The sequence below is a fragment of the Celerinatantimonas marina genome (assembly GCF_046054165.1).
GTDB lineage: Bacteria > Pseudomonadota > Gammaproteobacteria > Enterobacterales > Celerinatantimonadaceae > Celerinatantimonas.
On record NZ_JBFNXK010000020.1, the window covers coordinates 1 to 57,671 of the forward strand.

Genomic DNA, 57,671 nt, shown 5'->3' on the forward strand with positions numbered 1-57,671 from the left:
AGCTCTGATCGTGAAGCAAGAATTTAGTTCAAAAAAAGTCCCTCACATCATGTGAGGGACTTCTGTATAAAAGACAGGCATCAAAGCAGGTTTTTTATACACAAGGAACAAAAATTACAATTCTTCGGCATGTTCTGACAAGTATGCAGCAACACCATCAGGAGAGTCTTTCATACCTGATTTACCAGATTCCCATTGTGCAGGACAGACTTCACCATGTTCCTGATGGAAAGCCAATGCATCCACCATACGTAGCATTTCATCGATGTTACGACCCAGAGGCAGATCATTCACCACCTGATGACGTACGATCCCATCTTCATCAATTAAGAAAGAACCACGGAATGCAACACCAGCTTCTGGATGTTCTACATCATAGGCTTTACAAATTTCGTGTTTTACATCACCGACCAATGGGAATTTCACCGCACCGATCCCACCATCTTTAATGGCTGTATTACGCCACGCATTATGTGTGAACTGAGAATCGATAGAAACACCAATGACTTCAACACCTTTTGCTTTAAAACTGTCCAGACGATGGTCAAAAGCAATAATTTCTGACGGGCAAACAAACGTAAAATCCATTGGATAAAAGAACACGACTGCTTTTTTACCTTTAGTGGCTTCTTTAAAATTAAAGCTGTCAACGATTTCACCATTACCTAAAACAGCAGGAGCTGTAAAATCCGGAGCAGGACGGCCTACTAATACGCTCATAGTCTTTCCTCAATGCTTATATTTCGTTTTCAATAATCACTGCTTTTCATAAAACAGTGCCCTAGGGGCTGTTGACTTCGGCGAATGTTTCTTGCAACAGAACTCAACAGACTCTGACTTAAATACAAAACCTATATATTGAGATGAGATCCAACAATTTCAATATAATTGCACATTATTTTAACCAAATAATGACATTATTCATCCACAATTTTAGAATGGACTCAATAAAGCGGATTAATAGTCATCAAATTCAGGCCCGGCATAATTATCAAAACGTGAAAAATTCCCCTGGAATGTCAACGGAACCTTACCGATCGGACCATTACGCTGTTTACCAATAATCACTTCTGCAAGCCCTTTGTTCGCAGGATCATCGTGATACACCTCATCACGATAAATAAACATAATAAGATCCGCATCCTGCTCAATAGAGCCCGATTCACGAAGATCAGAGTTCACCGGCCGCTTATCCGCCCGTTGTTCCAGACTTCGGTTTAACTGAGAGAGTGCAACAACCGGAACATTGAGCTCTTTGGCCAAAGCTTTCAGTGACCGAGAGATTTCGGCAATTTCCAACGTCCGATTTTCCGCCATGCCCGGTACTTGCATCAACTGTAAATAGTCGATCATGATCAAACTCAACCCACCATGTTCACGTGCGACCCGCCTCGCCCGAGAGCGAACCTCGGTGGGTGTTAAGCCTGAAGAATCATCGATATACATTTTCCCTTTATCAGCCACCAGCCCCATGGTCGAGGACAACCGGGCCCAATCATCGTCATCCAACCGTCCAGTACGAATTTTAGTCTGATCAATACGCCCCAGCGAGGCTAACATACGCATCATGATCTGTTCTGATGGCATCTCTAAACTAAAGACGAGCACGGGCTTATCTTCCGTCATGGCCGCATATTCGGCCATGTTCATAGCAAAGGTAGTTTTTCCCATTGAAGGACGTGCGGCTACAATCACTAAATCAGAGGGTTGCAATCCAGTCGTCATTTTATCCAGATCCGTAAATCCGGTCGAAACCCCCGTCACGCCCCCTTCACTTGGGTTTTTATAAAGCTCTTCAATTCGATCAAGCGTCTGTGACAACAGCATTTTTACGCCTTGAGGGCCTTCGTCGTTATTTGAACGTGCTTCTGCGATATGAAACACCTTGCTTTCAGCAAAATCGAGCAAATCACTGCTTTTTCGCCCTTGAGGTTCATACCCCGCCTCAGCGATTTCATGAGCTACACTGATCAATTCCCGTGTAACGGCTCGCTCCCGAACAATTTCAGCATAGGCCCGAATATTCGCCGCACTTGGCGTATTCTTAGCGATCTCCCCCAAATAGGCAAAACCACCAATATCCCCCAGTTGTTCCTGACGTTCTAACTCTTCAGAGACCGTCACCAAATCGATTGGATCTCCCTGTTCGGCCAGCTTATGCATCGCTGCAAAAATTAACCGATGTTGACGTGAGTAAAAATCCTGTTCAACCACATGCTCAGCCACATCATCCCAAGCGTTATTATCAAGCATCAAACCGCCCAATACCGCCTGTTCCGCTTCAAATGAATGGGGAGGCACTTTTAACGCAGCCACTTGGGCATCCGTATTTTTAAGGTTATTTTCTCGAACAGCCATGATTTACTCACTCATTGAACATCGGGAGCTATTATCTGAGATAGCCACCACCAACACAACCTTGTACATCATAATTGGGGATTTCGATGACACGCTAAGTGCCCTAATCCATTCTGATCCATGCGTCATCAGAGCGATGCGCCTACCCCAACCGGGTGTTTCTTGACATCAAAAGCACGTCACCAAACTTATATTGAGGCCGACAGACGTTGCAAGGTTTGAATTATATAAACAGGGGCGTCCAGCAGAAATCTATGCGGCGGGATCACCTTATCCATATGCCCGATTCTGGTTAACTATAGCGGAGAATACTCTCAGACAAAGGGAAATAATCATTGCAATATGACATTCTGGTGCCATCGCGCTGCTGTTTCGAGTGAGCATCATCAAAATGCAAGAAACATGTCCACAGTGGCGATCCTTTTAATCATCAAGACTAATGACAACATCTGAACGGGGGTAGCAACTACACGCCAAAACATACCCCTGCGCCAGTTCATCTTCACTCAGCGCATAATCGGCCACACTTTCGACCTCGCCTTGAATCCGTTTTACTCGACAACAGCCACAACTTCCCTGACGACAACTACTCGGGAGATCCACTCCAGCCTCTTCGGCGATCTCGAGCAAACTTTGATCCGTTTGACCTTGCACCTGAAGCGTCATCGGTTCAAATGTGACTAAATACGGAGTCGACCGTTCTGACACTGTAACTGTTTCCGGAACAGGCTGATAAGCGGCGACAGATTGTTTTTCAAGCACGGTTACGGTCTCTCCCACAGCCACAGAACCTGGATGAGAAACGACGAAATACTGACCAAAAATAACCTGGCCATCATCGACCCGCCGATGCAACTTGGCTAAAGATTTCAACGGTTCCCCATTCGGATCCGGACGAGCGCTTTTTGAATCAACCGTAATCACCGGACAACGAGCACAAGACTTCACTGATTCTAAAACTACATCGCCAATTTGTATCTTCTTCCAGCTTTCTTCTGCAAATGGCTGATCAGCCTCAATCACCAGATTGGGTCGAAACTGGATCAGCTGATCCTGACGCCCTGAATATCGATTCAGTGCATCCAGAGACTGCTGGCTCACAATCAATAATGGGGCACTATCGGCAAAACTCACCGGGTACTCAGGTCGACGATTTACCTGCCGTTTGGAATGCTGATCATAAAAACACACATGAAAAACTCCCTCCAGAAAACGGCTGATCCACTGATCCGCTTCCCCACCCAGACCCGCTGCATCGACCTGCGACCGCCAAATTGATACCAGCTCCCGGGACTTTGTCTGTGACATAGAAACAATTAGCTCTGGCATATCAGGAGCCGTAAAGCGAACGAAATCCGAACCATCGAACTCACATTCAACTAAAGCCAGCTGTGGGTATTTTTTACCATTCACAAAGCGCCCTTTGGCATCCACAATCACCAAGCGCCGATCACCGATAATCCCAAGTGGGGTTAATTGTGCCTCTGAAAGACTAAGCCCTTTGCATCCTTTGAGCGGATAACAAAAAAGATGGGAAAGATTCATGAAAAACTCCATTTTTAACTCAAGTTTGTTGAGCACAACTCACCGTATTAAAGCAAATTAGCTCAGGATCCATCGTCGATGCAAACGATTAGACTGACTTATTTAACCATTTAACACATGAGTGATCATTAAAAAAACACAATCCCGCTTTAAGGCCGATGTAAGCACCAAACAGCCATATCGATGAGCGCATGCGGTCATCGAAAACCCACTAGTTTTCGATAGTGCCTGTACAACCGAATATCAAGATATCTTTCAACAGGCCGCTTCGCCCCCCAAATAGAAATAACAGCCATAAAAAAACCACGCTTAAAAAGCGTGGTTCTTCATTCATTAAAATAAAATTTAATGAATATTCAATTATTCAGCTACTACAACAACTTTCAAAGTTGCAGTGACATCAGCATGAACCTGAACATCGATATCGTATTCACCAACGTTGCGCAGTACACCATTTGGCAGACGAACTTCAGATTTCGCAACTTCAACACCAGCCGCATTGATAGCATCAGCGATATCACGAGTCCCGATAGAACCGAACAGTTTACCTTCATCACCCGCTTTAGAAGTGATAGTGACCACAGCTAAGTTAGTTAACTGCTGACCACGAGCTTCAGCTTTCGCTAAAGTTTCAGCCAGATGTTGTTCATATTCAGCACGACGTGCTTCAAAATGTTCCAGGTTAGCTTTAGTTGCAGGAACTGCTTTACCCTGAGGGAATAAGTAGTTACGAGCATAACCAGGTTTTACAGACACTTTATCGCCCAGGCTACCCAGGTGACCGATTTTGTCTAAAAGAATAATATCCATTACCTTTCCTCGAAAGATTAAATTGAGTTAGGCCAGCGGCTTATTTATGTAAGTCAGTGTAAGGCAGCAAAGCCAGGTAACGAGCACGTTTGATAGCACGTGCCAGTTGGCGCTGATATTTTGCGCTAGTACCAGTAATACGACTTGGTACAATTTTACCACTTTCAGTGATGTAGTTTCTCAGAGTAGCGATATCTTTATAATCGATTTCAACTACGCCTTCAGCCGAAAAACGGCAGAATTTACGACGACGGAAAAAACGTGCCATAAGTGTATCCTCACGATAACAATTCAATTTGTTGGGCGTGCAGAATCAGTTTTGACTCTCCATTTCGACTTCGTTGAGTTTGTAAAAACCCTCGAACCCGAACTTGGCACCCCATACTCAACGGGAGTAATTCTTGGCGAAACTCTTGGCCGCTGGCTACAACTCCAATAGAGCATTGAGCCGAGCGAGATAGTCCCGCTTCAATCTGATGAGAACGATGCGAAAGCCAAAACTGGCAATGCTCGATACCACCAGGACTGGTCCGATAACGTGGTGCGCGTATAAGCTCCCCGGTAATTACCAGACAATTATCAGTCACAATTACTCTTCAGATGCGCTCTCTTCGGCAACATCAGCTCTAGCTTCGTCATGCTGTTCACGACGAGCAGGGCGGTCTTCACGAGCTTTCGCAATCGGAGACACTTCTGTTTCGGCATGTTTTTTACGCATGATCATGTTGCGGATAACGGCATCGTTGAAACGGAACGCGTTTTCCAGTTCATCGATAACTTCTGCTTCTGCTTCAACGTTCAACAGAACATAGTGAGCTTTGTGCAGTTTTTCGATGGGGTAAGCCAATTGACGACGGCCCCAGTCTTCCAGACGATGAATAATACCGTTCTGGCTTTCGATAATGCCTTTATAACGGTCGATCATACCTGGAACTTGTTCGCTCTGATCCGGATGGACCATGAATACGATTTCGTAATGACGCATAATTGCTCCTTACGGGTTATAGCCTCTCTCGGCGTACAGTCAAACGCGTGGAGGCAAGGAACTAATTGAAGTAACTGTTTTGAGGGCGCAGATTTTACACAATCTATGCAGGCAGTGCAATGAATAACACTGCCCAATCATGATTATTATTGACGTTGACGCACGGCTTCAAATAAACAAATTCCGGCGGCCACTGAAACATTAAGGCTAGAAACACTCCCGGCCATGGGTAGTTTCACTAATTCATCGCAAGTATCGCGGGTTAAACGACGCATTCCTTTCCCTTCAGCGCCCATGACCAGAGCCATAGGACCGGTTAACTTGCAATCATAAATCAACTGCTCGGCTTCACCAGCTGTCCCCACAATCCAGATCCCCTGCTGCTGCAAATCGCGCAGACAACGCGCCAAATTTGTGACACAAACCAGCGGGACCGTTTCCGCCGCACCCACAGCCACTTTGCGGACTACTGCGGAGAGTTGCGCTGAATTATCTTTAGGTACAATCACAGCGACAGCCCCCGCTGCATCCGCATTACGCAAACACGCCCCTAGATTATGGGGATCCGTCACACCATCTAACACTAATAGCAACGGAGCATCATGCCCGGCCAAAATGCCAGGCAAATCTTTGTCACTCAGTGTTGGAGCACTTTTAACTTTAGCGACAACGCCCTGATGGTGAGTATCTTGGGCTCGCTCATCTAAAGCTTTGCGTCCCATTCGCTGTACACTAATCCCAACCTGCTGTGCCAATCTCAGGATTTGTTCCAAACGGGCATCATCACGCCCTTGCAAAACAGCTAAATCGATCACCCGTTCCGGATGGCATTCCAGTAAAGCCTGCACCGCATGCAAGCCGTAAAGATAATAAGGTTGACTCATAACGCTTTTAATTTTTACCTTTTAATTTAGCCCGCTCACGCTTACCCGGGCGACTTTTCTTTTTCTTCTTTTTTTTCGCAGCAACCGGCGCTATATCAGAGAGCTTGGCTGACTTTGACTTCTTTTTCCGTGATTTTGAAGCACGTTCCGGCTCTGCAGGTGAAGCCGGAGCGGCGGGCACTTTAGCGGCTTTAGGAACCGAACGGCGTGGTTTGGTGCGCCGATTAGGATTATCTCCCAAAATCAAATCAATCTTACGCTCTTCAATATTGACACTCGCCACCATAACCTGAATGGGGTCACCAATGCGATAACGTTTATTGCTAGCTCGCCCGACCAACATCTGCCGAGCGGGATCATAATCAAAATAATCTTGCCCTAGCTGACTAATATGAACCAGTCCATCAATATGCAGCTCATCCAAACGCACAAATAACCCAAAGTTAGTAACCGCAGCGACCGTTCCCCCACGAATCTCACCCACATGGTCGAGCATGAATTCACATTTGAGTTTATCGGCAACTTCGCGAGTGGCATCATCAGCACGGCGTTCCGTCATCGAACAATGCTCACCAAAGGTGTCCATCTCTTCAAGCTGATAATGGTAACCTCCATTCGGCGTCCAACGATGTGTTAGATTCCCTTGCTCTTTCGCTAACAGATACTTGATGACCCGATGGAGTAACAAGTCCGGATAACGTCGAATCGGTGAGGTAAAATGAGCGTAACTTTTAAGAGCTAAGCCAAAGTGTCCGATGTTGTCCGGCTGATATACAGCCTGCATCATGGAACGCAATAGCATGGTTTGGATCAGATCTTTGTCATCCCGCTCCTGGATCTGTTCAACCAAGGTAAAATAATCTTGAGGCTGAGCTTGTTCACCCCCATTGAGCGATAAACCTAGTTCATTCAGAAAACTGCGAAAGGTCATCAGCCGTTCACTACTAGGCCGATCATGAACCCGGAATAGAATGGCCTCCTGATGTTTTTCAACATAACGCGCTGCTGCGACGTTCGCCTGGATCATGCACTCTTCAATCATCTTATGCGCATCGTTACGAATGAGCGGAACAATCTGCTCAATTTTACGCTGCGCATTGAAAATAAAGCGAGTTTCCTGAGTCTCCAACTCAATGCCCCCTCGATGGGCCCGACTTTCTTTCAAACTTAAGTAGAGCCGGTGTAACTCTTCCAAATGAGGAACCTGCGCCGCATAATGCTCTCGCAACAAAGCATCACCATCGAGAATGGCCGCCACTTTGTTATAGGTAAGTCGTGCCTGGGAATGCATAACGGCAGGATAAAACTGATAGCCCGATAAACGCCCCGCCGAAGAAATCGTCATTTCGCAAACTAAACAAGCTCGATCCACATCAGGATTCAATGAACATAGCCCGTTGGAAAGCTTCTCAGGCAACATCGGAACCACCTGATCGGGAAAATAAACGGAAGTTCCCCGTTCATAAGCTTCTTGATCCAGCGCTGTTCCCGGACGCACATAATAAGAGACATCGGCAATAGCAACCCACAACCGCCATCCCCCCGATTTTTTAGTTTCACAGTAAACCGCATCATCGAAATCACGGGCATCTTCACCATCGATGGTCACTAAAGGCAGTTCACGCAAATCGACTCGATTTTTATAATCATCACTTTCAAGGGCTTCGGGGATCTTTGCCAACGCTTTTTCAACAGCTTTAGACCACTGATGAGGGATGTCGTAACTCCGCAGCGCCATAGAAACTTCCATGCCAGGATCCATTGTTTCGCCAAGCACTTCAATCACTTTACCTTTCATGAGGGCAGATGGCTGCTCGCCGAGTTCCTGCAATCGAACCACGACAACTTGCCCCTGACGAGCTCCCGCCGTATCGGATTCATCAATCCGAATATCAGACTGAATGCGGTGATCATCCGGCACAACAAAACACCCCGACCGCTCTTTAAAGAGCCGACCCACTAATTCTCTACTGCCTTGCTCGAGCACTTTGAGTACCCGAACTTCCTGTCGACCACGTTTATCGATGTGTCCTGGGGCAGCCAGAACTTTATCCCCATGAATCGCTCCAGCAAACTTACTCGCTGGAATAAATAAATCTTTCGCCTGATTTGCGACTTTAAGAAAGCCATAGCCATCCCGGTGACCGATCACTTCTCCGACCACTAAACCAAGCCGTTCTGGCAATGTATAATCCCCAAGTCGAGTTGTCATGATTTGCCCCTGCTGACTTAAAGAGACCAGGGATGCATCAAGCTGTTCCGGGATAATTCTAAATTGCTGAATCAACTGCTCAATAGACACAGGCTCCCGCTGTGCGGCAATAAACTTAAATAATTGTTCTAAAAAATCGACGCTTATATCGTCAGTGGGCATAATCTAACCTTTCATTTGCTCGCAAAGAAATGAGCGAGTCGCGCCTCTATGGTAAAGCTTATCAGAGCGATAGGCCAATACTAATAACCCGGTCGGGTTGCCTTAGCGCGAGCCACAACATCTGGTGGCATTCGAAGGGCTAAAGAGGTCAACAATAACTGGGCTTGCTGATGTGTTTCTTTATCTTCAAAAATTGAATTCTGCAGCCATTTATAAGCCTGCTCATAATTGTGTGGACTACCGTATCCGGCCGCCAGTAACTGAACATACTCCATTCGGGCTTTTAAAAAGCCAAGGCTCGCAGACTCACGTAATAACTGGATCGCTCGTTCCTGATTGGCCATGACAAACTGCCCTTGATGATAATAACGGCCGAGTTGTTCCAAGGCTGCTGGGAGCCCTTGCCGGGCTGATTCCCACATAAAATGGATCCCTAATTCGGCGTTTTTCGGAACACACACTCCCCATGCCAGCATATCGCCCCATAAAAATTCATACGCCGGAGATTTCACTTTTTCAGCACGAGCCTTAATATCTTGTACCAACTGGCAATCATCGGCCTTGACCCGAGCCAGATGCTGATTTTTATTAATAAGGGTAATCAATTCATCTTGCGAATAAATTTGTACTGCCTGTAACTGTCGGAAATGAGCATCAGAATCCTGATCATTCTTTGAAGGTGCTGCCGAATTCGAAGGCGCGGCTCCAACGTCATTATCCGTCGGAGCTTTGAGCGTAGGCAAAGCCGTTGAAGAGGCCGCATTGAGCGACATCGATCCCAAATAAAAAACAACGGCGATAACGGCCTGTTTTAACATTACCAAAGCCCTTTCTAAACAGTTTTATCTCAACTTATCGGCTTTAATAACTAAAACTATAGCAGAAGATAAATAGCCGCAATCTACTTCATGAATTCACGAGCATGGGCAATATCTTTTTTCAGGATCTCCAACATATTATCCTTTTGTTGTTGCTCATACTCGCTCAGTTCACCAACCGGCAAAATTTTTGAAATTCCCGAACGCCCCAATTCCACTGGAAGAGCAAAAAAACCCGCATATTGACCCCCATCATCCACATAGGCACATAGCTGAACATCCGGTTTTCCCAATAATCCATCCACGAGTTTTAAACAAAATGCTCCGGCGGCTTGACCCATCGATAGCGTTGCCGATCCCCCACCGGCTTTGGCTTCCACCACTTCGGTTCCGGCATGACGAATCCGATCCGTCAATTGCTCAATTTCCTCCTGAGTAAAATCAAGATCTAACTGCGACAATACCGGCAAGATAGTGACACCACTATGACCACCAATCACTTTAATTCTCAAAGCCGTCGGGTCAATAAGTTTCAGTTGCCCTACAAAAGTTTTAGCTCGCGTGACATCTAAAGTCGTCACGCCAAATAATTTACTCGGCTGATAAACCCCATTGGCTTCTAAAACCGCTTTAGCAATAGGAACCATACTATTCACCGGATTGGTGATAATCCCGATACAGGCATCCGGACATATCCGTGCAATTTTTTCGGTGATCCCGCGAATAATATTGGCATTGATGTTAAACAGATCGGCGCGATCCATGCCCGGTTTACGAGCTACTCCAGCACTAATCATCACCACATCAGCATCCACTAATGCGGGAGTCGGATCATCACCGGCAAAGCCTTTAATATCCACATAGGTCGGAATATGGCTCAGATCGACTGCAACACCCGGCGTCATCGGAGCAATATCATAAAGGGATAACTGCGAATGACCAGGTAAACGATTTTTCAGCATCAAAGATAATGCCTGACCAATACCTCCGGCCGCTCCAATAACAGCAACTTTCATGGTGACGCTCCTTTTTACTGATCACTTCAGTAAATGATGATGGCTCATTCAAGATCTAGCACAGCCCCTTCGATCTATCGTTACATAACCATCAATTTGCTGATGAGATCACTGAAAAATGGATAAAACCGTCTTATTACGATGATTGAACCACCTCGGGGACCTATAGAAATACCTCGCCTCCATTCTTATTTAGCGCAGAACCATTCCACATTACAGACCTTCGCCAAGCGGCCATAGGGTATTCCAGTAGCAACGCCGCTACATAAAAGCAATGCAGCAAAGAAAATCCTCGACCCAGTTGATACGAGTCACTCTTGAGAATAAAGGGGAGCAAGGGGGTCACACCTAAGCCAAATGTTCGGGTTCTCATACATGCCGGTCAATACCGTTACATAGGCATGAGATTAAACTCTGGCTTTGTGAACAAAATACCTATAGAGGTTGAATCGTTGGTGATTATTTTGTCTCTCGCCTAATTTTCATAGACTTTTTTTTCATCTGCAAAATAATGCGAATATATTTGCTGATAAATACCGTTCTTTTTGATCGCATCCAACGCCTGATTAAAACGATCGGCTAATTGTTGATTTTCTTTATTGACTGCAATTCCAAACCCACGCCCAAAATAATCTTTAGATGTAATTTCGGAATCGACCACGGAAAAACCAGGGTGCCGATGCAACCAATCGGCAGCAACGGCTTGATCGACTAAAACCGAATCCACTTTACCACCTTGTAAATCAGACAGAGCCAACTGATAGCTGGCATAAGGAATCGCAATAGTTCCATGCGAAACAAAATAATCGAGTAGATACTGCTGCTCAGATGAACCATTCTGAACAGCAATCACTCGTTGATGAAGTTGTTGGTAAGAATTAAAACGACCTGATTTAGCTACAAAAACAGCCCCATTCATTAAATAAGAATGAGTGAACATCACTTGTTGTTCACGTTCCGGTGTAATATCAATGGCAGATATCGCCGCATCATATCGACCAAATTCAATACTCGCTAATAAACTGTCAAACGGTTGATGAGAAAAAACACAATGACTATTCATCTGCTGACATAAAGCTCTGGCTAAATCGATATCAAATCCGACAAACTGATCATTTTCAATAGATTCAAAGGGGGGATAAGAAGCTTCAGTCGCAAAACGAATCACATTCTGAGCAGCCACAACACTACTGATAAACCATAGGCCGATGAAAATCCCCAGAAGGGAAAAACGCATGACAATATCCTTCAAACAAAAACTAAACCTAGATCGATGACTACAAAATAGACATCAAATAGGGAATAATACTACCAAGCTCGTGGCGCTTCGCCAATAATAATATTGAACCTCTCAAAATTTGAATTTATATGCATTGGAACTGCTTAAAGTTGAAATAATGAAATAAGACAGTAAACTTTATACAAAAGGCTTATTCGAGTTACTCTATGAAGAATCAAATTGATCGACAAGAACACTTAGCCCAGGCTTTTAAGGCCCTCCTGAATGAAGAACGTTTTGGTTCTCAAGCGGAGATAGTAGCAGCATTACAGGATTTAGGATTCCGAAATATCAATCAATCGAAAGTATCTCGAATGCTCTCGAAATTCGGTGCCGTTCGCACTCGTAACGCAAAAATGGAAATGGTCTACTGTCTACCCGCAGAACTGGGGGTTCCAACGGCTACCAGCCCACTCAAAAATCTGGTTCGTGAGATCGATTATAACGACGCATTAATCGTCATTCAGACCAGTCCAGGTGCGGCGCAACTCATTGCAAGGTTACTCGATTCTCTGGGTAAAGCCGAAGGAATTCTTGGAACAATTGCAGGGGACGATACCATTTTCATCACACCGACTCGGGCCATGCCCATTGAAGATCTCTGTAATTCCATTCAGGAACTATTCGAACATAGTTCTGTGAACTTTCCATCTTCAGATCGCCAATAAACATACAATTCAGGACCTATCCCTAGGTCCTGAATGAATAACTCGACGGATCAACGAATCAACAAAGCTTTAAATGGCTTCGTCATCCACTTCGCCAGTACGAATACGCACAATGTTACTTAAATCGTAAACGAAAATTTTACCATCGCCAATTTTCCCGGTATAAGCAGCGCTGGTAATCGCTTCGATAATACGATCGACATCACCATCCTGAGCAGCGATTTCAAGTTTTACTTTAGGCAAAAAATCAACCTGGTATTCTGCACCACGATATAACTCTGTATGGCCTTTCTGACGACCAAAACCTTTTACTTCTGAAACGGTTAATCCTTCAACACCCACTTCGGCGATAGCCTCACGAACATCATCCAGTTTAAAAGGTTTAATAATTGCACTAACGAGCTTCATCTGACCTTCCTCCGAGTCAAATCCTATCATTTATTGCGTTTATCTAAACAACTCTTATGCCAACATATAAAAACACTTTAAAATCATAAAGTTAAAATAAAATCATGATCAAAGGCCTACGATTATACCCAATTTGGTGCAACGAAACGCACCCTACGCACCATTTTGATTAATAGTTTGTATTTGTTTGAGTAAATTGCCCTATTTGCGCGCATTCCGTGACGACAACCTAATAACTACTTTTAATATAATCGATCAAGTGAATAAAATCCTCATAACCACATCCGGCATAGGCATCAATCATCGACAATTGATACGCTTCATCCCCATCGATGATTTCATCAATCGGCTCCACATTGGAAAAAACTAACACTTCTTCCTGATCGATCTGCGCTGTAAATTCCACCCCACGTATTTGCAATGGCAACTGACTGACCTCATAAGCCCTCAACAACTGCTGCTGAAAAGATCCATCAAACCAGCCCTGTTCTAACCAAAGCGCTAACGCCCGATGCGCATCTCCGCAATCTAAGCTAAATCGCCCGTCTCCCAAAAAGTGTAATTCAATATCCACTCAATGCCTCTAAAAAATCCAGCAATCTCAACCCGGTAAAGAAAAAAGACCAGCATAGCTGGTCTTTTTATCCGATACGTAAGACTTAAATTATACCGCTTGTTGAATGATGACGTCTTTGGCAACGTCGGTATATTCCGATAATTGATCAAAATTCAGATAGCGATAAGTATCTGCAGCCGTCGTGTTAATTTGGGCAGCATAAGAGAGATATTCATCGACTTTGGGCAAACGCCCTAAAATTGAAACCACCGCAGCAAGCTCTGCCGAAGCTAAATAAACGTTTGCTCCATCCCCCAATCGATTCGGGAAGTTACGCGTCGATGTTGAAACGACGGTAGCATTGCTCGCTACTCGGGCCTGATTTCCCATACACAACGAACACCCAGGGATCTCAGTGCGCGCTCCAACCCGACCAAAAATACCGTAGTAACCTTCACTGATCAGCTGACGTTGATCCATTTTAGTCGGTGGTGCGACCCACAATTGAGTCGGTAACTGGCCTTTAAACTGGTCCAGTAATTTACCAGCGGCCCGAAAATGTCCAATATTGGTCATACATGAACCGATAAAGACTTCATCGATATTTTCACCAGCCACTTCCGAAAGCAAACGCGCATCATCAGGATCATTAGGTGCACAGAGGATCGGTTCTTTAATTTGATCTAAGTCGATCTCAACAACAGCAGCATATTCGGCATCATCATCAGCACTCATCAGCTCCGGATTGGCCACAAAGCTTTCCATTGCCTGAATTCGCCGTTCAATGGTACGCCGATCGCCATAACCTTCAGCAATCATCCATTTCAACATCACAATATTAGAATTGAGATATTCAATGATGGGTTCTTTATCTAACTTAATCGTACACCCAGCCGCCGAGCGTTCAGCTGTGGCATCAGACAATTCAAACGCCTGTTCCACTTTTAACTGTGGCAAACCTTCAATTTCAATAATTCGGCCCGAAAAAATATTTTTCTTACCTTTTTTCTCAACCGTCAGCAAACCCTCTTGAATCGCCTGATAAGGAATTGCATGCACTAGATCACGTAAGGTAATCCCCGGTTGCATCGTCCCTTTAAAACGAACCAGAACCGATTCAGGCATATCCAGTGGCATCACTCCTGTTGCAGCCGCAAAGGCAACCAAGCCAGAACCTGCAGGAAATGAAATTCCCAATGGGAAACGAGTATGAGAATCACCACCGGTCCCTACTGTATCCGGCAACAACATGCGGTTTAGCCACGAATGAATAATCCCATCACCTGGACGCAGGGCCACACCGCCACGATTCATAATAAAATCAGGCAACGTATGGTGTGTTTCGACATCAACTGGTTTTGGATAAGCCGCTGTATGACAAAATGACTGCATGGTCAGATCGGCGGTAAAACCAAGACATGCTAAATCTTTTAGCTCATCACGGGTCATTGGCCCAGTCGTATCCTGAGACCCCACCGTGGTCATTTTAGGCTCACAGTACTGCCCGGGACGAATGCCATCCACACCACAAGCCTTCCCAACAATTTTCTGAGCCAGGGTAAAACCTTTGCTAGATGCTTCACTGGGTTTAGGACGACGAAATACATCGGAGAATTCCAGCCCAAGCGCTTCACGCGCCCGATCCGTTAACCCTCGACCAATAATAAGGGGAATGCGTCCACCAGCCCGTACTTCATCAAGAATAATCTCAGTTTTCAGTTCAAACTCGGCGACGACATCATCACTATCATGGCGAGTGACCTTTCCGTCATACGGGTAAACATCAATGACATCCCCGGTTTCTAAATTAGATACATCAAACTCAATCGGCAATGCCCCGGAATCTTCCATCGTGTTAAAGAAAATAGGCGCAATTTTACCACCGAAGACATACCCCCCCGCCCGTTTATTCGGAACGTTCGGAATATCATCACCCATCAACCATAAGACCGAGTTGGTCGCAGATTTACGAGACGAACCCGTTCCCACCACATCGCCCACATAAGCGACCGGGAAACCTTTCTCTTTAAGCTGACCAATCAACTTAATCGGCCCCACCTGACCAGCTTCATCGGGTTCGATACCCTCCCGAGGATTCTTCAACATCGCTAAGGCATGCAATGGGATATCAGGACGTGACCACGCATCCGGCGCAGGGGAGAGATCATCAGTATTGGTTTCGCCGGAGACTTTAAATACAGTTAAGGTAATTTTATCGGCAATCGGCTGACGCTGTAAAAACCACTCGGCATCCGCCCAACTTTGCATCACCTGCTGCGCATAACTATTTCCAGATTTGGCTTTTTCCTGAACATCGTAAAAAGCATCAAAAACAAGCAACGTGTGTGACAGCGCTTTCGCGGCAATAGCTGCGAGCTTATCATCATCCAGCATCGCGATCAGCGGTTCAATGTTATATCCCCCCTGCATCGTACCGAGCAATTCAGTTGCCTTTTCGGCAGAAATTAATGGTGACTGCGCCTCGCCTTTCGCAATTGCGGCTAAAAATCCCGCTTTGACATAGGCCGCTTCATCGACACCCGGGGGAATGCGATTTTCCAGTAGATTGAGCAATTCTTGCCCATCCCCAGCAGGGGGATTTTTCAATAATTCAACTAATTCAGCCGTTTGCTCTGCAGTTAACGGTTTAGGCACAATCCCTAATTCAGCCCGCTCCTGCACATGCTTTTGGTATGCTTCTAACACGACTCGCTCCTCAGTTGTTTTCCCTAATTATAATTCGAATTGCCGAACGGCTGGCAAAAAGTAATAACCTGACTCTCTAATTTGGCACACTTGATACCTCTATCCTGAAACAGGAAGGAGTTACACATCTATCAAATATTTTACATTAATTCAACAAAACAAGACGCCAGGATAATGCTCAACTTCCTGGTGTTGCATAAAGACTGAATACCTATTCTCTTTTATAACATAAGAATACAATTCAAGCACGACCCCTTTAGCAAATACTGGCCCAGCAATGCTCTGGGCCACCCCCGATCCGTTAATTCAATAACTCGGGCTGTAACCATTTTGCCAACCACGGATAAACGACCTGCTGCTGCTGCCAGTAAAAGACATGTCCCAGTTCAGGCCACAACCGAGTGACTAATCGTTCATCATGATCCCCGTGTTGGCTTTGCCACACCTGATGCAATGCATTATAGGCATCCTGTACCGCATCTTCAGGGAAAAGTGTATCCTTTTCACCGTTAAAAAACAGCATTGGTTTCGGGGCTGATATACTCGCAATATCAGGAAAATCCATATGCTTAGCCAATCCAGGATGCATCATATAAAACGCAGACTGGCCACGGAGTTGGTTATTTCCAGGGACCATCAGCCCTTGATAAGTGCCAATCCAAGAGATCACAGCCGTCGCCACTTCGGAAGGCTCCAGCGCCGCTAACTGCCAAGCCCGAAAGCCCCCCATCGAAAACCCGACAATCCCGACTCGATGTTTGTCCACTTGAGGTAACGATTGTAAAAATTCAAATGATCGCATGTCCTCATAAGCCATTTCTCCGGCTAATGAACGGCCTAAATTAAAAAAGTTACTGGCTAAGGCTTGCTGCTGCGCATAAGTCATTGGGCCACGATCCCCCCAACCTAACGCATCAGTCACGAAGACCACATAGCCGCGAGAAGCCAGTTCATCGCCGACAAAATGTCCGGTAAAGAAACGTTCCGACCACGCTTGTGCCGATGCTAAGCGTTGGGTATCACCGGCAAAAGGTCGCACCATTTTCTCTTTGCCGATATCAAATTTAGCGCCATGATCATGCAGTAAAATCACCCCCGCGTGACGTCCTTCGCTTTTAGGAAGTAATAACAGCCCCAGAATACGACTCTCATCGGTGACATTAAACGCTACTTTTTCAGCCACATAACTCCCCCGATCTTCGACATCAATCACTTCAGGTTCGAAAGCTCGGTGTGAATCTGGCGTCAACAGTGCGGCTCGGAGTTTATGACGCGCCATCACTTGCCAAAGATGGAAATTGTGAAAATGACCACTGAGCCAAGAATCATCATAGGTCATTTGCGCTTTGAGCTGTTGGTAATAAACAGGAAGTGCATCAGAGGTAAGACCTTCCGTTTGATAATCCCGGCTCGCTGCATGAGCCAACGCCATGATCGATAAGCCCATAGTCACAATAAGAGGAATAACTAATTTTTTCACAACGATAGTCCTATTTTAATAAAAAGGCTTTTTATAATACTCAAACCAATCGTGTGAAATTTGAGCATCGTTGCAAATTGACAGGAAATATAGCGATTGTTGACAAATAAGTCATATAAAAAATCCGGCTCAACACCGGATTTTTACATTAGAGAGTGCCTAAAAAAAAAGTTATTTTTTCTTGGCTTTTTTATTGGGCAGATCGGTAATCGAACCTTCAAATATTTCAGCAGCCAAACCTACTGATTCATGTAAGGTCGGATGAGCATGAATGGTCAATGCGATATCTTCCGCATCACACCCCATCTCAATCGCCAGACCGATTTCCCCTAGTAGTTCACCGGCATTCGTCCCGACAACCGCGCCACCAATCACACGATTGGTATCTTTATCGAAGATTAATTTAGTCATCCCATCTGAGCAATCTGAAGCAATTGCTCGACCTGATGCCGCCCAAGGAAATACGGAGGTTTCAAAATTAATCGACTGCGCTTTGGCTTCTTTTTCAGTTAATCCTACCCAAGCCATTTCTGGCTCAGTATAAGCGATACTGGGGATCACTTTTGGATCGAAATAATGCTTTTTACCCGCGATGACTTCAGCGGCTACGTGGCCTTCATGAACCCCTTTATGGGCTAACATCGGCTGGCCGACAATATCGCCAATCGCATAGATGTGTGGCACATTGGTACGCATTTGTTTATCAACTTCGATAAAGCCACGTTCAGTGACCGCAATTCCCGCTTTTTCAGCATCCAGCGACAAACCGTTCGGTACTCGGCCCACGGCCACCAAAACAGCATCGTAGCGAACCGGTTCAGCAGGTGCCTGTTTCCCTTCAAAGGTCACATACAAGCCATCTTTTTTCGCTTCAACCGCTATCACTTTGGTTTCCAGCATAATATTAAATTTGCTGTCAACCCGTTTTGTGAATACTTTAACAATATCTTTATCGGCTGCAGGCACTAACTGATCAGCAAATTCAACCACATCGATTTGACTGCCCAAGGCACTATAAACCGTGCCCATTTCTAGCCCGATAATACCACCGCCAAGTACCAGCAATTTTTCTGGAACTTCTTTAAGTTCCAACGCATCGGTTGAATCCCAAACACGTTCATCGTTATGCGGGATAAATGGTAATTGAACCGGGCGAGAACCAGCCGCAACAATCGCATGTTCAAAGTTAATGGTCGTCACACCGTCTTCACCTTCTACGGCGAGACTATTTGGACCGGTAAACTTACCTAAACCATTCACGACTTGAACTTTACGCTGTTTGGCCATGCCTCCTAAACCGCCGGTTAACTGACCGATGACTTTTTCTTTCCAACTCCGGATTTTATCAATATCGGTGCTGGGTTCACCAAATACGACACCATGTGCCGCCAATGATTTGGCTTCTTCAATCACTTTTGCAACATGCAGTAGGGCTTTAGACGGAATACAGCCTACATTCAGACAAACCCCACCAAGAGTACTGTAGCGTTCGACGATGACGGTTTCCAAACCTAAGTCTGCCGCCCGGAATGCAGCAGAGTAACCTGCTGGTCCTGCACCCAGCACGACCACCTGGGTTTTAATCTCGTTACTCATGGGTTGATGACCTCGTGGAAATTATTAAAACCGACTTAACCTTTTGTCAGTTTTGTGTTTTTAGAGTGTAGCGAATCACTTGATAAATGAGAACATGTCAACGCAACTCGCTTAAATTTCGCCAATTACAAAACCGGAAGCATAGCTTCCGGTCAATCATTCTTAAAGGACTAACTTACGGATGTCTTTAAGCATATTGCTAATGGTTGTAATAAAGCGAGCACCAGCAGCACCATCAATCACGCGGTGATCGTATGACAGAGCCAACGGCAACATCAACCGCGGAACAAATTCACTTCCGTTCCAAATCGGTTTGGTCTCACTGCGAGACACACCCAGAATAGCCACTTCAGGTGCATTCACAATTGGGGTAAACTGCGTCCCACCAATACCTCCCAAACTAGAGATAGTGAAGCAACCTCCTTGCATATCCGAGGCAGTCAGCTTACCGGTACGTGCTTTTTTCGACACTTCACCCAATTCAATAGATAGCTCGTAAATCCCTTTTTTGTTCACATCACGGATCACAGGAACAACCAACCCATTCGGAGTATCAACCGCAATACCGATGTTTACATATTTTTTCAGGATCAAACTTTGAGCATCATCTGAAAGTGATGCGTTAAAACGGGGATGTTCTTCCAACGCTTTAGCCGCAGCTTTCATCATAAAGACCAACGGCGTGATCTTAAAGCCCAGCTCTTTTTTCGCTGCGATTTGATTTTCCGCTTTACGGAAATTTTCCATTTCCGTGATATCGGTCTCATCAAACTGCGTCACATGTGGAATTTTCACCCAGTTACGATGCAGGTTCGGCCCAGAGATCTTCTGAATGCGAGACAGAGCCACTTCTTCCACTTCACCAAATTTAGCGAAGTCGACTTTTGGCCAAGGCAGCAAGTCTAAACCGGCTCCACCACTGACAGCTCCTGATTCAGCACGACGTACGGCATCTTTAACATAATTTTGTACGTCTTCTTTGGTAATACGCCCTTTACGTCCTGTCGCCTTGATCTTCTCAAGGTTCAGACCAAATTCACGGGCCAAACGGCGAACGACCGGAGAGGCATGAACATAGGCCTGATTTTCAACAAAACTCCCCGCATCAGAAGCGGCAGGAGCACTTGCAACAGCCGCAGGTGCAGGTTTGGAGGCTGCTGGAGCTGAAGCGGCCGCAGGCGTAGCAGCGGGTGCAGCACCAGCCACTTCAAACACCATAATATGGGAGCCTGTTGAAACTTTATCACCCACGCTCACTTTAATTTCTTTAATGGTTCCGGCAAAAGGTGCAGGGACTTCCATCGAAGCTTTATCGCCTTCGACCGTAATCAAAGACTGATCCGCTTCTACGCGATCCCCCACACTAACCATGACTTCAATTACATCAACTTCATCACCACCGATATCAGGTACAAAAACATCCTGCGCAGCGCTCGCTGCTGCTACTGGTGCTGTAGCCGGTGCTGCTGATGTGGCTTCGGCCGCAGGAGCTGCCGCGCCGGTGCTAAAGGTCATGATCAGTGAACCTGTTTTAACTTTATCACCTACCGCAACTTTGAGCTCTTTTAAGGTTCCGGCAAAAGGAGCGGGAACTTCCATTGAGGCTTTGTCGCCTTCAACAGTAATCAGCGACTGTTCTTCATCAATACTGTCACCGATATTCACCAGAATTTCAGTAACCTCAACTTCATCATCCCCAATATCGGGAACAACCACTTCAACAATCGATTCAGTCCCCGTTGCAGCAGGCGCGGCGGCAGCGACGGGAGCCACTGCAGCAGCTTCAGCTGTGGCTGCATCTTTAAAATGCATGATCAGCGTTCCGGTTTTTACCTTATCCCCTACCGCAATGTTTAAAGCTTCGATAACCCCCGCCTGAGGCGCGGGGACTTCCATTGAGGCTTTATCACCTTCCACGGTGATCAGTGACTGTTCTTCTTCAACTGTATCGCCGACATGAACCAGAATTTCAGTTACTTCAACTTCATCATCGCCAATATCAGGCACAAAAATTTCAATACTCATGTTACTTAGCCCTTATGCATGCAGCGGGTTAATTTTGTCAGCATCAATGCCATACTTATTGATTGCTTCAGCAACGACACTTTTCTCGATTTGACCTTCTTCAGCCAGTTTATACAGGGTTGCTACAACCACATAGCTGGCATTGACTTCAAAGTGACGGCGTAAATTGTCACGGCTATCACTGCGTCCAAAACCATCCGTACCCAGCACTTTATAAGGCCCAGGAACAAAACAGCGCACTTGTTCGGCGTAAGTTTTGACATAATCGGTGGCCGCAATGGTTGGCAGATGTCCAAGTACGCTGCTGATATAAGCCTGACGGGGTTCATCATTGGGATGCAACATATTAAAACGTTCCGCATCCTGACCATCACGCGCCAACTCAGTAAATGAAGTCACACTAAAGACATCACTGCCGATCCCGTATTCTTCACTCAAGATTTTCGCTGCTTCACGAACCTGAAGCATAATGGTACCGGAACCTAACAGCTGGACTTTCGCTTTGTCCCCTGCATAATCTTCCAGTTTATAGATCCCTTTACGAATGCCTTCTTCAGCACCTTCTGGCATAGCGGGTTGATGATAGTTTTCATTCATCAATGTCAGATAGTAGTAAACATTTTCCTGTTCACCATACATCCGACGCAGACCATCCTGTAGGATCACAGCCACTTCATAAGCAAAGCTTGGATCATAAGAAATACAGTTCGGAATCGTACTGGACAGAATATGGCTATGACCATCTTCATGCTGCAATCCTTCACCATTGAGGGTGGTCCGTCCCGCAGTTCCGCCTAACAAGAAACCGCGTGCCTGCTGATCGCCGGCCATCCATGCCAAATCACCCACCCGTTGGAAACCGAACATCGAATAATAGATGTAGAATGGAATCATTGGCAGGTCATTGCTGGAGTAGGATGTTGCCGCGGCAACCCAACTGGCCATCGCACCGGCTTCGTTGATCCCTTCTTGCAGGACCTGACCTTTAACGTCTTCTTTATAGTAAGCGACTTGCTCACGGTCCTGAGGGGTATATTTCTGGCCTTCGGGGTTATAAATCCCAATTTGCCGGAACAGACCTTCCATACCAAATGTACGCGCTTCATCAGCTATAATCGGTACAACGCGATCCTTCAGCCCTTTGTTTTTGAGCAGTACATTCAAAGCACGCACAAAACCAATCGTGGTTGAAATCTCTTTTTTCTGCTCTTGCAACAAGGCATCAAAGTCGCTCAAATCCGGAACCGGAAGCGCTTCGCTAAAGTGAGTCCGACGCTGTGGCGTATAACCATACAAAGCCTTACGGCGCGCGTGCAGATATTCATATTCTGGAGTACCTTCATCTAGTGTCAGATAAGGTAACTCTTTCACTTTTTCATCATCAATGGCCAGACCCAACCGATCACGCAAGTGCATGACAGAGGTCATATCCATTTTCTTAACCTGATGCGCGATGTTCTTACCTTCAGCAGCTTCTCCCATACCGAAACCTTTAACCGTTTGCGCCAGGATCACCGTTGGTTTACCTTTGGTCGCCTTCGCGTTCGCAAACGCTGCGTAAAGTTTACGGATATCATGACCCCCACGATGTAAAGAGAAGATTTTCTCATCACTCCAATCGGCCACTAATGCGGCTGTTTCAGGATATTTACCGAAGAAATGTTCACGAACATAAGCACCATCTTTCGATTTGAAAGTCTGATAGTCACCATCGAGGGTTTCGTTCATCAGTTGAACAAGTTTGCCTGAGTTATCTTTGGCAAACAGTTCATCCCAATCACTCCCCCAGGCCACTTTCACGACATTCCATCCAGAGCCTTTGAACTGACCTTCCAATTCCTGCATGATTTTGCCGTTACCTGTGACCGGACCATCTAAACGCTGCAGGTTACAGTTAATGACAAATGTGAGGTTATCGAGTTTTTCACGAGCCGCGAAAGCAATAGCACCACGTGATTCAGCTTCATCCATTTCACCATCACCGAGGAACGCATAGACATGCTGTTCGGAGCAATCTTTCAGACCACGGTTGGTCACATATTTTAAGAAACGAGCTTGATAAATAGATGAGAGCGGTGCCAGCCCCATAGAAACAGTTGGGAACTGCCAGAATTCAGGCAATAGTTTGGGATGTGGATAAGAAGATAGACCTTTTCCATCCACTTCTTGACGGAAATTATCTAACTGTTCAGCCGTTAAACGCCCTTCTACAAATGCACGAGAATAAATCCCGGGAGAGATATGGCCTTGATAATAAACCAAATCACCGCCATCTTTATCATTAGGAGCACGGAAAAAATGGTTGAAGCAAGTTTCATACATGGAGGCAGCGGACTGGAATGAGGCCATATGACCACCCAATTCCAAATCTTTTTTCGATGCCCGCAACACGATCATCACAGCATTCCAACGGATAATCGCCCGGATATTCTTCTCTAATTCGATGTTTCCTGGATATTCTGGTTCATCTTTTAAAGCGATTGTGTTGATGTAGTCTGTGACAACGGGACCACCAGTGGCTGAAACACCATCAATACTCGCCTGATGCAGGACTTGCTCAATTAAATACTGAGCGCGCTCAAGCCCCTCTTCACGAATGACTGATTCTATGGCTTCGATCCATTCATTCGTTTCGAGTGGGTCCACATCATGTTGCAGAAGATCTGACATGGCTTATTCCTTAATCGTTGCTCTATCTTAAGATAGTGTAGTTATTCATACTCCCGGCGATTAAACCGGCACGGAATCATTCGTTATTTCCCAGCCGTCGTATGGATCGTTGGATCCGGCTGGTTTCCCGGCTGATATCCAGCAGGGTTTCTTCAATAAAGGCGAGGTGTTGATAGGATGCATCACGCGCCAACGCCGGTTGTCTTTGTACAATGGCTTCTAACAATAGCTTACGATGTTCATGGATCTGATCAGCAACCGAAGTTCGGGTATATAGCGTCTCAAAATTGTGCAGGATATTTTGTTCCAGTAATGGCCGTAACCCCCGAATCAGATGTAAAAACACCATGTTATGAGAGGCTCCAGCAATCGCTTCATAAAAATCCATCACGGCGATACTTTCAGTGTTGATATCACCCTGCTGCTGCGCTAATTCAATCCGGGCATGGCATGCATTAATGTCGTCAAGATCCGCCTGAGTCCCTCGTAAAGCCGCATAATAAGCTGAGATCCCTTCAAATGCATGACGGAACTCCAGCAAATCTAACTGCCCTTCCTTTTGTTCAGACAGAAGCTTAAACAATGGGTCTGTTAACCCTTCACGTAAATCTTCCTGAACATAAGTACCTCCCCCCTGACGTCGAATCACTAACCCTTTGGCTTCAAGCTTTTGGATCGCCTCGCGCAAAGAGGGACGGGACACATCAAATTGTTTTGCTAATTCACGTTCAGCGGGTAAGCGCTGACCCGGACGTAAACTCCCCTCAAGAATCATCGTCTCAAGCGATTTCACAATCATGTCAGACAGTTTAGGTTGTTTGATTCTGGGATAATTCACGATGTCTCACTATTGGTATTACCAATTGACAGCCGGCAACTTATCAAAACGCTGTCTCGAAGTCCAGTATTTTTGATTTACATCAAACATCACGCAATCATTAAAATAAAAGATTCGCATTATGATTTAAAACAACACTCACAACTTGCAAATAAAGATTAATAATTTGATTTTCAATCAAATAGCACATTATTTTAACATCTGACATTGTTTTATATATCATGAATTAGCATTCAGACTACGGGAATATCAAGAGCATTACAAATAAACGTATTTGTGATAACAATCACAAAAAGTCAAATGGTCAGACCAATTTTAATTTGAAATCAAGCGAAATATTTGTACAGATTCCGTACAGTTACAAGAAGATAGAGCTTACCGCACCTTGTGCAATTCATATTCGCTGCCGAATGCGGTAAAGAGCAAAGAGACGTCGGAAAAGGCGACTAAATCAGCCATCCATAAAGAGTCAACAAGGCGATGATGACCAAAGAGAGCAATAAACTCCCTTTCAGTAACTGAACTATATGTATAATCATGGCATTGCTGTTCATCTCATCACCACTTTGGCCTCGACAGCTTTGCGCTATCAGTCCCAACCACTCCGCATTGGCATGGCGATGATCCGTAATTGATTGTTTCCAAATCTGAAACCCTCTTGTCGATCGGGAACATAACACGTAACTCAAGGCACTTAGACGCGAGGGGATCCAATCGATAATATGCAGTAGTTGTGCGATCAACCGTACAGAGCAAGCTGCATTCGGATGATCAATGGCCCAGGTTTGCAAACTCCGCAACAATCCATAGCATAACGCCAGAGCTGGACCTCCGATAGCAAACCAGAACACGATCGAAAAATAATAACGGAAGTTAAGCCAACACATAAAACGCCCCACCTGCTCCTGAGACTCCAGAGGCAAACTCGCGGTTCCAGGAAACAAATAAGCAAGCCGTTGATTGAAGCTTAAACAAGCACCTTTAGGATTGGTAGGGCTGCTTTTTATATAATCACGAAACGCCAGCTGTAACCCGGGACATCCCAACGTAAGTAATGGAACGCTAACCCACACAATCAAGGAACACAGCCCGAATAACCACCCTTGAATGAACCATTGCACCGCAGCCATCAATAGCGTGGGTAACACGACCCCAAACAATAACCAGCTACCACTCCCTTTACAAGGTAACCAACCAAACCATTGACAACTCCACTCTTGCCACAGCCATCGAGACCGATAATGACGAGTACGTTCTAAGATTAACGCAAAAACAATAGCGATGAGCGACATGAAAACTCCCGATTAAAAGTCTACGCGGACTGCAACAATTGACGATAATAGCGCCAATCAAATCCACTCCCCGGATCAGTTTTACGATCTGGAGCTATATCACTATGACCGACAATGCGATCTGGAACAAGTTGCGAGTAATAAGTGCATAATGTCTTCGTGACCGATCCCAGACTTTGATATTGAGCCCATGTAAATGGACCATCATCAACCCCTTCCAGTTCAATTCCTATCGAAAAATCATTACAGTTATGCCGCCCGGCAAATGTAGATACGCCAGCATGCCAAGCGCGCTGATCAAAAGGAACAAACTGAAAAACATCCCCGATTCGATCAATAAATAAGTGAGCGGATACTTGCATATCGGCAATAGTGTCCAACTCAGGATGAAGCCCTTTGGATAGATATCCCCCAAAAAACTGCTGTACCATTTGATTGCGATAACATCCCCGAGGAAGACTAATGCAATGGATCACCAGTAACGATATATCCTGAGGATCCGGACGTTGATTATAAAAATGGCATTCCCTCGGCACAGCCGAAGCAAGCCATTCATGTTGATCCCGTTGGACAACACGCATACCTGTCATAAATTCATCGCCATCAGTTCAATACAATAGGGTATTATATAGGGCCATTGACTAATTTTTTAAAGGCTAAAGACTTGGAGAGCCATTCCAAGAGAGCCTTGGATGAATATTCGTGAGGATAAACCATTGATCGACGCCGAGATACTTCAGCAAAATGTGGCGGCTGCCCTAACCGAAGATCTTCACGGTCATGCAGACCGTGATTTAACCGCACAATTAATTCCGGAAACCCGACAAAGCAGTGCCACGATTATCACCCGTGAATCAGGGATCTTCTGCGGTCAACCTTTTGTCAACGAAGTTTTTAAACAGTTGGGAGATACCACTGACATCCAGTGGCATGTCGAAGAGGGCCAGCAACTGGAACCGAATCAACTGCTATGTACCTTGCATGGCTCATCCCGTATTCTGCTGACCGGCGAACGAACTGCTCTAAATTTTATTCAGACGCTGTCGGCTATTGCGACCCAAGCGCATCAATACAGCCGTCAATTAGAAGGGACACACTGCCGCCTGCTCGATACCCGAAAAACACTCCCAGGGCTCAGAATGGCGAGTAAATATGCGGTCACAATTGGGGGCGGACATAACCATCGCATCGGGTTATTTGATGCGTTTCTCATCAAAGAAAACCATATCATGGCTTGTGGGAGTATTGCCGAAGCCGTTGCTCAAGCCCGAAAAATCGCGGCTCACACTCAAGTTGAAGTCGAAGTCGAAACACTGGATGAACTAGAACAGGCGATTCAAAGTGGCTGTGATGTGATTATGCTCGATAATTTTTCAGTTGCACTGATGGAACAGGCGGTCACAATCCGACAAGCCCGACACAGCTCGGCCAAACTGGAAGTATCCGGAGATGTCACTCTGGAAACGATCCGAGAGTATGCATTAACCGGGGTCGATTTCATTTCGGTTGGAGCACTCACCAAACATATTCGGGCCCTCGATCTCTCGATGCGTTTTCAGCATCATTAATACACTTTAGTCATCGGCAAAATTAGCTCCAAAGCGATTATTTAGCCACCGCCATCGATGTTGTTCAGATCCGCTTCGATGGCGGTATATGGTGATTGATCATCTAACGATGAGTGGCCCTGACTCTAAGAGCAGGCTATCGAACGGGCTTGGGGCTTGCATCCAGCACGATAGCGAGTATATTTATTGATAAATTTATCATTTAATGTAACCGTTATGATGTCTGTTACAAGTTCAGTTAACACTCGAGGTTTTACACTCATTGAACTTCTCATTACCCTAGCGATTGTGGCGACTTTAGCCGCAATGGCAATGCCGGTTTATTCTCACTATATCAATCGAGCTAAATTTTCAGAATTAATCCAGGCCACCGGACCAATAAAAACAGCGCTGGATGTCTGTACTCAAAGCCATGCTCGCTCGGAATTGACCCAAGATGAACAAGATCCTTGCCTCAATTCGGCCGCCCCTTTTATATTAGATGAAACAACCACCAGCCAAAATCCTCAGACCGAGATTCGTTCTTTAGAAGTACAACCTCTGGCCGCAGGCGCTCAAACCAGTTCTGCCGGTTCTATCGGCTATAGTATTATTGTGACCGCCAAAAGTGATTTAAATAACAACGATGACAATATGCCTCTAACCTATCAGTTAGACGGGAGTCTCGATCCCGATCAAAACACACTACGCTGGACCACTTCTGGAAGTTGCCTCACTCAAGGTTGGTGCTAATGCAATCCATGCAGGCTCTGGCGGAAATACTCTGCCAGAGTGAATCTTCAAAACAAGCGCTCTTTCGATTACAACACCAGTTTCCAAACCGACCACAACGATGGCTTCTACAATTGTTGCACACTCAAGCCATCTCCCTCATCCAGTTCCAGTGTTGGTTAAGCCAAAATAAATATCCTCAGATGCTCAAACTTTCCCCCTACAATGGTCCACTTCCGGGACGATTACAGCTGAGCCATCTGCTAGATCATCAAGTCATCATTACTAGTCATTATGCCGGTGTGCTACAAATCGGTCTGCTTGATCCTCTCGATCAAAATATCATCGAACAATTTCAAATGTTAAGCCAACAGGAAATCGAATGGGTCATATTAGATCCCCAATGGCTGGCGTCGCAGCTCCAACAACTTAAGCGAGCGATTCATCATCCATCCACCCCTGAGCCATCCCCGAGCGGTCAATCCTCTTTATCTGAGCAAATCACACAACTCATCAGTCGAGCTTGGATGGAAAATGTTTCAGACCTGCACTTCGAGCCCACCCTGACCGATTTTCGGATCCGAGCCAGAATTGACGGCCTGTTACATCCTTACATGACCTATCCCAAACAGTTGGCCCCTAATATTATCTCTTGGCTTAAAGTGGCCTCTCAATTGGATATTGCTCAAAAACGACTCCCTCAGGATGGACGACTCAAACTGGAATCAGGGCCAGCACAAGATGTCGATATCCGGATCAGCACACTACCGACCATTCATGGCGAGAAAATTGCCTTACGTTTACTGGGAACCAACCAACAAGCGCCCTCGCTAGAACAACTTGGACTGAACCAACATCAACTGCAACAGCTCATTCATGCACTGGAACAACCCCAAGGGATGATCATCGTGACCGGGCCCACCGGCTCAGGGAAAACCAGTACCCTGTATGCCGCTCTGGCTCGAATTAATCATCCAAGCGTCAATATTTCAACGGCTGAAGATCCTGTCGAAATTAATCTTTCGGGCATTAATCAGGTTCCAATCAACCCAACCGCAGGACTCACATTTGCCAAACTATTACGCGCCTTTCTACGTCAAGATCCCGATATCATTATGGTTGGAGAAATTCGGGATCCAGAAACGGCTGAAATTGCATTCCGAGCGGCCCAAACCGGTCACCGGGTACTGACAACACTACATACTAACAATGCGATCGAAACCATTACGCGACTCGAACAACTCGGAATTCCCCGTTATCAGATCAGTGAATCGACCCGCTTAATCATCGCCCAGCGTTTAGTTCGAAAAATATGCCCAATCTGTCACGGTGTTGACCCAACCACTTCCGCCCATGATCCATGCCATTTCTGTCATCAGGGATATCAGGGACGCATCGGTATTTTTGAACTGTTGGAATCGTCAGCAACAGTCGCCCAGCTGATTCTGGAAAAGGCCAGCCCATCACAATGGCTCTCACAGCTCGATTCACTCCACTATTCGGATCTATGGGCCAATGCCAGAGAGCTAGTTGAACTGGGGATCACCTCCGATGAAGAAATACAGCGAGTCTTAGGAAACAACCGTCATGACTGAACATTCATATCAATGGCAAGGGATTGATGCACATGGTCTATCCTGTCAGGGGATCCGCTTAAGTACTTCCGTTGAACAATTACAAAAACAGCTGATCGAAGAACATATCAGCCTGATCCAGGCCCGAAAACAATCCATCTGGCTGCGTCACTGGCGACGTTCGCATCTCTCTTTTAGTGAGCGACAACAATTCACCGAACAAATGGCGACGACCTTACATGCCGGCATTCCATTGGAGCAATCCTTAAAGATGCTCAGTCACCAACATCAAAGCCCCCGCATCGTCTTATTAGCCGAACAAATTCGAATGGCTCTGGAACAGGGCCTCTCTTTGTCTCTGGCACTGCAACAAAGTCGACAATTTTCACCTTTTTATTATCAGTTAATTGCAGCGGCTGAACGTATCGGAGCTCTCGCCACTATTTTTAGCCAACTGCAGCACTATTTAAATGATCAGAGTACGCTCCGACATCAACTCATGAAAGCCTTGTGTTACCCACTCTTCATTCTAATTTTAGCGACCGTGACCCTATTCTTCATGTTCCATTTTATCGTTCCTAAATTTAGGCAACTGTTTAATCAATTACATGCCCCTTTGCCCGTACTCACACAACACGTTATTTGGTTATCAACTCATACCCAATCATTATTGATCAGCCTCATGCTGCTCATTTTAAGCAGCTATTTAACGGCAAAAATAATTCGCCACTACAGGCCGCAACATTGGCGGCAATTACAAGCTATCTGGCTCAAACTTCCGATGATTGGAAAAATCAGACAACTGATTTGGTGGAGTCGAACCAGCACTATTTTAGCCACCACCAGCTGTAGTGGACTGCCGTTACTGACAGGGCTGGAAAATGTATTAGCTATTTGCCAACATCATTATTATCGCCAACAACTTCAAAATGTCATCGAAAGGGTTAAAAGTGGTCAAAGTTTCTATCTAGCTTGCCAATATAGTCAATTATTTACGCCACAAGCCCAGCAACTTATCAATCTTGGGGAAGAAAGTGGAACACTGGACCAAATGCTGGTTAAAATAACCCAACTTTACGAACAGCAATTAACAACAGCCCTTCAGATCGGATTCGATCTAATTGAACCTATCGTTATGGCTGCGATGGGTGCAATCATCGGGACGATTGTCATTGCCATGTATTTACCTATCTTTAATTTAGGGAATATTGTTCATCCCTAATCAACATGGAACCGTTATGCAGCAGCTTACGCAATTCTGGCTACAATTCCCGGTTGAATTCTGGGTATTTGCCATTCTGATCGCCCTCATTATCGGCTCGTTTCTCAATGTTCTCATCTACCGTCTCCCCCTGATGCTACAACGACAATGGCTCAGTGATAGCCAACAGTTTCTGTCTGAACAAGAACAATCCGAGACACCGCTCCCCAGCGGCCGCTTCAATCTCTGGCTTCCTGGATCACAATGCCCTCACTGCCATCATGCCATTCCACCGTGGCTGAATATCCCAGTAATCAGTTGGTTATTATTAAAAGGACGATGTCATTATTGTCAGCACGCTATTGGATGGCACTATCTGCTGATCGAATTAGCTGCGCCACTATTGGTTTACTTCACATTTATTCAATTTGGGATCAGCTATCAATGGCTATTGGCCTGCATATTCGTTTTTAGTTTGTTCACTTTGTCGATGATCGATCTCAAAACCATGTTGCTCCCCGATCAATTGACACTTCCATTACTCTGGCTTGGACTGCTGGTTAATTCTCATCATCTTTTGGTTTCACTAAATGATGCCGTATGGGGAGCAGCACTGGGATATCTATTTTTATGGGGGCTGTACTGGATTTTTAAGTTACTGACCCAGAAAGAAGGACTCGGATACGGTGACTTTAAACTACTGGCCGCCATTGGGGCCTGGTTGGGTTGGCATGCTCTGCCCCTGATACTATTATTGGGATCGATGGCCGGAGCGATCATCGGCCTCATGTTACTAATAACCAAAAAATCCAACCGTCAAACCCCGATACCATTTGGGCCTTTTCTGACATTAGGCACCTATCTCTATCTGTTTGCTGGACAGGGGCTCATCCATAACTACCAACTGCTCTTAGGATATTAATATGATTGTTGCGATAACCGGAGGCATTGCCAGTGGTAAATCAACCGTGGCCGATCTGATCGCTCGACAAGGGATCGATTGCGTCGACGCCGATATAGTCGCTCGGGAGCTCGTCACCCCAGGTGGTGAGGCTTTACAAGAAATCCAACACCACTTTGGCTCATCCATCATCGATGAAAAAGGTACGCTTAACCGAAAAAAACTTCGCGAATTAGTTTTTGCTTCTCCCAAACAACGGATTTGGCTTGAACACTGCCTTCATCCCCGGATCCAAAAAGAGATAGAACGGCAACTCAAAGCGGCAACCAGCGACTATACTTTAATGGTGGTCCCCCTGTTAGTCGGAAGTCCATTGCAAACTTTAGCCGATCGAATTTTAGTGGTGGATATGCCCATCCGTATCCAAATAAGCCGAGTATGCCAACGCGATCAAATCAATGAAGAGCTGGCCCGGCAAATTATCGCTAGCCAAGCAAGCCGAGAACAACGCATCGTGATAGCGGACGATATTCTCGTCAATGACGATTCTCTGCAATCGCTGCAAGCAAAAGCCCTGAAGCTGCATAGAAAATATCTACATCTGGCAAAATCCGATGACAGCCCCGGTAGGACTCTTTAAACTACTATAATCCTTTTAGGTGACAGGTCAGAGTTTACACCGTGCAAAATAAATTAATTTTTGAACACCCGCTTAATGAAAAAGTTCGAACCTATCTTCGGGTTGAAAACCTTTTTGACACTCTGGAACAGACCACAAAAATGCAAGACGCGAGTCAGGTACAGAACTTTTTCCGTACCCTGTTTGATTTAAACGAGGTCTTGGATCGCAGTGAATGGCGTAGCGATTTACTCAAAGATTTAGATAAACAACGTCAACGGCTACGTCAATGGGCCAATTTACCTCAAACGGATACATCAAAAGTTCAAGAAGCCTTAACCAAAGCCAATCAGCTTTTCAGTAAAATTAACCAGCAGCCTAAACTTTCTAATCTGATCAAAGAAGATCGTTTTCTAAACATGCTTCGACAAAGACTCGCACTGCCTGGGGGCGCTTGTAGTTTCGATCTTCCTCAGCTTTATTACTGGTACCACCTCAACGAAGTACAACGTGATGTCGATCTACTTCGTTGGCTCACACCTTTTATGGAAGTCGCATCAGCGATGGGTTTTATACTCAGCATGTTAAGAGGACAGTCGCTTCAAGAATACGTCGTCGCCAAAGGGGGCTTTTATCAGGGACAACGCGAAGGATGCGCCCTGCTGCGTCTGGAAATTTCATCGGAAGTTCCGTGCTTTCCCACCATTAGTGGCCACAAAAATCGCTTTGCGATTAAATTTATGACACTTGATGGCGCAATTCAAAATGATCTAAACTTCTCCCTCACCTGTTGTCGGAGTATTTAATATGAGTAAAACCACGATGGTCCCCTGCCCGACTTGTCATAAACCGAGTGAATATTCCCCTAATAACCCCTGGCGCCCGTTCTGTTGTGAGCGTTGCAAGTTGATCGATTTAGGGGAATGGGCGAATGAAGAAAAAGTGATCCCTGGACGTTCCGTAGCCGAAGATGCAAACCATCCCGATCCAGACCAGTGGGATTATGAATAACGCATTGCAATCGCTTGTAGAATAGGGTGATTCGCCGCCGGGAATTCATAGTGACTCAAATCTTGATAATCAACCCAGCGGATCGGTTGCCCTTCTTTTCCTTCTGCCTGACCCGCGAAGTGCTCAACCCAATAGATATGTAAGATAACCTGCTTATCCGGGTACTGATGCTGGATATCGAACATTTTCTCGCAGCATTCACTCTCGACCTCTAACCCGAGTTCCTCATTTAACTCCCGAACCAGAGCTTGAGGTTGAGATTCATCCGATTCAACTTTACCCCCAGGGAATTCCCATAGCCCACCTTGATGCTGCGTTTCAGAACGTTTTGCAATCAAAATCTGTGCCCCTTTCACTATCACCCCAACAACAACATCGACAGTTTGGTTCATATCTCTGTACTCCCTAAAAACAGAAAAGCCCGGATAAACCGGGCCTTTAAACAATAATTAAGTTAACTCAGACGACCGTGGCATTGCTTATATTTTTTGCCACTACCACATGGACACGGGTCATTACGGCCAATTTTAGCCCCCTGACGAATCACCTGCTGTACTTTAGCATTCTGTTCATCAGTGGCTTCACCATCAGCAAACTGTGAAGATTGCTGCGAACCATGGTGCAAAGCATTCTGATTCTGACGCTCAGCCTGTTCGCGTCGCCGGCGTTCCATTTCTTCAACTTCAGATGGATCCTGAACTTCCACCCGGCTCAACACGCTCACCACATCAGCCTTCAGAGTTTCTAGCATTTGTGTAAACAGCTCAAACGATTCCCGTTTATATTCCTGTTTCGGATCACGCTGCGCATAACCCCGCAGGTGGATCCCCTGACGCAAGTGATCCATCGCCGCTAAATGCTCTTTCCAAAGCTGATCCAGACTCTGTAACATGACGGACTTCTCAAAGCCGCGCATGACTTCTTCACCGACTAAATCAACTTTATGCTGATATTCATCGACGGCATGCTGAACAATTCGTTCCCGAAGTGTTTCTTCATAGAGTTTGTCATCTTCATCCAGCCATTTCTGAATCGGTAAATCTAAACAAAAATCACTTTTCAGATGTTTTTCTAAGCCCGCCACATCCCACATCTCTTCTAGAGATTGAGGCGGAATATACGTATCGATGACCTGATTGAAGACATCCTCCCGGATCACATGAATCGTTTCAGAGATATCATCCGTATCCATTAATTCATTACGCTGTTCATACACAACTTTACGTTGATCATTGGCAACATCGTCAAATTCAAGCAACGATTTACGGATATCAAAGTTACGGCCTTCAACTTTGCGTTGTGCATTTTCAATCGCACGAGAAACCCAGGGATGTTCAATCGCTTCCCCATGTTTCATGCCCAGTTTTTTCATCATCCCGGAAACTCGTTCTGATGCGAAAATACGCATCAACGGATCTTCCATCGAGAGATAAAAACGGCTAGAACCCGGGTCCCCTTGTCGTCCAGCACGGCCACGCAACTGATTGTCAATTCGCCGCGATTCATGACGTTCCGTACCAATAATATGTAAACCACCCGCCGCAATGACTTGCTCGTGCACCTGTTGCCAATCCGCTTTGATTTTAGCAATTTCATTTTCACTGGGTTCTGCCAGCTGAGCTACTTTGGCCTGCCAGTTTCCACCTAAGATAATGTCGGTACCACGACCAGCCATATTGGTCGCAATGGTCACGGCGCCCGGAATACCAGCTTCAGCAATAATTTCAGCTTCACGCTCATGATGCTTCGCATTCAGAACCTGATGCTTAATTTTATTTTTACGCAGTAAATCGGATAAATACTCAGAGTTTTCAATCGATGCCGTCCCAACCAATACCGGCTGTTTACGCTCGATACAACCTTTAATATCTTCAATAATGGCCGCATATTTTTCTTCGGACGTCAGATACACCAGATCGCCCCGGTCTTCACGGATCATCGGTTTATTGGTTGGGATCACAACCGTATCCAAACCGTAGATTTGCTGGAATTCGAACGCTTCGGTATCCGCAGTCCCGGTCATCCCGGCTAATTTTTCATACAAACGGAAATAGTTCTGGAAGGTGATCGAGGCCAGTGTCTGGTTTTCGCTTTGAATTTTAACATGTTCTTTGGCTTCAACGGCCTGATGTAAACCTTCAGACCAACGCCGCCCTTCCATGGTTCGCCCCGTATGTTCATCGACAATGACCACTTCACCTTTTTCGTTCACGATATAATCCACATCGCGTTCAAATAAAGTATGAGCCCGTAGAGCTGCATTCACATGGTGCAACAACGCAATACTAGAAGCCGAATACAGCGACTGCTCTTCTTCCAGCAGGCCGCGTTCATGCAGCAGATCTTCAACAAAAATCTGACCCCGTTCGGTCAAAAAGACCTGCTTGGCTTTTTCATCAACCGTGAAATGCCCATCGCCGGTGTAATCTTCTGAATCTTCTTTATCTTGTTTTTGCAACTGCGGGATCAGCTCATTCACTTGGATATAGAGTTCTGAACTATCTTCCGCCGCCCCGGAAATAATAAGTGGTGTTCGAGCTTCATCAATGAGAATAGAATCCACTTCATCGATCAGCGCATAATGCAAAGGACGCTGTACCCGCTGCTCCGGTGAATAAGCCATGTTATCGCGTAGATAATCGAAACCGAACTCGTTATTGGTCCCATAGGTAATATCCGCCTGATACGCCGCTAATTTTTCTTCCGGTTCCATATTGGCGATATTGACTGCGACACTGATGCCCAGAAAATCAAATAATGGCCGGTTTGATTCGGCGTCACGTTGCGCCAAATAATCGTTCACGGTAATAACATGCACACCTTTACCGGTCAGCGCATTCAGATAAGCGGGTAAGGTTGCGGTCAGCGTTTTACCTTCACCAGTCCGCATTTCTGCAATTTTGCTGTCATTGAGAACCATGCCACCGATTAACTGAACGTCGAAATGGCGCATGCCAAAGACACGTTTCGAAGCTTCTCGAACCGTTGCAAATGCTTCAGGTAATAAGGCATCGACACTTTCGCCGTTAGATAAACGTTCCCGAAATTCGGCTGTTTTAGCCTGTAAGTCCTGATCGTTCAAAGCTTCAAATTTCGGTTCCATCTCATTGATCTGCCGAACGATCTTACGTAATTGTTTAATGGTGCGCTGGTTACGACTACCAATAACTTTGGTGAGAATTTTACTAATCATGCGTATTTTCTTATGTAAACCATCAAATTAAGATTTTTTAATCCGGCGTTCCATATACGACACCGGATTAAGATGTTGACCATTATGTAATACTTCAAAATGAACATGTGGCCCGGTCGACCGTCCTGTTGACCCCATCAGTGCAATAATCTCTCCCTTTGTCACGACGTCGCCAACCTGGACAAGGACTTTCTGAGTATGCGCATAACGAGTCACCATACCATTACCATGTTCAATCTCAACCATATTACCGAAACCGAATCGTTTACCGGCCCAACTGACAACGCCAGCAGCAACCGAATGGATCTGAACCCCTTCTGTTCCGGCAATATCAACCCCTTCATGATAACGGTAGCGCCCCGTAAACGGATCCCGCCGTCGTCCATAAGGTGAGGATAACCAAACTCCCTTTTCCCAGGCAGGCCAACCTGAAATATACGAGATATCTTTAAGATGGCGACGCTCAGCGGTTAATTCAACCATAGCCGTCTGATTTTGTGTGATTTGGAACTGTTTTTGCAACAACTGTAACCAACTCTGGGCTGTTCCAAGGTGAGTTACATCCAAATTTAACACCGGAGAAGCGGTAGGTGTTAATGTTACACCAATTTTGTGACTTAACTGTGATAACAGCTGATGTTGCTCAGCCAATTGCTCAGCCATCATACCTACCTGCCACTGTAGTGAACTCTGTTGAGCCTGGACCACACTATTCGTGAACGGCCCCGCTTCAGGTCGGTTTAACTGAGCCAGCAATTGCTGATTATTGACTACAAGCTGTTGGTATTTATAAATACCGTATCCGATAAAAATCGCACCGAGAAGAATGATTAAACTCACCATCCCGATAAAAGGCCAAACCGGTATCGTACGGACTCGACGTTGTTGTTTAACTGCGTATACTAAAGCCAATCTCATATTATTAATCTATCATTCTTTATTATGGCGAAACGTATTCATCAACCCATCGATCTGGATCACCTATTACATAATAGGCAGTTTTCTCATTTCAAAGAATCCATTCAACAGCGACGTCAATTACAGTTACAAACGCAACAGATCCTAAGCAAATTTCATATTCAGAATTGCCAGCTGGTTGAACTGAGCCACGGCAAAGCTTTAATTGCGACCCCTTCAGCCGCATGGCTAACCCGGCTACAGCAATTAAAGTCTGTATTACTGTCAGAATTTCGGCAGACTTATCCCGGATTAATTACGCTTGAATTTAAGATAAATCCCAAGTTGGCTAGCATTAAACCAGAACCCGTACCAAAAATCATTAATGATCGCAAAATAAGCCCGCAGAGTGCAGAGTACATCAATCAAGTAGCGGAGCATATGCCTGCAGAATTATCAGAAAAGATGAAGAGAATAGCGGCACTTTGCGGAGAGAAAAGGAAGTAGTGCCGCTATTTTAATGTGTAATCAGCCTGTAAAGCTAAAAAGCTGGAATAGGCTGTGTATAAGCTACTGGAACATCGGCTGTTTCATCGTCGAAAGTTACAATCTCATAGGCTTGAGGTGTAGCCAACAACTGACGCGCCAACATATTATTCAACGCATGGCCCGATTTATAAGCACATAAGTGTCCCAAAATCGAATGTCCGGTCAGTGATAAATCACCAATAGCATCCAATACCTTATGCTTCACGAACTCGTCGTCATAACGAAGCCCTTCTTCGTTAATAATCCGATATTCATCCAACACAATCGCATTGTCCAAACTACCGCCCAGCGCCAAATTCTGAGATTGCATAAACTCAACATCCCGCAAAAAACAGAACGTCCGAGCCCGACTCAGTTCTTTAACGAATTTCAGGCTATCGAAATCCATCGACAAACTCTGATTACGACCTGCAATCGCCGGGTGCTGGAAATCAATGTCAAAATCGATCTTAAATCCGGCAGGATTTGGCCGCAATTCAGCCCATTTGCCACCATCGCCTTCTACTCGAACCGTTTCTTTAATTCTTAAAAAACGTTTCAGCGCATTCTGCTCTTCGAAACCAGCAGACTGCAATAAAAAGACAAATGGACTTGAGCTTCCATCCATAATCGGCACTTCAGGCGCGTCGACTTCAATCACCACATTATCCAAGCCCAATGCGGCAATAGCGGATAACAAATGCTCAACGGTCGCAATGCGTTGCCCGTTTTCATTCGCTAACCCTGTACACAACATTGTATCTCGAACTAAATCAGCTCGCGCTGGAATGACTGCAATCGGATCCAGATCCACCCGGTGGAAAACGATTCCCGTATTAACCGGTGCCGGATTGAGAGCAATGGTCACCTTGTTGCCTGAATGCAAACCAATCCCTGTTGCCTTAACAGGTTTAGCTAAAGTTCGCTGTTTAATCATGGGCATCAAAACCTCTCGTCAAATCCGGCCGATAGAAATTGGTCGGACATGTTATCATAATTTTAGGCCAATGTGCAGCATTACGACAACTTAGTCAGCCTGACGACGTAAAAATGCTGGAATATCTAAATATTCTAAATCATTTTTCTGTTCAGGCGCTGCTCCTGGATGGCCACCACCAACCGCAGCTTTTTCTTCAGGTACGGGTACTGAATTGCCTTGCATACCAGATGCCATTTGTACCTGTGGTTTAGGCGTTTCTTTCACACTGCTATTCACCAGTGTGATATCCGGCCGTCGTTCAGCACCGATCCCAGTAGCAACCACTGTGACACGAAGCTCTTCACTCATCTCAGGATCAATAACCGCACCGACCACAACGGTTGCATTTTCTGACGCAAATGCTTTTACCGCATTCCCCACAGTTTCAAATTCTTCGATACTCATATCGAAACCAGCCGTGATATTCACCAAAATACCACGAGCCCCCGCCAAATCGACATCTTCCAGTAATGGGCTTGAAATCGCAGTTTCAGCCGCTTCTTCAGCGCGATCATCGCCTTTGGCAATCCCGGTTCCCATCATTGCTGTACCCATTTCCCGCATGACAGTACGCACATCGGCAAAGTCAACGTTAATCAGACCCGGACGAGTAATCAGTTCTGCAATCCCCTGCACGGAACCCAGCAACACATTATTGGCTGCTTTAAAGGCATCCAACAGTGAAACACCACGCCCCAGAACTTTAAGTAACTTATCATTCGGGATGGTAATCAATGAATCGACACTTTTACTTAATTCATCAATACCACTTTGAGCAAAGCCGCTGCGTTTTTTACCTTCAAACGCAAAAGGTCGAGTCACAACGGCCACGGTCAGAATACCTAGCTCTTTCGCGACTTCAGCCACTACTGGAGCAGCCCCTGTGCCGGTACCACCGCCCATACCTGCTGCGATAAATACCATATCGGCACCACTTAGCAAATCTTGAATCTGTTCACGATCTTCAGTGGCTGCATCCCGACCGACTTCAGGATTTGCACCCGCACCGAGCCCTTTGGTAATACTGCTACCAATCTGCAATGTTTTATCTGCAGACGAATTGCGCAGTGCCTGTGCATCGGTATTAATTGCAATAAATTCCACACCTTCAATGGATTGTTGCACCATATGCTCAACGGCGTTGCCACCGCCACCGCCCACACCGACCACCTTAATAACGGCTTCGTCAGTATGACTATCCATAATTTCAAACATAACTCTCTCTCCGCATTTAAAAATTCATCAAGTGATGACTAAAATTCACCCTGGAACCAGCTTTGCAGCCGTTTCAATAAACTTCCTACAGAACGGGATGCTTTATCATCGGTAAAGCGTTCATAGCGATTTTCCCTTCCATAATGCAACAGGCCAACAGCCGTTGCGTACGTTGCTGACTGAACATATTCCGTGAGACCAGCGATCCGCTCAGGCTGCCCGACCCGAACTTGGCACTGCAAAATTTGCTCAGCACATTCAACAATTCCTTCCATTTGAGCCGCGCCGCCGGTAAGGACAACCCCTGCTCCAAATTGGTGTTTAACACCTTGTTTTTTTAATTTATCCCGCAACTCATCTAATTCAGCTTTCACCATACCCAGCAATTCACTGTAACGGGGCTCAATGACTTCCGCTAAAGTCTGTCGCTGTAAACTACGTGCGGGACGACCACCGACACTAGGGACCTCAATGGTTTCATCACGACTCACCAATTGCCCCATGGCACATCCATACTGGACTTTCACATTTTCAGCATCACTTAAAGGCGTTCCAAATGCATAAGCGATATCACTAGTCACAGAATTTCCAGCATAGGGGATCACGGTGGTATGTCGCAGTGCTCCGCCGGTATAAGCCGCCAAATCCATTGTGCCTGCCCCCATATCTACCAGACAGACACCTAATTCTTTTTCATCTTCAGTCAATACAGCATAACTAGAAGCCAAGGCTGAAAAAATCAGCTGTTCCACTTTCAGCCCACACCGTTCAACACATTTGACGATATTGCGAGCCATATCATTGTGGCAAGTAATCAAATGAACTTTGGCTTCCATACGGACCCCAGACAGACCAATTGGATTTTTAATCCCTTCCTGATAGTCAATGGCAAATTCCTGAGGTAGGACATGCAACACTCGATGTTCATCTTTTAACCGAACCGACTTCGCAGTATGAATTGCATTATCAACATCCTCTTGAGTCACTTCATCTTCATTAATCGGGACCATGCCTTTTTCATTCAGACAACTGATATGTTTTCCTGAAACACCTAAATAAACGGAACTTATCTGATAATCCGCCATCAGTTCAGCTTCATTTACCGCACGCTGAACCGATTTAACCACGGCTTCCAGATCATTAACGCCCCCTTTATCCATCCCTTTGGCCGGATGACTGCCAACCCCAATAATATTCAGTTGGTTATCCGGCAGAATTTCACCAATCAACACCGCAACTTTAGAGCTGCCTATATCGAGGCCTACTATGAGATTTTTATCTGTTGTTTTGGTCATTCTCTGTCGAATCCTGTTGCTTCTTCCAACCGATCGCTAATCCATTGTTATAGCGTAAATCCGCATAAGCCATCTTTTCTGGATGCAATTGATTATAAAGTTTTACAAATCGTTGCAATCGTTCCATCCGGTCTTTCTGGACCAGCCTCAATTCTATCCCGTTCGATAGTGTCACTACCCACGAATCACGCTCGTTCAAAGTGACCGAACGTATCGTTAATTTTAATCCGGCAACGATCTGCTGCATCTGTTGCCAATTTTCCAAAACCTTAGGCGCTTCATCATCCGGGCCATGTAACGACACCAAAGGCTCTTGTAACCGAGTCTGAGGCGCATCAAAAATCACCCCTTGCGTATTTAATAACGCTGCATTATTCCAGTGGGCGACAGGCTCTTGCTCCTGTAAAAACACCCTTAACTTATTAGGCCATTGCTTTCGCACGCTGGCCTGCTGCACCCACGGCAATGCCACTAACGCCTGCTGAACTTTATTCACATCCAGCGTAAAAAAGTTGCCCGACTTTGGGACATTAGCTAACGCCCGCTGCAAATCGGCATCCTCAACATACTGCCGTTTTCCTGAAATCAGGATTTCGGTCATCGGCATTAACCGGCTATTGCTAAGCCGCTGGTAGATAGCCCAGCATCCCCAACTGATGGAAACAATAACTACGATAAAAAAGAACAATCCTCCCAGACGCTTAAGATCAACTTCTCTGAAATTTTTGCTCATTCGCAGCCGTGGTATCCATCTCACCGTATTGAGTTTCCTATCACTTTTTGGTGCAAATTTAACATTATACCGCCCACTGAATTACCTTTAAATGCTCTATCTAATTCATTTTTAGCCAAATTTTTAAATTAGGGGCCACGAATATCCTTCTATAGCCCAGCTTCAGAGCCTTTCATTTTGTCAATATTCAGTTCCAGCTCTGCCAAACGGCGGGCCAACATTCCAATATTTCCGGCACCTTGTGTAATCACCAAATCATTATCAGCTACCACCTCAGATAAACATCTCGGCAGTTCCTCTGGTGATGCAACATAAATAGGTTCGATCCCGCGTTGCCGAAGCGAACGGCAAAGCGCTCGGCTATCAACTCCAGCAATCGGCTCCTCTCCGGCGCTATAAACTTCCAAAAGTAACAACTGATCGACCTGACTGAGCACTTTAATAAAATCCTCATAAAGATCCCGGGTCCGCGTATACCGATGTGGCTGATAAGCCATCACTAAACGCCGATCAGGCCAAGCTTGCCGAGCTGCAGCAATAGTTGCCGCCACTTCAGTCGGATGATGACCGTAATCATCCAGTAAAATAGCCCGGCCACGACCCGTTTCAAATTCACCATATTGCTGAAAGCGACGGCCAATGCCTTGGAATTTATTCAACGCGGCCACAATAAATTCATCGGCGATCCCATCTTCACTCGCAATCGCAATCGATGCTGCGGCATTAAGCGCATTATGCCGCCCTGGCATCGCCAGATCGATCGACAAGGGTTCCCGATTCACTCGAATGACATCGAAAGTACACCGATCCCGATGTTGCTCAAAATTCTCAATCCGCACATCAACATCATCGGAAAAACCATAGGTAATCACCTGACGCCCAACTTGTTCGATCAATGCACGAACCACTGGATCGTCACCACACATCACAGCAACCCCATAAAAAGGCAAGTTATGTAAAAACTTGATAAAAGTTTCCTGCAACTGCTGAAAATCACCACCGTAGGTATCCATATGATCCGCTTCAATATTAGTCACAACGGCCATCATCGGTTGTAAATGTAGAAACGATGCATCGCTCTCGTCTGCTTCGGCGATCAAATAACGACTCGATCCTAACCGAGCATTGGTCCCAGCACTATTGAGCAGCCCACCAATCACAAAAGTTGGGTCCCGCTGAGCTTCGGCATAGATCGATGCGATCAAACTCGTCGTCGTCGTTTTGCCATGAGTCCCGGCAATGGCGACCCCATGCCGATACCGCATCAACTCCGCTAACATTTCAGCCCGCCGCACCACCGGGATCCGCTGAGCTTTGGCTGCTAAAACTTCCGGATTATCATCATGAATAGCCGATGAAACGACGACCACACTCGCTCCGACTACATTTTCAGCATGATGTTCATAAAAAATAGTGGCACCAATGCGACTTAAGCGTTCCGTCATCAAATTATGCTGCCGATCCGAGCCGGTCACCTGATAGCCTTCATTAGCTAATACTTCCGCAATACCGCCCATGCCAGCACCACCGATACCAACAAAATGGATCCGTTTCACCCGGCGCATTTCCGGGATCATCAACCGTAATTTAGCTAATTCAACTTTTGTCATTTATTTACTCTTTTTTATCCACTGTTGGCAGATCCCGGCCACTTGCTGGGCCGCATCGGTAACCGCCAATTCAAGCGCTTTATGGGACATCTGCTCACGCAGTTGTGGCGATGAAAGCTCTTGTAATAATTCACTTAACTGCAACGCATATAGTTGAGACTGGGGTAAAATTCGAGCCGCACCACAATCTGCTAAAAACGCTGCATTCCGAGTTTGATGATCATCAACGGCATGAGGCAACGGGACAAATACCGCAGGCAATCCAGCCGACGCTAACTCGGAGACCGTCAGAGCCCCGGCCCGACAGATCACTAAATCAGCCCACTGATAAGCCTCAGCCATATCATCAATAAATTCTTCAACCTGAACCTGATTGACACCTAACGCTCGATACCGTTGCAACGTATCTTCTACATTGCCTCGCCCAACCTGATGGCGTACCTGCAGAGCTAAATTGCCACAAGATTGAATCGCGCCAGGAAGCTGTTCATTTAAAACCTGAGCGCCGAGACTGCCCCCAACGATCAAGATATTCATTCTCTGTGTAAAAATGCGAACCCGCTGACCGACGGCCAATACATCTTGACGCACCGGATTTCCAACCACGATCCCTTTGTCCAAAACTCCCGGGAAAGCCGTTAACACCTGATTCGCCATACGGCTTAACCAACGATTGGTCATGCCAGCCACAGCATTCTGTTCATGGATCAACAACGGGATCCCCATCAGTCGAGCCGCAACACCACCGGGACCGCTGGCGAATCCCCCCATCCCCAGTACGACATTCGGACGAATTCGTTTCATCACCCGACGAGCCTGACAAATCGCTTTCAATATCTTCCAGGGAGCCACTAACTTACGAAGCACGCCGTTTCCCCGAACGCCTTTAATATCTAAAAATTCAATATCAAAGCCATACTTGGGCACTAAATCCGCTTCCATCCGGGTAGATGTTCCCAACCAAGTCACCTGCCATCCCTGAGCTCGTAATAAGCGAGCTACAGCTAATCCAGGAAATACATGGCCGCCGGTTCCACCAGCCATCACCAATAAATGGGGGGCTTGCTGATTCATAAAGCATCCCTCCGATGAGCAGGTTGACGAGCCAAACGCCACTCATAATCAATACGTAACAATAATCCGATTGCGATAGACATCACGAGTAAACTGGAGCCCCCATAGCTCACCAAAGGTAACGTTAATCCTTTTGTCGGTAACATTCCGGAAGCCGCCCCAATATTGACCGCACTTTGAAAAGCAATCCAAATACCGATCCCGCAAGCGAGATAACCTTCAAAGGGTTGTTCGCTTTGCAAAGCCCGACGACCAATGGCTATCGCTTTATAAGCGAGCCAGATAAATAACAGCAAAACGATACAAACGCCAATAAATCCAAGTTCCTCTGCCAAAATAGCCATCACGAAATCGGTATGTGCTTCTGGCAAATATTCCAGCTTGAGTACTGAATTTCCAAGCCCCTCTCCAAACCATTGTCCCCGACCAAATGCCATCAGAGATTGGGTTAGCTGATAACCACTACCGAAAGGGTCCTGCCAAGGATCCAAAAACGAAGTGACCCGGCGTAATCGATAAGGCTCCGTCACAATCAGGAGTCCCACCGAAAGCATGCCCGTTAATAACAGGCCAAAAAACTGAACCAGCTTAGCCCCAGCAATAAATAACATGCCGATCGTGGTGACAAACATCACCACGACCGTTCCTAAATCGGGCTGCGCCAGAATCATAATCGCCAACACAAACAACACCGCCAGCGGTTTCACAAACCCTTTCAAATTCTCGCGAACTTCGTGGTGCCGACGCACCAGATAACCGGATAAATAGGCAAACAAAGCCAATTTGGCAAATTCTGCCGGCTGTACGTTAAAAGGCCCAAACCCTAACCAACGAGCACTCCCGTTAACACTGCGTCCGACGACCAGCACCGCCAGTAAGGCCAACATAGCCACCAGCAAAAATTTCGAATTATGCTGTTGCCACCAACTCACCGGGCTTTGCACCGTCAGCGCCATCACCACTAAACAAATCACAATGTAAACTGCATGGCGCTGCACAAAAATAAACGGATGATGATGCAAGGCCATACTCTCAGCAATTGATGCCGAAGCCACCATGACCAGTCCCAAACACAACAGACCCAATGCCAAAAGCAGCAGCTGACGATCATAGAGCCGCGAATCCTTATCTGGATCGTCAAGCACCCAACGAATCGCGCTCACAGGCCAAAGCAGGGTCGTTAGGGATTTCATAATGCACCGACCAACTGACGAAAATGCTCGCCACGCTGTTCAAAACCGTTATACATATCCCAACTGGCACACGCAGGAGACAATAATACGCGATCCCCTTCCCGTGCCTGACGCGCACACCATTGAATCGCTTCAGCCAAATCAGCGACTCGTTGTGCACTTGGAAAGACAGCCTGGATCTGATCGGCATCCCGACCAAATAAAACCACGCCGCCAAGCGGTTGCAACCAAGGTGCTAATTCACTGAAATCAGCCCCTTTTCCATCGCCTCCGGCAATCAACCAAGTTTGTCCCGGTTCATTCGCGAACCCTTGCAGTGCCGCAACCGTTGCGCCGATATTGGTCGCTTTAGAATCATTGATCCAACGAATCCCTCGGGTTATCGCAACTAATTCACAGCGATGGGCCAATCCGGAAAAACGCTTCAAAACGCTGATCATCGCTTCTCTCGGGATCCCGGCTGCATCACCTAATGCGATGGCGGCCAAAGCATTAGCCCAATTATGACGACCACTCATCCGTAATTCTCGACAAGGGAGCAATGCCTGCGATCCAGCCATCAACGTTGGCTCAAGCCCCCCGATCCAATAATCACTCTGCTGAGCCAAAGAAAACTGCACCAGATGCTCTGGCTCAATAGGATATGTTTGAGCATCATCCGCATTCACAACACAAACCTGGCAATGTCGATATATCCGCCGTTTCGCCGCACCATAAGCAGCTAAATCATCGTAGCGGTTCATATGATCGGCACTGACATTCAAAACCGTCGCCCCACAAAGCTGCAGCGAATCCGTAGTTTCCAGCTGAAAACTAGATAATTCCAGCACATACAGAGCTGCCGGTTGCGCTAATAAATCCAATGCCGGAGTTCCGATATTGCCCCCGACGGCCACCTGGATCCCTGCTTCCCGAGCCATTTCACCAACTAACGTGGTAACCGTTGTCTTACCGTTACTCCCAGTAATACCTATCACCGGAGCCTTCACCGCCAATGCAAATAACTCAATATCGCCAATGACTTGTTTTCCCTGAGTTCGGAGCGATTCAAACAACGGGGTCTGCACCGAAATTCCCGGACTCACAATCAATACATCACACTCACCAACCAGCTTTTGATCCAGTGCGCCGGTGTGTAAAAGGAGCGATTTGGGTAATTGATCCGCCAAAGCCGGATGCTCACGGGTATCAAACACAACCGGAGTAATATCTTGAGCCACTAAATAGCGAACCACCGATAATCCAGTCTGACCGAGACCTATCACGCCATATGTCAATGTCTGATCTAATGCCATCTTATTCTCCTTAACGGACTTTCAGGGTCACAAGCCCGATAAGCACTAAAATCAATGAAATAATCCAAAACCGTACAATTACCCGCGTTTCAGGCCAGCCTTTCAATTCATAATGATGATGGATCGGAGCCATCCGGAAAATTCGCTGCCCCCTGAGCTTATAAGACCCTACCTGCAAGATGACCGAAATCGTTTCAACGACAAACAAGCCCCCCATAATCACTAACAAGAACTCCTGTCGTACCAACACGGCCACAGCCCCTAATGCCGCACCAATCGACAAGGAACCCACATCGCCCATGAAAACCTGTGCCGGATAGGTGTTAAACCATAGGAAAGCAAGCCCCGCCCCAGCCAAAGCCGTACACACAATCACTAATTCACTCGCTTGTGGGACATAAGGAATAAATAAATATTCTGAAAAGTGGCTATTGCCGGTCAGCCAAGCTACGAGCGCAAAGGCCCCAGCCACCATAACCGATGGCATAATAGCCAAACCATCTAAACCATCGGTTAAATTGACGGCATTACTACTGCCCACAATGACAAAATAGGTTAGCGGAATGAAAACCCATCCTAACTGAGGCATTACTTCTTTAATAAAGGGTAATACCAGCTGGGTTTGACTCGGCGAATCGGCCATGCAATAGATAAAAATACCGACACTTAAAGCCACCACTGACTGCCAAAAATATTTCCAGCGAGCGACTAAACCATCGGTATTTTTGCGTACTACTTTCCGGTAATCATCAATAAAGCCAATCAGCCCATAGCTACCGAACACATACAACATAATCCAGACATAGGAATTATCCAACCGAGCCCAAAGCAGCGTCGACAGAAAAACCGCCCCGATAATCATCGTACCGCCCATCGTTGGCGTGCCCGATTTGGATAAATGGGTTTTAGGACCATCATCACGGACCGTCTGACCGATCTGCAACTGCTGGAGCCGACTAATCATTTTAGGACCAATCCATAAGCCAAAAATCAACGCCGTCAGAAGCCCCAGAATAGCTCTGAACGATAAATAACTGAAAAGTGCAAAAGCATGGATATACGGTTCAAGGCACCCAGCTAACCAAACTAACATTAATTGACCCTATTAAATTGTTGTTGTAAAAAACGAACGGTTTGCTCCATTTGACTACTTCGGGAGCCTTTAATCACAACACAACAGGGCTGACCAGCCTGTTGGCATTTTTGTAAAACATCCAGTAAATTTCGCTGAAGCTGCGATTGTGTCACAAAATAATGACCCCGTTCACCCGCGGCAATCACCGCATTTTGCATCAACGGCCCGGTTGCCATCAGCCGCAGTTGCCGTTCATGGATCTCTTCTCCCAACTGACGATGAGCACTTACCGCAAGTTCACCTAATTCGCCCATATCTCCGGCGACCAGTATCGCTTCACCGGGGAACCGACAAAGCACATCCAGCGCGGCTGTAAATGAACTAGGGTTTGCGTTATAAGTATCATCAAACACAGTGACGTATTCACTTAACGGTAATCGGCGCAAACGACCTGCCACGCCACTAAATTCACTGAGCACCCGCCCGATCACCGGAAGGGAAATCCCCATTTGCAAGGCGACAGCCGCAGCTGCACAACTATTTTTAACGCTATGCTCCCCGGGGACCTGCAAACGTACTGATACCGAATTTTGCTGATACCATAATTCAAACTGATAACAACCATCAGACAAACGCTGCCGAGCCTGGGTATACACATCAGCCGGCGCATCGAGAGCAAAGGTCATGCATTGAGCCGGTGCCGCCCGCTGTACAAATAAATCCTGATACGGGCTATTCGCTTCAAAAATGGCACTACCGCGTTCATCAAGCTGCGTAAAAATCTCACTCTTGGCTTGAGCGACCCCATCTCGGCTACCAAACCCTTCAATATGCGCATCACCAATATTATTAATCAGTGCCACATCCGGTTTCGCGATCCCTACGGTATAAGCGATCTCACCGGGATGATTAGCCCCCAATTCAACCACAATAGCCTGATGTTCCGGAGTCAATCGCAATAAAGTTAGAGGGAGGCCAATATCATTATTAAAATTACCCTGCGTAGCCAGCACATCGAATTGAGTTCGCAAAATAGCGGATAACATTTCTTTGACGGTGGTTTTACCATTACTGCCAGTAATCGCCGCAACGGTTCCAATAAATTGCTGGCGTTGCCATGCAGCAATTTTTCCAAGAGCGATCCGAGTATCATCGACCCGAACCTGAGCAATATCGATATCCACCCAATGTTCAACTAAAACTGCACGAGCCCCTTGCTCGTACACAGACTGAACATAGTTGTGACCATCAAAATGTTCACCGACTAAAGCGATAAACAGTTGGTCCGGAGTAATTTGCCGACTATCGGTCGATATACTATGTATCGAGACACTGTCTCCCCGGACTTCACCTGCGCAAACCTGAGCAATCTGAGCGAGTGTCATAGTTAGCATAGTTGCGCCTCCAAAAGCTGTTGCACGATACGTCGTTCATCATACGGACGTTTCTCATGCCCTATAATTTGGTAATCTTCGTGCCCTTTCCCTGCCAGCAAAATCATGTCTGTTTCGCCAGCTAGTGACAGTGCATCCTTTAAAGCCTGCTGGCGATCCAACTGGATCCGAACAGCCTTCAAATCATTAAATCCCGGTAAAATATCCGCCACAATGGCCTCTGGGGATTCGGTGCGCGGATTATCATTAGTGACGATCACCCAATCGGCATTCTGTTCAGCCGCTGCGGCCATTAATGGTCGTTTGCCTCGATCCCGGTCCCCACCACAGCCAAAAATACAAATGAGTTGTCCCTTACAATGCTCTCTCACTCCTTGCAGTGCTTTCGCTAAAGCATCCGGGGTATGCGCATAATCAACAACAACTTGAGTATTCCCGGTAAACAGTTCCATTCGCCCGGGAACATTGTGCAATTGCTGACAAAGCTGCAACATCGATGGCGTTAATAACGCCAAGCCATCTAAACAACTCACGGCGGCAAGGGTATTACTGATATTAAAGCGTCCTAATAGCGGAATTTGCAGCGTTTGCGTCGAAGCAGGGCCGTGGATTTCAATTTCTGATCCGGTCGGCATCAATGCCAGCAAATGCGCTGTCCAGTCAGCGTCTGATTCCAAGCTATAACTGATAGCGCCGGCATATTGGCGAAGTAACTGTTGTCCAAAGGGATCATCCCGATTAATCACCTGAACCCGATTTCGAGTCATCTCAAACAATCGCGCTTTTGCCGCACCATAAGCTTCCATGGTTCCGTGGTAATCAAGGTGATCTCGGGTTAGATTGGTAAAAACAGCGGCACTAAATGGGATCCCATCCACACGTCCTTGAGCTAATCCATGAGACGAAACTTCCATTGCCACCAGTTCAATGCCCTGCGTCGCAAATTCATGTAACTGACGGTAGATAGTAAAAATATCAGCAGTCGTGTTGATCGCTCCACTTAACTGTCCAAGACGACCATTCCCCAAAGTTCCCATGACCGCTGACTGAATTCCGGAGAGTTGTGCCAAAGAAGCAATCAAATGCGTCGTGGTACTTTTACCATTGGTGCCAGTCACACCCACGATATATCGGGGTAAATCGACATAATAACGCCGTGCCAACTGAGCTAACCGGTCTTTAAGATCATAACAGTAGATAACCGGAACATGCTGAGACCAACGCAGTGAACCATGTTCATGCTCATCTTCAGTTTCTGCCAATACCGCACTAGCTCCAGCGTGAATGGCCGCTTCAATATAGCGACGACCATCACTGGCTATCCCTTGAATCGCCACAAACAGCGCATCCGAGGTAACCTGACGGCTATCAATCACAATCGAGCGAATTTCGATACGCTGAGCATCCTCGGCTAAATCAGCCGAAAACCAATCTGTCATCAGTTGTGATAACTTAGCCTTCATTGTTAGACTCCGACGATTCATCCAGAGAAACCAGATGGATCCCATTACCATCAGGTGGAATATTCAAATAACGAAGGCTACCGGACATCACTTTCGCAAATACAGGAGCGGCAACCTGCCCGCCATAATAGTGATCGCCTTGCGGGTTGTTGATGACCACGGAGATAGCTAGGCGCGGATGTGTCACCGGTGCCACACCGGCAAAAAGCGCCACATAGTTATCACTATATCCACCGGCATGGGCTTTACGACTGGTACCGGTTTTACCCGCCACTTGATATCCGGGAACCTGGGCCTTAGAACCAGTACCGTCATCACTGACTACCGATTCGAGCATTTTTAAAACCATTCGAGCATTTTTTTCACTAAAGACTCGTTTTCCTTCAGGCGGTGTATCTACTTTCAGAATCGAAACCGGTCGGTTAATACCACCACTGCCTAAAGTGGCGTAAGCATGCGCCAGTTGCAGTGGAGAAACTGTCAATCCATACCCAAAAGCAATCGTTGCCAGTTCAAAATCAGACCATCGCCGCCGCTGAGGGATCACCCCGGTCGTTTCACCATCAAGGCCCAATCCCAAAACATTCCCGAATCCCACATCATAGTAGGTATGCAAAAGAGGCATCACGCCAGTTCGAATCGCTAGAGTAGCTGCCCCAATATTGCTTGATCGCTCCAGGATCTTCGTCAACGTCATATTGCCGAGCACTTCATCATCCCGGACTTTATGCCCGCTAATTGAAATATAACCGGGATTATTATTGATAATGGTATTTCGGTTCGCCTTGCCTTGCTCTAAGGCAGTCAGAACCGTAAATGGTTTCATTGTCGAGCCCGGCTCATAGGCATCTGTGACCGCTCGGTTACGATAGCGATAGCTTTGGAGCTGGCTGCGATCGTTAGGGTTAAACGAAGGACTATTGGCCATGGCCAACACTTCACCGGTATGAATGTCAATCACAACCACACTTCCCGAAGTGGCTCCGGAGGCTTCAACTTCGCGCTTGATCTCCCGATAAGCTAAAGTTTGGATCCGTTGATCCAAACTTAAATGAATATCATGTCCCGATTGTTGTTGCTTAATTACCGACAGATCTTCAATGGTCCGACCTAGCCGATCTTTTCGGACAACTCGTTCACCGGACTGCCCGGTGAGCCATTTGTCATAGGCGAGTTCAACCCCTTCCTGACCATGATCATCGATGTTAGTAAAACCAACCAGATGAGCACTAATTTCACCTGCCGGATAAAAACGTCGTGATTCAGGTTTGAGATAAACACCGGGAAGATTCAATTCTTGAATAAAATGACCTAACGCAGGATTCACCTGACGTTTCAGATATACAAAACGTCGTTTGGGATTACTGATCCGCTGCTGGAGTTCAGCCGGGTCCAAATGCAAGGCTTCGGCTAAAGCTTTCCACTTACGGGTCTGCGCTAAACTATCGGTTTGAGCAATACGCTTCGGATCAGCCCACACCGCCCGAACTGCAACGCTGACCGCCAGTTCATTGCCGTTACGATCTGTGATCATCCCGCGTTGCTCTTGCGTTTTTTCGGTTCGGACTGAGCGCATGTCCCCCTGAGTAATCAGGGTTTTAGAATCCACAACCTGAATAAAAGCGACTCGACCAACCAAAGCCAAAAAGACAGCCGCAATCGAGCCGAGCACCATATAAATGCGCCAGCGAATAAATAATTGGGATGACTTAGGCTTGCGTCTCATGATCTTTTACGGAGTCACTAAGACTTCATCATCCGGTTGCGGCCTGACCATCTGCAACCGCTGCTGGGCAAGCTGTTCAATTCGATTATGTTCATCTAATGCGTTTTCTTCTATGAGTAAATGTCGCCAATCATTATTTAAACTATCCCGTTGCTCACCTAATTCAGAACGCTGAACAATAAGCATCCGAGTATTCTGTGTTACGACAACCACCGCCAGAGCCGTCATCAAACAAGCGACAGCCAGTATCCATAGCCATTTAAAATGCTTGAGATCCCGCCAGATAATTTTTAACGGACTGGGATTTCGAGCACGTTGGTTCATACCAGCCGCTCCGCGACCCGTAATACCGAACTTCGGGCACGACTATTATCTTCGACCTCCTGAGCCGATGGCTTCATCGCTTTACCAATGGCTTTCAAAGTCCGGCCTTCATTTAATTGCGCTTCAGTCAACGGCAGGTCAGGCGGATAATCCTTCCCTTTCTGTTGCTGACGAATAAAGCGTTTAACCAATCGGTCTTCTAGTGAATGAAAACTGATCACCGATAATCGCCCCTGAGGAGCCAATATAGAAACAGCACCTTGTAAGGCTTGCTGGATTTCATCTAATTCACTATTAATATAAATTCGGATGGCCTGAAAACTACGAGTTGCCGGATGCTTATGTTTTTCCTTAACCGGCATCGCTTCACTAATCAACTCAGCTAACTCAACAGTTCGCTGAAGAGGTGCTACTTCTCGCCGGGCCACGATCGCCGTCGCAATCCGCTTCGCAAAACGTTCTTCACCAAAGGTTTTCAAAACCCAGCTCATATCTTCTAAGCTGGCATGATTGAGCCACTGTGCGGCTGACTGGCCATGCTCTGGATCCATCCGCATGTCCAAAGGACCATCGCGTAAAAAACTGAATCCCCGACTCGCATCATCGAGCTGTGGCGACGAAACACCTAGATCAAATAACACCCCATCGATCTTTCCGGTTAAATTCAGGGCCTGAATATAACCTTCAATTCCCGAAAAAGGCCCTTGCAATACCGTGACACGGGGATCTTCAGTCGCCAACTCATTAGCTGTTGCAATAGCCTGAGGATCCCGATCGATGACCAATAATCGCCCATTCTGATCTAATTTAGATAGAATCAGTCGACTATGACCCCCTCGTCCAAAGGTGCCATCAATGTAAGTTCCACTGGAATGAATATTCAGTGCATCAACCGCTTCATCCAATAAAACAGTCTTATGTCTAAATTCTGTCGTCATGCTATAAAGAAAAATCCCGTAACTGATCGTCTAACAGATCATCATCATCCATTGATGCCAAATCTTCAGTAATCTGAGCCTGCCAAACGGACTCAGACCATATTTCAAATTTATTCAACTGCCCAACCAACATAATCTGCTTATCCAGTTGAGCATATTCCCGTAATAACGACGAAATTAAAATCCGACCGTTTCTATCCATCTGACAATCATCGGCATACCCCAGTAATAAGCGCTGTAAACGTCGCTGTTTCCGGTTCATGCTGGACAATCCACGCAACTTTTTCTCAATGTCTTCCCACTCATTTAAGGGATAGAGCAAAAGACACTGCAATGTTATATCCACGGTACAGATCAGCTGCCCATCGCAATCATCCATCAACGGCTCACGATAACGAGTCGGTATCGTAAGCCGACCTTTATTATCGAGGTTGATCGAATTTGCGCCACGCAACATAAGATAGATAATCCTTTATGATCCACATTGATCCACTTTTTACCACTCAGTAAGTTTAAGGAGCCTCTTTGTCCTTTGCAAGGGACCACTTCGCAGTCAACACCGAAAAATTGAATTAAATATCACTAAAAAGATTTAATGTACTGATAAGGCAAAAGAATTAGTTATTTTAAATATGATGAGAAAAACGAAAAAAAGGGCGTGATGACAGAGATCAAGGGCAATATCTGCATCCTTTACATGGAAAAATCAACATGAAAAGCTGCAAAAATGTGAGCGATATAAAAAAAGCGACCTTTAACGGTCGCTTTTTACAAAATTTAGTTGTATTAGGCAGCAAATGGATGACGCAAAATGATAGTCTCATCACGATCAGGGCCGGTTGAAATAATATCGACCGGAACACCTAAAATGGCTTCAATTCGAGCGATATATTTCAGCGCATTTTCGGGCAATTGATCTTTTGACTTCAGACCAAAAGTTGATTCACTCCAGCCCGGTAATGTTTCAAACACAGGCTGAACATGTTCATAACCTTCAGCGGCCATTGGCGGAACATCAACGACCTGACCATCAGCAAGTTTATAACCCACGCAGATTTTCACTTCATTCAAACCATCCAGAACATCCAGTTTAGTCAGGCAGATCCCTGAAATACTGTTAATCTGAATCGCACGGTGCATCGCAACGGCATCCAACCAACCTGTACGGCGTTTTCGACCCGTAGTCGCACCGAACTCCTGCCCTTTGCTACACAACTGTTCACCGATTTCATCGAACAATTCGGTAGGGAACGGACCGGCACCAACTCGAGTAGTATAGGCTTTAGTAATCCCTAACACATAATCAAGATAACGAGGACCCAAACCACTTCCGGTGGCCACACCACCCGCAGTCGTATTTGAAGAGGTCACAAACGGGTAAGTTCCCTGGTCAATATCCAGTAAAGTCCCTTGCGCGCCTTCGAACATGACACTCTCACCATTACGGCGGGCGCTATCGAGCAAGCTGGCCACATCTTGGACCATCGCCGTTAAAATCGGAGCCTGTTCCTGCACTTGTTTCAGTACATCGTCATAACTCACCGGAGCAACATGGTAGTATTGAGTCAGCTGGAAGTTGTGATAATCCATCACTTCTTTCAGTTTCTGAGCAAAGTGTTCCATATCAAACAGATCACCAACACGCAGACAACGGCGAGCAACCTTGTCTTCATACGCAGGGCCAATGCCTTTACCGGTAGTACCGATCGCATTTTTGCCCAAAGCGGCTTCACGTGCAGCATCTAAGGCCACGTGATAAGGCAGAATCAGCGGACAAGCCTCACTGATAATCAACCGTTCGCGTACTGGTACACCTCGGCCTTCCAGTGCATTCATCTCTTCAAGCAATGCTGAAGGCGATAACACGACCCCATTACCGATAACACATGTGATGTTGTTGCGAAGAATACCGGATGGTATGAGATGGAGTACGGTTTTTTCACCGTTAATAACGAGTGTATGACCTGCATTATGACCGCCTTGATAGCGGACGACATAGGTGGCCTGATCAGTCAGAAGGTCAACCACCTTACCTTTCCCTTCGTCTCCCCATTGGGAGCCGAGGACGACTACATTCTTTCCCATTGTCCTAAGTTCAGCATAGTTGTTAAAAATTGAGTCTACCAGATTTAATCTTCGGTTGGGAGCTAAAATGCCCACGAAACACACAATTATTCGCCATAAAAAATCCACAAACTGGCATAGTATTTGTTTGCACCCCGCCCTTTTTCCACTCAAATCTTGAACGCTAAAACTAAAAAAGTCCGGGTATTAACCGGACTTTTTAAACTCAGAACAAGGCTATCAAGCGAAACTATTTAATCGCATCGGGCCCTTTCTTCATCACATCAAAGAACTGACTATCCGGCTGGATGACCATAATGTCATTGCCTGATTTAAAGCTATTCCGATAAGCATTCAGACTTCGCCAGAATTCGAAAAATTTGGGGGCCTGCGTATAAGCCTGCGCATAGATTTTAGCCGCTTGCGCATCGCCTTCCCCACGAATCGTCCGAGATTCTCGATCCGCATTGGCCAACATCACCGATACGGTCCGATCAACGTTCGCACGGATAATTTCAGCTTGTTCCCGTCCTTGTGAACGATGCTCAGTAGCGACCGCATGTCGTTCAGCTCGCATCCGTTTGTAAATACTGGTGCTCACCTCACTCGGCAGATTAATCTGCTTGATACGCACATCTAAAACCGTCACCCCGATTTCCGAAGAACGAGCCGAACGTTTTAAAGCCTCTTCCATAATCGCACTGCGCTCACCCGAGACAATCTGATTAATCGTTCTGCCCCCGATCTCGCTACGCAGACCATTATTGATCTTCCGTTTCAGC

52 protein-coding genes (1 of these 52 running past the window's edge) are annotated in these 57,671 nt (G+C 46.1%); 10 read left to right on the forward strand and 42 right to left on the reverse strand.

Annotation, left to right across the window (positions count from 1 at the left end; translation table 11 throughout):
- Nucleotides 1-114: 114 nt before the first annotated feature.
- The 12 genes from ABUE20_RS17225 to ABUE20_RS17280 all read right to left on the reverse strand — a co-directional run bounded on the left by ABUE20_RS17225 (nucleotide 115) and on the right by ABUE20_RS17280 (nucleotide 12,027).
- Nucleotides 115-720, reverse strand: coding sequence for a peroxiredoxin (locus ABUE20_RS17225; protein WP_408621191.1), 606 nt, complete (start codon nucleotides 718-720; stop codon nucleotides 115-117).
- 237 nt (nucleotides 721-957) lie between these two features.
- Entirely contained in the window at nucleotides 958-2,358 is a 1,401-nt protein-coding gene (dnaB, locus tag ABUE20_RS17230; protein ID WP_408621192.1) for a replicative DNA helicase, read from the reverse strand.
- A gap of 423 nt (nucleotides 2,359-2,781) precedes the next feature.
- Nucleotides 2,782-3,903 (reverse strand): YcbX family protein, encoded by a 1,122-nt coding sequence (locus ABUE20_RS17235; protein WP_408621193.1) that lies wholly within the window; start codon nucleotides 3,901-3,903, stop codon nucleotides 2,782-2,784.
- Between the two features lie 360 nt (nucleotides 3,904-4,263).
- Nucleotides 4,264-4,713, reverse strand: coding sequence for a 50S ribosomal protein L9 (gene rplI / locus ABUE20_RS17240; RefSeq protein ID WP_408621194.1), 450 nt, complete (start codon nucleotides 4,711-4,713; stop codon nucleotides 4,264-4,266).
- Nucleotides 4,714-4,753: 40 nt separating this feature from the next.
- On the reverse strand, nucleotides 4,754-4,981 hold the full coding sequence (rpsR, locus tag ABUE20_RS17245; RefSeq protein ID WP_408621195.1) for a 30S ribosomal protein S18: 228 nt from the start codon (nucleotides 4,979-4,981) through the stop codon (nucleotides 4,754-4,756).
- Nucleotides 4,982-4,991: 10 nt separating this feature from the next.
- Nucleotides 4,992-5,300, reverse strand: coding sequence for a primosomal replication protein N (gene priB / locus ABUE20_RS17250; protein ID WP_408621196.1), 309 nt, complete (start codon nucleotides 5,298-5,300; stop codon nucleotides 4,992-4,994).
- Between the two features lie 2 nt (nucleotides 5,301-5,302).
- Entirely contained in the window at nucleotides 5,303-5,698 is a 396-nt protein-coding gene (gene rpsF / locus ABUE20_RS17255; protein ID WP_408621197.1) for a 30S ribosomal protein S6, read from the reverse strand.
- Nucleotides 5,699-5,844: 146 nt separating this feature from the next.
- The gene (gene rlmB, locus ABUE20_RS17260) at nucleotides 5,845-6,582 is read right to left on the reverse strand and encodes a 23S rRNA (guanosine(2251)-2'-O)-methyltransferase RlmB (protein WP_408621198.1); all 738 of its coding nucleotides are present in this window, start codon (nucleotides 6,580-6,582) and stop codon (nucleotides 5,845-5,847) included.
- 7 nt (nucleotides 6,583-6,589) lie between these two features.
- Complete coding sequence (gene rnr / locus ABUE20_RS17265; protein ID WP_408621199.1) at nucleotides 6,590-8,956, reverse strand: ribonuclease R; 2,367 nt, start codon at nucleotides 8,954-8,956, stop codon at nucleotides 6,590-6,592.
- A gap of 80 nt (nucleotides 8,957-9,036) precedes the next feature.
- On the reverse strand, nucleotides 9,037-9,774 hold the full coding sequence (locus ABUE20_RS17270) for a tetratricopeptide repeat protein (protein ID WP_408621200.1): 738 nt from the start codon (nucleotides 9,772-9,774) through the stop codon (nucleotides 9,037-9,039).
- Between the two features lie 83 nt (nucleotides 9,775-9,857).
- Nucleotides 9,858-10,790, reverse strand: coding sequence for a malate dehydrogenase (mdh, locus tag ABUE20_RS17275; RefSeq protein ID WP_408621201.1), 933 nt, complete (start codon nucleotides 10,788-10,790; stop codon nucleotides 9,858-9,860).
- A 475-nt stretch (nucleotides 10,791-11,265) separates the two neighbouring features.
- Nucleotides 11,266-12,027: a transporter substrate-binding domain-containing protein gene (locus tag ABUE20_RS17280; protein ID WP_408621202.1), complete on the reverse strand. Its 762-nt coding sequence runs from the start codon at nucleotides 12,025-12,027 to the stop codon at nucleotides 11,266-11,268.
- 209 nt (nucleotides 12,028-12,236) lie between these two features.
- Here ABUE20_RS17280 and argR point away from each other — a divergent pair, with 209 nt between their 5' ends.
- Nucleotides 12,237-12,737 (forward strand): transcriptional regulator ArgR, encoded by a 501-nt coding sequence (gene argR / locus ABUE20_RS17285; protein ID WP_408621203.1) that lies wholly within the window; start codon nucleotides 12,237-12,239, stop codon nucleotides 12,735-12,737.
- 69 nt (nucleotides 12,738-12,806) lie between these two features.
- Here the strand turns inward: argR and ABUE20_RS17290 are convergent, their stop codons facing one another.
- The 10 genes from ABUE20_RS17290 to ampD all read right to left on the reverse strand — a co-directional run bounded on the left by ABUE20_RS17290 (nucleotide 12,807) and on the right by ampD (nucleotide 26,898).
- Complete coding sequence (locus ABUE20_RS17290) at nucleotides 12,807-13,145, reverse strand: P-II family nitrogen regulator (protein ID WP_408621204.1); 339 nt, start codon at nucleotides 13,143-13,145, stop codon at nucleotides 12,807-12,809.
- Nucleotides 13,146-13,374: 229 nt separating this feature from the next.
- Nucleotides 13,375-13,719 (reverse strand): YacL family protein, encoded by a 345-nt coding sequence (locus tag ABUE20_RS17295; protein ID WP_408621205.1) that lies wholly within the window; start codon nucleotides 13,717-13,719, stop codon nucleotides 13,375-13,377.
- A 90-nt stretch (nucleotides 13,720-13,809) separates the two neighbouring features.
- Complete coding sequence (gene acnB / locus ABUE20_RS17300; RefSeq protein ID WP_408621206.1) at nucleotides 13,810-16,407, reverse strand: bifunctional aconitate hydratase 2/2-methylisocitrate dehydratase; 2,598 nt, start codon at nucleotides 16,405-16,407, stop codon at nucleotides 13,810-13,812.
- Between the two features lie 301 nt (nucleotides 16,408-16,708).
- Nucleotides 16,709-17,854 carry a dienelactone hydrolase family protein gene (locus ABUE20_RS17305; RefSeq protein ID WP_408621258.1) on the reverse strand — a complete coding sequence of 382 codons (1,146 nt, stop codon included), beginning with the start codon at nucleotides 17,852-17,854 and terminating at the stop codon, nucleotides 16,709-16,711.
- Nucleotides 17,855-18,058: 204 nt separating this feature from the next.
- Complete coding sequence (gene lpdA, locus ABUE20_RS17310) at nucleotides 18,059-19,483, reverse strand: dihydrolipoyl dehydrogenase (protein WP_408621207.1); 1,425 nt, start codon at nucleotides 19,481-19,483, stop codon at nucleotides 18,059-18,061.
- Between the two features lie 162 nt (nucleotides 19,484-19,645).
- On the reverse strand, nucleotides 19,646-21,508 hold the full coding sequence (aceF, locus tag ABUE20_RS17315) for a pyruvate dehydrogenase complex dihydrolipoyllysine-residue acetyltransferase (protein WP_408621208.1): 1,863 nt from the start codon (nucleotides 21,506-21,508) through the stop codon (nucleotides 19,646-19,648).
- A 12-nt stretch (nucleotides 21,509-21,520) separates the two neighbouring features.
- Complete coding sequence (gene aceE / locus ABUE20_RS17320) at nucleotides 21,521-24,178, reverse strand: pyruvate dehydrogenase (acetyl-transferring), homodimeric type (protein ID WP_408621209.1); 2,658 nt, start codon at nucleotides 24,176-24,178, stop codon at nucleotides 21,521-21,523.
- Between the two features lie 76 nt (nucleotides 24,179-24,254).
- On the reverse strand, nucleotides 24,255-25,016 hold the full coding sequence (gene pdhR / locus ABUE20_RS17325; protein WP_408621210.1) for a pyruvate dehydrogenase complex transcriptional repressor PdhR: 762 nt from the start codon (nucleotides 25,014-25,016) through the stop codon (nucleotides 24,255-24,257).
- 446 nt (nucleotides 25,017-25,462) lie between these two features.
- Nucleotides 25,463-26,308, reverse strand: a complete 846-nt coding sequence (gene ampE / locus ABUE20_RS17330; RefSeq protein WP_408621211.1) for a regulatory signaling modulator protein AmpE — start codon at nucleotides 26,306-26,308, stop codon at nucleotides 25,463-25,465.
- Between the two features lie 20 nt (nucleotides 26,309-26,328).
- Entirely contained in the window at nucleotides 26,329-26,898 is a 570-nt protein-coding gene (ampD, locus tag ABUE20_RS17335; protein WP_408621212.1) for a 1,6-anhydro-N-acetylmuramyl-L-alanine amidase AmpD, read from the reverse strand.
- A gap of 102 nt (nucleotides 26,899-27,000) precedes the next feature.
- Between ampD and nadC the strand changes: the two genes are divergently transcribed.
- From nadC to yacG, 8 genes are all read left to right on the forward strand, one after another.
- Nucleotides 27,001-27,876: a carboxylating nicotinate-nucleotide diphosphorylase gene (nadC, locus tag ABUE20_RS17340; RefSeq protein ID WP_408621213.1), complete on the forward strand. Its 876-nt coding sequence runs from the start codon at nucleotides 27,001-27,003 to the stop codon at nucleotides 27,874-27,876.
- 216 nt (nucleotides 27,877-28,092) lie between these two features.
- Nucleotides 28,093-28,608: a pilin gene (locus ABUE20_RS17345; protein WP_408621214.1), complete on the forward strand. Its 516-nt coding sequence runs from the start codon at nucleotides 28,093-28,095 to the stop codon at nucleotides 28,606-28,608.
- Complete coding sequence (locus ABUE20_RS17350) at nucleotides 28,608-30,182, forward strand: GspE/PulE family protein (RefSeq protein ID WP_408621215.1); 1,575 nt, start codon at nucleotides 28,608-28,610, stop codon at nucleotides 30,180-30,182. Before ABUE20_RS17345 ends, ABUE20_RS17350 begins: the two co-directional genes overlap by 1 nt.
- Nucleotides 30,175-31,383 (forward strand): type II secretion system F family protein, encoded by a 1,209-nt coding sequence (locus ABUE20_RS17355; RefSeq protein ID WP_408621216.1) that lies wholly within the window; start codon nucleotides 30,175-30,177, stop codon nucleotides 31,381-31,383. The genes ABUE20_RS17350 and ABUE20_RS17355 overlap by 8 nt, the downstream gene beginning before the upstream one ends.
- A gap of 16 nt (nucleotides 31,384-31,399) precedes the next feature.
- Nucleotides 31,400-32,284 (forward strand): prepilin peptidase, encoded by an 885-nt coding sequence (locus ABUE20_RS17360; protein ID WP_408621217.1) that lies wholly within the window; start codon nucleotides 31,400-31,402, stop codon nucleotides 32,282-32,284.
- Nucleotide 32,285: 1 nt separating this feature from the next.
- Nucleotides 32,286-32,903: a dephospho-CoA kinase gene (gene coaE / locus ABUE20_RS17365; RefSeq protein WP_408621218.1), complete on the forward strand. Its 618-nt coding sequence runs from the start codon at nucleotides 32,286-32,288 to the stop codon at nucleotides 32,901-32,903.
- A 41-nt stretch (nucleotides 32,904-32,944) separates the two neighbouring features.
- A complete protein-coding gene (gene zapD / locus ABUE20_RS17370; RefSeq protein WP_408621219.1) occupies nucleotides 32,945-33,688 on the forward strand; it encodes a cell division protein ZapD in 744 nt (247 codons plus the stop codon).
- Nucleotide 33,689: 1 nt separating this feature from the next.
- Nucleotides 33,690-33,893: a DNA gyrase inhibitor YacG gene (yacG, locus tag ABUE20_RS17375; protein WP_408621220.1), complete on the forward strand. Its 204-nt coding sequence runs from the start codon at nucleotides 33,690-33,692 to the stop codon at nucleotides 33,891-33,893.
- On the opposite strand, the gene mutT is transcribed toward yacG, so the two are convergent.
- The 3 genes from mutT to ABUE20_RS17390 all read right to left on the reverse strand — a co-directional run bounded on the left by mutT (nucleotide 33,884) and on the right by ABUE20_RS17390 (nucleotide 38,004).
- Nucleotides 33,884-34,285 (reverse strand): 8-oxo-dGTP diphosphatase MutT, encoded by a 402-nt coding sequence (gene mutT, locus ABUE20_RS17380; RefSeq protein WP_408621221.1) that lies wholly within the window; start codon nucleotides 34,283-34,285, stop codon nucleotides 33,884-33,886. The two genes, yacG and mutT, sit on opposite strands and share 10 nt — an antisense overlap.
- 62 nt (nucleotides 34,286-34,347) lie before the next feature.
- The gene (gene secA / locus ABUE20_RS17385; RefSeq protein ID WP_408621222.1) at nucleotides 34,348-37,086 is read right to left on the reverse strand and encodes a preprotein translocase subunit SecA; all 2,739 of its coding nucleotides are present in this window, start codon (nucleotides 37,084-37,086) and stop codon (nucleotides 34,348-34,350) included.
- Between the two features lie 27 nt (nucleotides 37,087-37,113).
- Nucleotides 37,114-38,004, reverse strand: coding sequence for a M23 family metallopeptidase (locus ABUE20_RS17390; protein ID WP_408621223.1), 891 nt, complete (start codon nucleotides 38,002-38,004; stop codon nucleotides 37,114-37,116).
- Nucleotides 38,005-38,028: 24 nt separating this feature from the next.
- Between ABUE20_RS17390 and ABUE20_RS17395 the strand changes: the two genes are divergently transcribed.
- Nucleotides 38,029-38,490, forward strand: coding sequence for a hypothetical protein (locus ABUE20_RS17395; RefSeq protein WP_408621224.1), 462 nt, complete (start codon nucleotides 38,029-38,031; stop codon nucleotides 38,488-38,490).
- A 34-nt stretch (nucleotides 38,491-38,524) separates the two neighbouring features.
- Here ABUE20_RS17395 and lpxC read toward each other — a convergent pair whose 3' ends face one another.
- From lpxC to hflC, 17 genes are all read right to left on the reverse strand, one after another.
- Nucleotides 38,525-39,448: a UDP-3-O-acyl-N-acetylglucosamine deacetylase gene (gene lpxC, locus ABUE20_RS17400; RefSeq protein ID WP_408621225.1), complete on the reverse strand. Its 924-nt coding sequence runs from the start codon at nucleotides 39,446-39,448 to the stop codon at nucleotides 38,525-38,527.
- Nucleotides 39,449-39,538: 90 nt separating this feature from the next.
- On the reverse strand, nucleotides 39,539-40,705 hold the full coding sequence (gene ftsZ, locus ABUE20_RS17405) for a cell division protein FtsZ (protein ID WP_408621226.1): 1,167 nt from the start codon (nucleotides 40,703-40,705) through the stop codon (nucleotides 39,539-39,541).
- A gap of 38 nt (nucleotides 40,706-40,743) precedes the next feature.
- Nucleotides 40,744-42,000 (reverse strand): cell division protein FtsA, encoded by a 1,257-nt coding sequence (gene ftsA, locus ABUE20_RS17410; RefSeq protein ID WP_408621227.1) that lies wholly within the window; start codon nucleotides 41,998-42,000, stop codon nucleotides 40,744-40,746.
- On the reverse strand, nucleotides 41,981-42,733 hold the full coding sequence (locus ABUE20_RS17415; protein ID WP_408621228.1) for a cell division protein FtsQ/DivIB: 753 nt from the start codon (nucleotides 42,731-42,733) through the stop codon (nucleotides 41,981-41,983). The genes ftsA and ABUE20_RS17415 overlap by 20 nt, the downstream gene beginning before the upstream one ends.
- Before the next feature lie 149 nt (nucleotides 42,734-42,882).
- Nucleotides 42,883-44,343 (reverse strand): UDP-N-acetylmuramate--L-alanine ligase, encoded by a 1,461-nt coding sequence (gene murC / locus ABUE20_RS17420; protein ID WP_408621229.1) that lies wholly within the window; start codon nucleotides 44,341-44,343, stop codon nucleotides 42,883-42,885.
- On the reverse strand, nucleotides 44,344-45,417 hold the full coding sequence (gene murG / locus ABUE20_RS17425; RefSeq protein WP_408621230.1) for an undecaprenyldiphospho-muramoylpentapeptide beta-N-acetylglucosaminyltransferase: 1,074 nt from the start codon (nucleotides 45,415-45,417) through the stop codon (nucleotides 44,344-44,346).
- Nucleotides 45,414-46,610 carry a cell division protein FtsW gene (gene ftsW / locus ABUE20_RS17430; protein WP_408621231.1) on the reverse strand — a complete coding sequence of 399 codons (1,197 nt, stop codon included), beginning with the start codon at nucleotides 46,608-46,610 and terminating at the stop codon, nucleotides 45,414-45,416. Before ftsW ends, murG begins: the two co-directional genes overlap by 4 nt.
- Nucleotides 46,607-47,905 (reverse strand): UDP-N-acetylmuramoyl-L-alanine--D-glutamate ligase, encoded by a 1,299-nt coding sequence (gene murD / locus ABUE20_RS17435; protein ID WP_408621232.1) that lies wholly within the window; start codon nucleotides 47,903-47,905, stop codon nucleotides 46,607-46,609. The genes ftsW and murD overlap by 4 nt, the downstream gene beginning before the upstream one ends.
- Nucleotides 47,906-47,915: 10 nt before the next feature.
- The gene (mraY, locus tag ABUE20_RS17440; RefSeq protein ID WP_408621233.1) at nucleotides 47,916-48,998 is read right to left on the reverse strand and encodes a phospho-N-acetylmuramoyl-pentapeptide-transferase; all 1,083 of its coding nucleotides are present in this window, start codon (nucleotides 48,996-48,998) and stop codon (nucleotides 47,916-47,918) included.
- A complete protein-coding gene (locus tag ABUE20_RS17445) occupies nucleotides 48,998-50,374 on the reverse strand; it encodes a UDP-N-acetylmuramoyl-tripeptide--D-alanyl-D-alanine ligase (RefSeq protein WP_408621234.1) in 1,377 nt (458 codons plus the stop codon). The genes mraY and ABUE20_RS17445 overlap by 1 nt, the downstream gene beginning before the upstream one ends.
- Entirely contained in the window at nucleotides 50,368-51,837 is a 1,470-nt protein-coding gene (gene murE, locus ABUE20_RS17450; RefSeq protein WP_408621235.1) for a UDP-N-acetylmuramoyl-L-alanyl-D-glutamate--2,6-diaminopimelate ligase, read from the reverse strand. Before murE ends, ABUE20_RS17445 begins: the two co-directional genes overlap by 7 nt.
- Nucleotides 51,827-53,563, reverse strand: coding sequence for a peptidoglycan D,D-transpeptidase FtsI family protein (locus tag ABUE20_RS17455; protein WP_408621236.1), 1,737 nt, complete (start codon nucleotides 53,561-53,563; stop codon nucleotides 51,827-51,829). Before ABUE20_RS17455 ends, murE begins: the two co-directional genes overlap by 11 nt.
- 6 nt (nucleotides 53,564-53,569) lie before the next feature.
- Nucleotides 53,570-53,887 carry a cell division protein FtsL gene (gene ftsL / locus ABUE20_RS17460; protein ID WP_408621237.1) on the reverse strand — a complete coding sequence of 106 codons (318 nt, stop codon included), beginning with the start codon at nucleotides 53,885-53,887 and terminating at the stop codon, nucleotides 53,570-53,572.
- A complete protein-coding gene (gene rsmH / locus ABUE20_RS17465) occupies nucleotides 53,884-54,825 on the reverse strand; it encodes a 16S rRNA (cytosine(1402)-N(4))-methyltransferase RsmH (protein WP_408621238.1) in 942 nt (313 codons plus the stop codon). The genes ftsL and rsmH overlap by 4 nt, the downstream gene beginning before the upstream one ends.
- 1 nt (nucleotide 54,826) lies before the next feature.
- Nucleotides 54,827-55,282 (reverse strand): division/cell wall cluster transcriptional repressor MraZ, encoded by a 456-nt coding sequence (gene mraZ, locus ABUE20_RS17470; protein ID WP_408621239.1) that lies wholly within the window; start codon nucleotides 55,280-55,282, stop codon nucleotides 54,827-54,829.
- A 329-nt stretch (nucleotides 55,283-55,611) separates the two neighbouring features.
- Nucleotides 55,612-56,910: an adenylosuccinate synthase gene (locus ABUE20_RS17475; protein WP_408621240.1), complete on the reverse strand. Its 1,299-nt coding sequence runs from the start codon at nucleotides 56,908-56,910 to the stop codon at nucleotides 55,612-55,614.
- Between the two features lie 229 nt (nucleotides 56,911-57,139).
- Nucleotides 57,140-57,671, reverse strand: partial view of a protease modulator HflC gene (gene hflC, locus ABUE20_RS17480; protein WP_408621241.1) — the 3' portion only. It continues 350 nt past the right edge of the window; the window shows 532 of its 882 coding nt (coding positions 351-882); the start codon falls outside the window, past its right edge — the gene reads right to left on this strand; it ends in the stop codon at nucleotides 57,140-57,142.

Bases quoted from the DNA above. Each gene is read 5' to 3' on its own strand.
- mutT (WP_408621221.1), bottom strand. From the start codon at position 34,285: ATGAACCAAACTGTCGATGTTGTTGTTGGGGTGATAGTGAAAGGGGCA.
- ABUE20_RS17395 (WP_408621224.1), top strand. From the start codon at position 38,029: ATGGCGAAACGTATTCATCAACCCATCGATCTGGATCACCTATTACAT.
- ftsA (WP_408621227.1), bottom strand. From the start codon at position 42,000: ATGACCAAAACAACAGATAAAAATCTCATAGTAGGCCTCGATATAGGC.
- murE (WP_408621235.1), bottom strand. From the start codon at position 51,837: ATGAAGGCTAAGTTATCACAACTGATGACAGATTGGTTTTCGGCTGAT.
- dnaB (WP_408621192.1), bottom strand. From the start codon at position 2,358: ATGGCTGTTCGAGAAAATAACCTTAAAAATACGGATGCCCAAGTGGCT.
- coaE (WP_408621218.1), top strand. From the start codon at position 32,286: ATGATTGTTGCGATAACCGGAGGCATTGCCAGTGGTAAATCAACCGTG.
- ABUE20_RS17290 (WP_408621204.1), bottom strand. From the start codon at position 13,145: ATGAAGCTCGTTAGTGCAATTATTAAACCTTTTAAACTGGATGATGTT.
- ABUE20_RS17355 (WP_408621216.1), top strand. From the start codon at position 30,175: ATGACTGAACATTCATATCAATGGCAAGGGATTGATGCACATGGTCTA.
- ampD (WP_408621212.1), bottom strand. From the start codon at position 26,898: ATGACAGGTATGCGTGTTGTCCAACGGGATCAACATGAATGGCTTGCT.
- mraY (WP_408621233.1), bottom strand. From the start codon at position 48,998: ATGTTAGTTTGGTTAGCTGGGTGCCTTGAACCGTATATCCATGCTTTT.
- secA (WP_408621222.1), bottom strand. From the start codon at position 37,086: ATGATTAGTAAAATTCTCACCAAAGTTATTGGTAGTCGTAACCAGCGC.
- lpdA (WP_408621207.1), bottom strand. From the start codon at position 19,483: ATGAGTAACGAGATTAAAACCCAGGTGGTCGTGCTGGGTGCAGGACCA.
- ampE (WP_408621211.1), bottom strand. From the start codon at position 26,308: ATGTCGCTCATCGCTATTGTTTTTGCGTTAATCTTAGAACGTACTCGT.
- rnr (WP_408621199.1), bottom strand. From the start codon at position 8,956: ATGCCCACTGACGATATAAGCGTCGATTTTTTAGAACAATTATTTAAG.
- rpsR (WP_408621195.1), bottom strand. From the start codon at position 4,981: ATGGCACGTTTTTTCCGTCGTCGTAAATTCTGCCGTTTTTCGGCTGAA.
- mdh (WP_408621201.1), bottom strand. From the start codon at position 10,790: ATGAAAGTTGCTGTTATTGGAGCGGCCGGAGGTATTGGTCAGGCATTA.
- ABUE20_RS17455 (WP_408621236.1), bottom strand. From the start codon at position 53,563: ATGAGACGCAAGCCTAAGTCATCCCAATTATTTATTCGCTGGCGCATT.
- ABUE20_RS17235 (WP_408621193.1), bottom strand. From the start codon at position 3,903: ATGAATCTTTCCCATCTTTTTTGTTATCCGCTCAAAGGATGCAAAGGG.
- argR (WP_408621203.1), top strand. From the start codon at position 12,237: ATGAAGAATCAAATTGATCGACAAGAACACTTAGCCCAGGCTTTTAAG.
- ABUE20_RS17305 (WP_408621258.1), bottom strand. From the start codon at position 17,854: ATGGGCTTATCGATCATGGCGTTGGCTCATGCAGCGAGCCGGGATTAT.
- murC (WP_408621229.1), bottom strand. From the start codon at position 44,343: ATGACAAAAGTTGAATTAGCTAAATTACGGTTGATGATCCCGGAAATG.
- ABUE20_RS17360 (WP_408621217.1), top strand. From the start codon at position 31,400: ATGCAGCAGCTTACGCAATTCTGGCTACAATTCCCGGTTGAATTCTGG.
- rlmB (WP_408621198.1), bottom strand. From the start codon at position 6,582: ATGAGTCAACCTTATTATCTTTACGGCTTGCATGCGGTGCAGGCTTTA.
- ABUE20_RS17350 (WP_408621215.1), top strand. From the start codon at position 28,608: ATGCAATCCATGCAGGCTCTGGCGGAAATACTCTGCCAGAGTGAATCT.
- lpxC (WP_408621225.1), bottom strand. From the start codon at position 39,448: ATGATTAAACAGCGAACTTTAGCTAAACCTGTTAAGGCAACAGGGATT.
- ABUE20_RS17475 (WP_408621240.1), bottom strand. From the start codon at position 56,910: ATGGGAAAGAATGTAGTCGTCCTCGGCTCCCAATGGGGAGACGAAGGG.
- aceE (WP_408621209.1), bottom strand. From the start codon at position 24,178: ATGTCAGATCTTCTGCAACATGATGTGGACCCACTCGAAACGAATGAA.
- ABUE20_RS17415 (WP_408621228.1), bottom strand. From the start codon at position 42,733: ATGAGCAAAAATTTCAGAGAAGTTGATCTTAAGCGTCTGGGAGGATTG.
- ABUE20_RS17280 (WP_408621202.1), bottom strand. From the start codon at position 12,027: ATGCGTTTTTCCCTTCTGGGGATTTTCATCGGCCTATGGTTTATCAGT.
- nadC (WP_408621213.1), top strand. From the start codon at position 27,001: ATGAATATTCGTGAGGATAAACCATTGATCGACGCCGAGATACTTCAG.
- ABUE20_RS17345 (WP_408621214.1), top strand. From the start codon at position 28,093: ATGATGTCTGTTACAAGTTCAGTTAACACTCGAGGTTTTACACTCATT.
- ABUE20_RS17390 (WP_408621223.1), bottom strand. From the start codon at position 38,004: ATGAGATTGGCTTTAGTATACGCAGTTAAACAACAACGTCGAGTCCGT.
- ABUE20_RS17445 (WP_408621234.1), bottom strand. From the start codon at position 50,374: ATGCTAACTATGACACTCGCTCAGATTGCTCAGGTTTGCGCAGGTGAA.
- rsmH (WP_408621238.1), bottom strand. From the start codon at position 54,825: ATGACGACAGAATTTAGACATAAGACTGTTTTATTGGATGAAGCGGTT.
- rpsF (WP_408621197.1), bottom strand. From the start codon at position 5,698: ATGCGTCATTACGAAATCGTATTCATGGTCCATCCGGATCAGAGCGAA.
- ftsW (WP_408621231.1), bottom strand. From the start codon at position 46,610: ATGAAATCCCTAACGACCCTGCTTTGGCCTGTGAGCGCGATTCGTTGG.
- ftsZ (WP_408621226.1), bottom strand. From the start codon at position 40,705: ATGTTTGAAATTATGGATAGTCATACTGACGAAGCCGTTATTAAGGTG.
- yacG (WP_408621220.1), top strand. From the start codon at position 33,690: ATGAGTAAAACCACGATGGTCCCCTGCCCGACTTGTCATAAACCGAGT.
- ftsL (WP_408621237.1), bottom strand. From the start codon at position 53,887: ATGAACCAACGTGCTCGAAATCCCAGTCCGTTAAAAATTATCTGGCGG.
- aceF (WP_408621208.1), bottom strand. From the start codon at position 21,508: ATGAGTATTGAAATTTTTGTGCCTGATATTGGCGATGATGAAGTTGAA.
- mraZ (WP_408621239.1), bottom strand. From the start codon at position 55,282: ATGTTGCGTGGCGCAAATTCGATCAACCTCGATAATAAAGGTCGGCTT.
- ABUE20_RS17225 (WP_408621191.1), bottom strand. From the start codon at position 720: ATGAGCGTATTAGTAGGCCGTCCTGCTCCGGATTTTACAGCTCCTGCT.
- rplI (WP_408621194.1), bottom strand. From the start codon at position 4,713: ATGGATATTATTCTTTTAGACAAAATCGGTCACCTGGGTAGCCTGGGC.
- murD (WP_408621232.1), bottom strand. From the start codon at position 47,905: ATGGCATTAGATCAGACATTGACATATGGCGTGATAGGTCTCGGTCAG.
- ABUE20_RS17270 (WP_408621200.1), bottom strand. From the start codon at position 9,774: ATGTTAAAACAGGCCGTTATCGCCGTTGTTTTTTATTTGGGATCGATG.
- murG (WP_408621230.1), bottom strand. From the start codon at position 45,417: ATGAATCAGCAAGCCCCCCATTTATTGGTGATGGCTGGTGGAACCGGC.